Source organism: Mastigocoleus sp. MO_188.B34, from assembly GCF_030065675.1.
GTDB lineage: Bacteria > Cyanobacteriota > Cyanobacteriia > Cyanobacteriales > Nostocaceae > Mastigocoleus.
In genome coordinates, this window is record NZ_JASJDK010000042.1 from 1 (window position 1) to 57,671 (window position 57,671).

Sequence of the window (57,671 nt, forward strand, 5' to 3'; positions counted from 1 at the left end):
AGACTTTAACTGTTGGACCAATTTTAGGGTCTGTGACTGGTAATAATGCTCGTATATTTGGTCGTGGTAAATACGAACAATATACTCAAGCCTTATTCAAATGGTGGAATTCTCTTTTTGATAAAAAACTTCACTATTTTGGCATAGCAAGAATTCGCCCAGGTGGAGAATTAAATTTTCAAAGACCAAATATTTTCAGAATAAATCCTAATTTCGATATGACTGGGGTAGTAGTTTTCAATAATCTCCTACCCGAAAAAGATTATGAATATCAGATTGGGTGGGTTAAATGCTACCGAAAAAATTTGGAAAATCTTGAAGGAGAAAGATTTGATTGGTCTAATGTTCCAACATATAAATTTAAAACAGCAGCAACAGACTCTGATCGAAATCGTTCATTTATTCTTGGCTCCTGTCGCTATTTACTACGAATATTAGGAAGCTCTTTATTTGATGACCGGGGTGACAAAACTTTTAGATCTATTTTACGGCAAATAGATTCAGGGGTCGAAACTGACGGATTAATTATGGTTGGCGACCAAATATACGCTGACGATCTTAACTTTATTGCTGCAGACCAAAAAATCCATCAGTTTTTTAAACGTTATCAAGAAGCATTTTCCCAACCATATATCCGCAAATTGATGGCGCAAGTCCCAACCTACATGACCTTGGACGATCATGAAATTGAAGATAATTGGCCGTCCAAAGCCTCAGAAAAAGATTTGGTGACTCTTTTCCCTGTGGCAATTCATGCATATATGACTTATCAACTGAGTCATAGCCCATTATTTGAACTATCAGAAGATAAAAGTAAGATTACTGGTACACCAACAAAATTTTGGTATACCTTTAACGATGGTTGTTGTGATTTCTTTATTACTGATACTCGAACTGAACGTTATTTAAGTGATGAGGAAACTGAAAGACAAATCATTAGTAGTCAACAGATGCAGGCAATTAAAACTTGGTTAACTAATGATTCCAGAAGAATAAAATTTATTGCATCATCAGTCCCATTTTTCCCTGATTCTAAAACAAAAAGTTCTGATAAGTGGAGTGGTTTTTTATCCCAGCGTACCGAATTAATTGACTTTATTTTCAGGAATAAAATTAAACCAGTTATTTTTCTATCTGGTGATGTTCACTGTTCAATGTCAGCAGAGTTAATATGCCCAGAACAACCTAATTTTAAAATTATTTCTGTTGTTTCTTCTGCTTTCTTTTGGCCCTATGCCCATACTCAAGCTAGTAGTTTTCAGTTAGATGGGACATTAAAAACTTATTCGTCCCATTCTTATAAATTAGTTAATGTTACCCCTGTTTATTCCAATGATAATTTTACTAGGGTTAGTGTTGAGAAAGAATCCTTAGGTAAAAGTAATTTAAAAGTGGAGGTATTTTCTCGGAAAGGAAAACTAATACACACAAAAGAATACGGTTTATAATCCTTAAAATATGTGAAGTACAATATAAAAATAAATAATTTAGTTTACTGAGATTTGTTCATTAATAGCTTCTAGTTTCTCTTCATTTTGAATTATTTTTTCTTTCAAGTCTTCATTCTCTATTTTTCTTACCTGACTCTGAAATTTTTGTATCTCAGGATTCAACTCTTTTAATTCTCGAGTGACTGATGGTTTTGTAGACTTGAGAAGTCTATTATATTTTTGCTGTAATTCTTTATAAGCCTTATCTATTTCCTCCAGTTCTTCAACTTTATTTTTTAAGTCCTGATTGATTCTTTGGACGCTATTAATATTTTTGCTAAGATTTATTTTTGAGTTTGCAACTTCAACCGAAACGCTAGTTGCAAAAATTGATGATACTGTCAAACCTGTTGTAAGCGATAATAATGAGATACTCAAAGAGTACCAAAACACTTTAGGAATACTTGAAATATCCATATTTTTCTGGTCTAACCTCATTCAATTAAGTGTTACACGGTAAATTATAAAACTTACTAAATAATCTGCTAAATAATTTTTGGCACAATTTACCTTAGTAAATCTTATGTTTTACAACAGTATGAATGAGATGATTTCCGGGTAAATAAGCATAATAATTAAATTAAAAAACTTTTGTATATGAACAAACAAATCAAAAAAAAAGGTAAGTCTCTCCCATCTGGTTTCATTATCAAACTTGGTAAGTTTGTTTGGACAACCATGTGGAAATTCATGATGTCTAATCTTGCTCCTCGTAGTAAGACCGGAGCATATGTTCGTCCTGAAAGTCAGTTTAGAAATTTTATTGGTACTACTGATACTAGTACCCTTGATATTGCTACCCTTGATATTAATAACCCCGAAAATACCTATCCACCAGCAAAAGGGCGTTATCGTCTTTATGTTGGATTAGGATGTCCTTGGGCTCATAGAACTTTAGTTGTAAGAGCACTAAAAGGTTTGGAAGATGCAATAGAAGTATCAATAGTATCTCCTTCCCCCGACCAAGGAATTTGGATTTTCCCCCAAGAGGAAGAAGGTTTGCGCACGCTCCCAGAACTATATAATCTTGGGTCACCAGGTTACCAAGGACGTTGTACCGTTCCAGTGCTATGGGACAAGCAAACTCAAACAATAGTTAACAATGAAAGTGCAGAGATTATTGTCATCCTAAATTCTCAGTTCAATGATTTTGCTACTAACCCCACATTAGACCTTTATCCAGAACAATTGCGATCGCAAATAGATGAGTGGAACGAAAAAATCTACCATGCAGTTAATAATGGGGTATATCGTTGTGGATTTGCTCAAACTCAATCAGCCTATGACCAAGCTTGTGATGAGTTATTTACAACTTTGGATGAGATTGATGCAGTCTTAGAAACAAATCGATACTTGTGTGGAGAAGAATTAACCCTCGCAGATGTGCGCTTATTTACTACTTTGTTTCGTTTTGATATTGTGTATTACGGCTTATTCAAGTGTAACCGTCGTCGAATTCTAGACTATCAAAACTTGGGTTCTTATTTGCGCGATCTTTATCAACTTCCCAAAGTATCAGAAACTTGCGATCTAAATAGTATTAAGCAGGATTACTACGGAAATTTGTTCCCCCTTAACCCAGGTGGGATAATTCCCTCAGGTCCGGATATTAGTAATCTTTGGGAACCACACAATCGGGAAAATTTTAGTGAAAAAGTGGTAAGTTAAATACAAAAATCAAAAACAAAAATCTTCACATTAGATTTGAATATCCCTCCTTAAGATACTCACCTGATACTTAGAGATTTTCTATCCTTAGAGTTGTTGACAAAAAGTACAAAGTAAATATGGCATTCGATTACGACTTATTTGTGATTGGTGTTGGATCTGGGGGTGCAGCGGCAGCTAAAACCGCAGCTAAATACGGCATTCGTGTTGGAGTCGCAGAAAAAGAAGCCCTTGGTGGAACATGCTTGAATCGTGGCTGTATACCCAAAAAATTTATTGTTTATGCAGCTGACTTCGCCTTGAAAAATCGAATGGCTCATGACTACGGTTGGAGCGGTGGTAAAAGACATTTTAGTTGGTTGCGTTTTATTAATTCCGCACATCAGCAAATTAAAAGTATCCAGGAATCTTATCAAGAGACACTTCAGAAGGCTGGGATTGAATTATTCCGGAGTCAGGCAAAATTTATTGACGAACATACAGTTGAAGTTGACGGACGCAACATTACAGCCGAAAAATTCTTAATTGCGGTGGGTGCGCAACCAACAAAACCCCATATTCCAGGTATCGAATATGGCATTACTTCCCGCCAAATTTTTAAGTTACCCCATCTTCCAAAACGTCTTGCAATTGTTGGTGGTGGTTACATAGGAGTGGAGTTTGCCAGCATGATGAACGCTTTTGGTTGTGAAGTAACTGTAATTGATACCAGTGAAATCATTTTGTCTGGATTCGATAGGGACATTCGTCGCCACGTTCAAAATGGATTGAGCAATAGAGGAATCCGTTTTATTCGTAATAGTACGGCAAAAGCAATTAAATTTTGTGAAGACAATTTGTTGTTAACTATTGCTGGTCATTCCCAAAAAATTATGACCGCAGATAGTGTTCTGATTGCTACCGGTCGCGCTCCCAATACCAGTAATTTAGGTTTGGAAAATGCAGGAGTTAAATTAGGAGAAAATCAAGAAATCCTAGTTGATGAATATAGTCGTACCACCCAGGAAAATATTTATGCTGTGGGGGACTGTACAGATCGCTTGCAATTAACCCCTGTAGCCAAAGCAGAAGCAACGGCTTTTGTTAAAACAGTCTTTGGTAATCAGCCCCAAACCGTGAATTATGAACATGTCCCTTCTGCTGTTTTTACCCGTCCGGAAGCAGCAAGTATAGGAATGAGCGAGGAAAAAGCCAGAGAAAAATTTGGTGATTCCATCAAATGCTACCAAACTAAGTTTCAGCCCTTGATATCTCAGTTAACAATTAAAGATGAACAAGCTTTAATGAAGTTAGTGGTAGAAGGAGAATCCGAGCGAGTTTTAGGCGCTCATATGGTAGGAGAACATGCTGCTGATATTATTCAAAGTTTAGGCGTTGCTATTCGTAAAGGTATTACCAAACAAGATTTAGATGATACCATTGCCATTCATCCCACTACCGCAGAAGAATTTCTCACGTTAAATTAAATTGAGGATGAAAATGACAAGGTTAGAGTAAATAAATACGTTTGTATTATTTATTCTTTATCTTCGGTAATTCCTCTAGGATTTAATAATTACAAGAGATACTCATTTTTAAGTATATGTCATACGACTACGACCTATTTGTGATTGGTGCTGGTTCTGGTGGTTTAGCAGCTTCCAAACGTGCTGCGAGTTATGGAGCAAAGGTAGCGATCGCTGAAAACGATCTAGTAGGTGGAACTTGTGTAATTCGCGGTTGTGTTCCTAAAAAGTTAATGGTCTATGGTTCTCATTTTCCTTCTTTATTTGAGAGTGCTGCTGGTTATGGTTGGAAAGTCGGTGATGTAGAACTTGACTGGGAAAAATTCATTACTTCTATAGATAACGAAGTTAAACGACTTTCGCGATTACATATTAGTTTTTTGGAAAAAGCGGGTGTCGAACTAATTACAGGTCGTGCTAGCCTGATCGACCCCCATACAGTAGAAGTAGATGGGCGTAAATTTACAGCTGATAAAATTTTAATTGCAGTTGGTGGACGTCCTATTAAACCAGATTTACCTGGTATGGAACACGGTATCACCTCGAGAGAAATCTTTTATCTCAAAGAAAAACCAAAGCATATTGCCATAATTGGTGCGGGTTACATTGGTACCGAGTTTGCTTGTATTATGCGTGGTTTGGGTTGTGAAGTTACCCAAATTATTCGCAAAGATAAGATACTCAAGGGTTTTGATGTGGATATCCGCAATAATATTCAAGAGGGAATGATTAACCATGGTATCCGCCTCATTACAAATACTGTGGTTGAATCCGTAGAGAAAGTATCGACAGGCTTAAAACTAAATTTATCTGGGGAAACAAAAGAAACGATCGCTGCTGACGTATTTTTAGTTGCAACCGGTCGCGCTCCAAATGTCGATGGATTGGGTCTAGAAAATGCAGGTGTTGAACTGGTCGATAGTTCTGTTGAAGGTCCAGGATATGGCACTATAGATGCAATCAAAGTCAATGAATACAGTCAAACGACACAAGCCAATATTTATGCTGTCGGTGATGTAACTGAAAGAATTAACTTGACTCCGGTAGCAATTGGTGAAGGTCGAGCATTTTCTGACAGTGAATTTGGTAATAACCGTCGAATATTCAGTCATGACAAAGTAGCTACAGCAGTCTTCTCCACACCGGAAGCAGCAACGGTAGGTATGACGGAAGCACAAGCTAAGGAAAAATTTGGAGAAAATGGCGTCAAAATTTACCGCAGTCGCTTCCGTCCAATGTTTTATACTTTGCCAGATCAACAGGAAAGGACAATGATGAAGCTGATAGTCCATGCCGAAAATGACGAGGTTTTGGGCGCGCATATGGTCGGTGACTACGCTGCGGAGATTGTTCAAGGTGTAGCGATCGCAGTGAAAATGGGAGCAACAAAGAAAGATTTTGATGCTACCGTTGGTATTCACCCCTCATCAGCAGAAGAATTTGTCACAATGCGATGATTTAAGGAATTTTCACAATAGAGGTTTCACAATAATATACCTTTTATTAGGGCGCACCGCCGTGCGCCCCCTACAGGCAAAAATAATGATTCGTATAACTTGCGACAACTCTTAGGAAATTTACTTATTCCCCGTTCCCTATTCCCTGTTCCCTGAATAAAAAATTGCAATATATCTACCTTCATGGCTTTGCATCTAGTCCGAACTCTAACAAAGCCCGTTACATAGAACAACACTTCGCAGAGAATAAAATTAATTTGAGAATTCCCGATCTAAATAATAATGATTTTTCTCATTTAACAATTACGCGACAAGTAAAGCAAGTTACCGCATATTTCGACAATGTAGAGTTACCTGTAACTTTAATTGGTTTCAGTTTAGGGGGATTAACTGCAGTTCATTTGGGAGAAAAACACCCAATAGTGAAGCGCTTGATATTACTCGCTCCAGCTTTTGGATTTTTATCCCATTGGTTAGCAAAACTCGGAGAAGAAAAAATACAGCGTTGGAAGCAGGAAAAATATTTAATGGTTTATCACTACAGGGAAAAACGGGAACTACCTTTGAGTTATGAGTTTCTTAAAGATGCAACCCAATATTCAGAAGAAATATTAAAACGTCCCATTCCAACTTTAATTTTGCATGGGAAAAATGATGAGGTTATTCCCATTGAAGCTAGTCGTGATTTTGCTCGTCAACGTCCTTGGGTTAAATTAGTTGAGCTTGATAGCGACCATAGTTTAGGTGATGTGCTTCCTCAAATATGGCAGGAAATTCAAAGTTTTTGCTGGAATTATTTTGAATTTAAATTTGAAACCTAACTCAAACTTAGGAATGTAGATTAAATAAAGTACAAAAGTAGGGTGTTGTTAGCATCGCGTAACGCACCATTCCAAATTTCAGAGTTGCAGTTTATTAAATTCTCATTCCTTAAATTTAAACTTGAGCTTGAGTTCGAGCGGAAAATGCATATATTACTAGTAATGAATCTTGCGAAACTCGGTTTAGCAATATAGCATCGAAGTTAATATTCAATTTTTGTATCTACTGCTCGTTTACTCTTATGCTTCCCTTTATTCGTTCCGATTTAGCTAAGTTCAGCGCTTACAAACCTCATCCTGGTAGCAATACAGCAGAACCCGTTGCTACGCAGCTTGACCGTTTGGATACCAATGAAAGTCCCTACGACTTACCAGTTGAATTGAAACAAAAATTAGCTTCTGACTACGAACGGATAATTGAAACTAATCGCTACCCTGACGGTGGACACGAACAACTTAAGAACGCGATCGCAGGATATGTAAATGAGTCTGCATCTCTTTCCCCAAATACTTGGACTGCGAATAATATCTCTGTTGGTAATGGTTCTGATGAATTAATCCGCTCCATCTTAATTGCAACTTGCTTGGGAGAAGGTTCAATATTAGTTGCAAATCCCACATTTTCCATGTATGGAATTACTGCTAAAACCCTTGGTATTCCTGTAGTAGAGGTAGGGAGAAATCAAGAAAACTTTGAAATAGACTTAACATCAGCACAAGCAGCTATAGAAAAAACTCAAAATCCACCAATCCGAGTAATTTTTGTCGTTCATCCTAACTCTCCTACAGCTAATCCTTTAACTAAAGCAGAAATAGACTGGTTAAAAAAAATACCTGACAATATTTTAGTAGTAATCGATGAAGCTTACTTTGAATTCTGTCAGCATAGCTTAGTTAGTGAATTGCAAAATCACTCTAATTGGATAATATTACGCACATTTTCCAAAGCTTTTCGGTTAGCATCGATGCGAGTTGGATATTGCGTAGCTAATTCAAATTTAATTGCGATTCTGGAAAAAGTTCGTCTACCTTACAATCTTCCTAGCTTTTCGATTGCAGCAGCTTCAATTGCAATACTAAACCGTCACATTCTATTAGAAACTATTTCCCAAACTATCTCAGAGCGGATAAAATTTATTGAGACTTTCTCTACATATCCAGAATTAAAAATTTGGCAAAGTTCAACTAATTTCGTTTTTCTAAAACTCCAGCAAGACTTGCTTAATCCCGAAAAAAAAGACTTCGTAACTCTTACTCAAAAACTAAAAGACAACGGTACTCTTGTCAGACAAATTAGTGGTGGGCTAAGAATTACTATTGGAACTCCAGAAGAAAATATCCGAACAATAAAAAGATTAAAAACTGTTTTAAACAGTCTTTATCCCCAAGTTACTGCTAAATAATTAGACTTAAGACTTAGATGAAATAATTAAAATTAATAATCAGAAACACCTGTTTTTTGGGAAGCCAAACCTCTAACTTTTATCACAGTTTGTGGTAAGACCCCGACTAACATTGCAAAAGCTTCTGATGGTAACTCAGATACAATATCAACTGGAAAATATTCTTCAAACTGGTCGAGAATCTTTTGTACTCTTTGCTGTGGAACAGAATTTTCTGTAATTTGCTTAATCAATCTCACCCATTGACGCCTAATCAAATAAGCTTTTTGGCGTTCTTCGTGGGATTCGGGAGTTAATAAAGAAAGATTTCCTATTGGTAGTAAACCATAACAATCTAAGTCATAATTACCACCAACAACAGCACCAGGACCTGCAAACTCTGCGTGGTAACGCTTGAATAAAATTAATCCATTTCTTCTGCGACTATTTACCATCAGCACTTTACCACTGCGCAGAGTCGTAAGTAGGTCAGAACATTCTTCTCGCTCTCTTTCGTCAGGGATAACAATACACTCAAATAATCTAGTGTTAGGGTAATAAGTAGATACCATAGAATTTTGATAGCGTAGGCGCTTTTCGCTATCCATTTGTGTTTGTCAAGAGTTTTGATAGTTTTTATACTAGTCTAGCTTTTTCAAAGCTAAAGTCAGCTTTTAATTTATTTTTTCATCACTAACAACTTTTTCAGCTATTGAAACTAGAAATAGCAAAAACAGTCATTATCATTTGATTGATTGATCATATTTTATGATACATGACTTTGTTTGTCTGCTAGCAGTCTATGGCTTTACTTAAATTTTCGATAAAGATGGATATTTTGCTGACAAAGTTAGTATAAGGATTATCAAATTTGTTTTAATTTTTATAACTTAATATCCAACGACGACAAATAAAGAATTTCTATCTTTAAGGTAATTGACATTATCAGAAATATTATTGTGAGTATCAAAAAAAGTTAATAAAATATTTTGTAATTAAATCTTCTTGCATTAATCTTCTTGCATTAAACTTCTGAATTTAAAATAAGCAAATATTTTCGTGCAAAATATTTTTATTGATTTCACAACCTCACAAATTATTTATTTGAAATTGCTATTTTTAGTAACGAAAATTCATTGAGTGGGTATAAAAAAACCACCCAAAACATGAAAAATTATTAAATTTCTATGGGAAAAAATAAGATTCAATAGAGTTTAATGACAAAATACATTATTTAATGTACTACTTTCATAATATAGGACTTACGCAACCGAGTTAACCTGAACGTATGAATAAGGTTTTGAGTGTCACGCACGACCGGTGTATTGTGACAATTACGTAAGTTCTGATAATATTTATGATTAATTTCTTTTCATAGTCTTTGTGTGACTCAAAAACAATGAAAAATATTACAGCAAGTCAAAATTTGATTTTTTAGACGAGCGCGAAAATTTAAGTTAATGTATCGAATTTTTGAACGAAAAAAAACTAAACAAAATGAAACAAATAATTAAGATTTTAGATCTTTATTCAAATGTTTGTGTAAAAAAATCTGTTGAGATCTTCGGAATATAAAACTATTCCAACTAAATTCTACTTTCTGTACGCGATATCCTTGTTTGAAATAAAGTTGCTGTGCTTGATGATTATTTTCTAATACATGGAGATATATGTCTTGAAAACCCCAAGCAAGAGCAACTCGCTCGCAACTAAGTAATAAGCTAGAAGCCACCCCTCTTCGACGATAGTTTGGATTGACCGCCAAATTTGAGAGATAAGGAAAGTTACGACCACTTTGTGTCCAGGAATCACTAAAGCGCACGCCCAATTCAACACTTCCCACTAAATTATTTGATTCATTACCATTTATATCAACAGCCACTAAACAAATGTGGTGAGGTGCTGATAACGCAAGACGATGTCGTAAATCTTCATAAATACCCAAACGTAATAAAGGAAACAGCAAACCCCAAACACCACTTTGAGAGTGGAAGCTTTCAGCAATAATTTGGGCTACAGCACTGAGATCGTCTGGGTTGGCTGGACGGATTTGCAATGGGGATGAAATTTGATTCGTAACGGATGTAAATATATCTTGGTTAGATTGATTATAAAACCAGGGTCTTAAAGGAAACCTAGAGTTAACTTTTTTCAAAGATTTATTTCTAATAAATATAAATTTCTATTATGTCTGTGGAAAACATTCACCTAACATCGACTGCCGAATTAATATTCAACACAATAAAAACAAGGCTTCAATTATTGTTTTCAATTATGTCAGATAAAGTACATTTAAGTAAGATAGACGGGTTGGGATAAATTTAAATTGAAAATTATATAGGATAAGCTCATTAAGTATAAAATCATAATTCTGAGCATACAATTTAGTTACTGTGGATCGTCAACCTAATGAGGTTATCGGACAATCAATATGTATATTGGCTCCTACTAGGGTTTCCTGGTAGTGGAAATCAGGCGGTTCAAAACCATCAAGCCAATTTTAGTAGATTGTTGCCCATCTTTGAACATAATTCAGGATGATTGATGTAGTTGTTATGGGTTCACACAATAAAGTTAATTACTGCTTTAAGGAATATACAGTCAAATCGAAATTTTAATCAAAAATCAATTATCATTTTATTTCTACTTTAAGTGAGTATTGGTAAACTATTTGCATTGATTTTTGAGAGTGTGGGGAAAACCTTAATTATAGAGAATCAATCAAACTGAGCTTGCAAATAATAAAACTTTAACTAGTAGCTGCATAAATAATATTTGAGTTTCGCTCCTAGAGGTCACCCATATTAGTAAAACAGAGTATTTATAATATTATGCTCAAATACTATGCTTCTCATCGGCATATTGAAAATATATCATGCCATCATGCCCGAGTTTTTGTAGTTACGCAATACTAAAATACCGTTCAAGGCTAGAAATACTTACCAAGATCGCAAAGAGAGTTTGTTTATCCCATGCCCACAAGTATAAAAGCTGCCCATGATTAATTTTATTGCTCTGATGTTGCCCAATCGCCAAGTAAGCCTCAATATAAATATTTATTGGAATATGTTAGGGATGAGATAAAGACGGGAAAACTTAGATATACGACTGCAGTTAATTTTTCCTCATTCGTTAAAACTGCAGATGGAATGAAATTTTTCTTACTGGAGGTGAAGCAAAATTTGGCAAGCAAGCATCGATTCTGTAAAACTAATACTTATAATTCTAGAACATAGGGTGTACAAAAGCAGATGGCAATCCGCATTAGCGATCGCCAACAAGTAGCTGTGAAGAAAATTATTATTTTATTTTATTTAGCAGTCATGTAGGCTTTGAGTCTTACTGGTCGAATGATCTGCTTGTGCCCGATTGAGAGGTATGTATAACTGATGAGATTATTGTTTATCCGACTGCCATTGCAGCAGGAAAGCGGTGCATGAGTTCCCAAGCAAACAAAAAGTCGAAAATTTTGGTCGTTGATGACGAACCTGATAACCTAGATTTGCTTTATCGCACTTTCTATCGGGAGTATAAGGTGTTGAGAGCAAATTCTGGTCCAGATGCTCTTGATTTGTTGGCAAAAGAAGAAGATGTGGCGGTGATTATTTCCGATCAACGGATGCCAATGATGAGCGGTACTGAGTTTTTGAGCTTAACAGCAACTCAATATCCCGATATAATGCGGATCATTTTGACCGGTTATACAGATGTAGAAGATTTAGTAGAAGCAATTAATTCTGGTAAGGTATTCAAATATGTTACTAAACCATGGGAAGCTGAAGAACTAAAGGCGGTAGTACGCCAAGCTCTTGATACCCATAACGTTCTTAAAGCTCGTACCCGTGAAATATCTCGTAGCCTGCGTCAACAATATTTACTCAACACCGTAACTGGGACTATTCGCAGCACCTTAGATTATCGACAAATCTTACAAACAATTGTTGATAGCGTAGGGGATATGCTAGAAGCAGATGTTTGTTTGTTACGCCCATTCTTGGATGGGGAGTTAGCAGATGAAAAATTCATTTATCAAAACCCTTCTCTTGCAGTCAAACAGAATAGCAATGAACTGCAATCGCTAGAAACAAGCAGTAATGAAATAGGTTCATCATCTTCGTTGACAGATTCTTGTTTGGCGGAAACTGTATGGGAAACTAGAGAAGTATTAGCAATCCCAGATGTTACGGCAGATTCTGTAATACAGGCAGAGACTGTGCAGTCACAAGAGCGCATGCGTGCATTTAACGTTTCTGGAATCCGTTCTAGTTTGATAGTGCCACTCATTTGCCGCCAAGAATTGATGGCAATGTTAGCATTACATCAATGTCAAAAATCTCGGATTTGGGAAGAAGATGAAGTCGACTTAGTAAATGTGGTCGCAGATCAGGCAGCTTTAGCCTTATCACAAGCCTACGCTTACGAACGCGCCCACGCTCTTGCCAAAAAAGAAGCGTTAACTAATACAATCACAAGTGCCATTCGATCAAGCTTGGATCCTGAAGATATTTTTGCTGCTATTACCGAGCAATTAGGGCAAGCATTGCAAGTAAATGCTTGTGTGCTATCTCTATGGACAGATTCAGATGAGTTTACCGAATGCGTAGGTTATTACCAAAGCTTAGAAACCATTCCTAACTCTTCAGTCAATCTTATCGAGCGAACAAAGGAGCAGCGTAATTCTAATTCCAAGGAATTGCTACAGCTACAAATCCCCATTGAAGGTCATCCGATATTACAGGAAATGTTGAGAACGCAACAACCAGTAATAATTAGGGATACAAAAGCATGGATACACCAATTACAGGGATTTGAGTTACATGAGGGAATAGCAGCAAAATCCTTAATGCTTGTACCTTTGTTGGCAGATGGTGAAAGTATTGGCAGTATTACGCTATACGAATACAATGAAACTCGTAAGTGGCTACCTTCAGAAATTGAGTTAGCAAAAACGGTTGCAGCACAGGCTGCGATTGCAGTACAGCAGTCACATCTTTATCAAAAAACTCGGGAACAGGCTGAACGTCTGTTGGAATTAGATAAACAAAAAACTGAATTTTTTCAAAATATCTCCCACGAGTTTCGTACTCCGATTACTTTAATTCAAGGACCTTTAGAATCAGCAGTAACTTCACAGCAAGGTTTATCAGCATCTCAAAGCAAAATTGCTTTGCGAAATTCGCGGCGTTTGCTCAGGCTTGTCAATCAATTATTAGACTTACAACGCTTGGATGCAGGTAGGATGCAACCAAAATTTCATCCTTGTGATTTAGTAGAATTCGTTCATCAAATCGTTGAATCATTTCGTCCATACTGTGAGAGAAAGGGGCTGAAATTAGTTACAGAACTTGAAACATGCCCCAATATATACTTAGATATAGAAAAATTTGATAAGGTCGTTTACAATCTCCTTTCCAATGCGATGAAGTTTACCCCCGAAGGTGGAACCATCGCGATTAGAGTTAGACCTAACCGTGAAAATTGCATTTTGCAAGTGCAGGATACTGGAATCGGGATTAAGCAAGAACAAATTGCTCATTTATTTGAACGCTTCCGTCAAGCAGAGGGTTCAGAAAATCGTTCCTATGAAGGAACTGGTTTAGGCTTGGCGTTAGTTAAAGAATTAGTGGAGGTGCATGGAGGTCAAGTTACTGTTCAGTCAGAATATGGGGTTGGAACCATATTTACAGTTTCATTGCTCCCTGGTAGTGAGCACTTAAATCTCGAACAAGTACAAGAGACTTTAGCAGAAATAAATCCTAGCCGTGCAAATGTTGAATTAGCAGATTTAGATTTATTGGAGTCTCAAGAGCAAGAAAGAGAAAATCAGTTAGGAATAGAAGATGAAAGTAATTCTTCACTTTCACCAACATCGCCACTAATTTTGGTTGTTGATGATAATCCAGATTTGCGAGCTTATGTTTCTGGAATACTCCGTGAAAACGGCTATAGGGTAAAGACTGCACGTAATGGTTCCGAAGGTTTTGAGGAAGCAAAAGCAATTACACCTAACCTAATTGTTACCGATTTAATGATGCCGATTGTTACCGGGTTGGAAATGATCCAAATGATTCGTAGTGAGGAGAATTTGAAGGGTATTCCAATTATTTTACTGACTGCAAAAGCTGATGAAGACAGTCGGGTAGAAGGTACAGAAAGGGGAGCAGATGCTTATTTAGCAAAGCCTTTTAATGATCGCGAATTATTAGCAGAGGTACGAAATCTTTTAGCTTTAAAAGAAAACGAACAACGAGTAGTGGAGTTAAATACTTATTTGACCCAATCAGTACTGAACCGTTTTTTACCCCCCATACTAGTTAACAGAGCTGCAACGGGCGATTTAGTCTTAGATTTGCGACCAGAGCCCCGCCTCATTACGGTTTTATTTAGCGATATAGTAGGTTTCACACAGCTAGCAAATACCCTTAGATCGCGAAGAGTTGCAGAATTGCTCAATCAATATTTAGAAGCAATGACCAAAGCAGTGTTTGATAACGGTGGTACGGTAGACAAATTTATGGGAGATGCCATACTAGCTTTGTTTGGCGCACCTGAAGAACTCACGCCGAACCAACAAGTCCATCGTGCGATCAACACAGGTCGTGCAATGATGCGATCGCTTGCGGAATTAAACCAACAATGGTCAGAACAAGGTTTATTTGAAACAGATGGACGTAATGGTTTGCAATTCCGTTGTGGTATTCATCAAGGGACTGCTGTTGTGGGAATGTTTGGTAGTTCAGAACGTGCAGATTATACTGCGATTGGTCCGAGTGTAAATATTGCTGCAAGGTTACAACAAGCAGCAGAACCTGGTACGATACTCGTTTCTGCTGCTGTCGCTGATTATTTAAAGGATGAAGAGATAACAAAAGGTAGCTCTTTAGGACTAAAAGGTGTTGATGAGACAGTTTTAACTTTTATTATTAACCCTGAAGTCGTGGCAAATCGCTAACATAAGAGAAGCAAATTAACTATTATAAATAAGTAATAGCACTGACGGTAGACGGAAGTGTAGTTTTTTTATGACACAGTCTATTAGTGATCGAGTCTCGACTGCGACTAAAAATCAACAAAAGCATGCAGATCCACCAGGCTTGTGGATAGTTTTATTTTTTAGTTCTGTTGTTTTGCATTTACTTGCTTTGTTGCTGCTAGCTCAATATAAGTTTAGTTCTGATTCTGCGGGAAGTTCTTCCTCTGTAGTTCCAATTGAATTAATAAGAATTTCTTCTGATAAAAAATCTTCTGTGAAACCAAATTTAAAGCCAAAGCCTAAACTTAAATCTGAATCACAAACAAAAATAAATTCACAGCTATCTTCACAAGTAAGCAGATCTCAGAAATTAAATTCAGCATCTCCACCACAGAAAACAAAAACTGATTTAGAAAATCAAGACTCCAGCGGAGTTGATGTTATTAAACAGCAAGAACTAGCCCAGCAAAAGCTTCAGCAGCAAATAGCTGAGCAGAAACTTGAAGAAGAACTTTTACAACAAAAGCTTCAACAACAAATCACCGAACAGAAACGTCAGGAAGATCTTCTACAACAAAAACTCGAGCAACAAAAACTTGCTCAACAAAAGCTTGCTCAACAAAAGCTTCAGGAACAAATCGCCGAACAAAAACGCCAGGAAGATCTTCTACAACAAAAACTTGCACAACAAGAGCAACAAAAACCAAAAAATGAATCTTCAGACCCTCAAACAGATACTTCTGAGCAAGACAGTAAGAATCAAATTCCGAATGAAAAAATTATCGAAAACAGTAGTTTAGAAACTGAAGACCTACCCGATCCAAAGATAGCCAACAATAAGCCTTCCGAAAACGATCTTAATAACGATTTAAATGGAAGTACAGGAGAGCAGGAAGACTTAAAAAATCCATTTCCAAATCCCAATCAATCAGATATCATAACGGATGGAGGAAAACCTCTACCAGAATCTAATATTGGAGGATTTGTCGCAACTTGGGAAATCGATCGCACTGCTTTGAAAAAAGATATACAAGATAAAGCAGCTGACATAACGAGCAGGAGAAAAGAATTTGACCTTAAAGAGATAAATTCTCTGTCGCTATCGACTGAAAATATTCTCGAGCCAACTGAATTTGAAGCAGTGATATTTATTAATCAAGATGGTAGTTTCAACAGTTTGTTAGCAAAACCACCTAAATACCAAGAGTATGCAGAAAAAATTTTCCAAGACCGAGAATATGTCCCTGCTGAAAGCGGTGGTAGATCTCCTGAATTAAGTCAAATTTTGGTAAAAGTAAAAATCATGCCTCGTCAACCTTGATTTTTACATATCGGCATGTTATTCTGTATAAGTCAAAAACGCGGGCGTAGTTTAGTGGTAAAACCATAGCCTTCCAAGCTATTGATGCGGGTTCGATTCCCGCCGCCCGCTTTCTTAATTTATAGGATTTTATATTTATAGGCTTTTATAATTTATATGTTTATAACCTAAGATTATAAACATATTTTTGAAGTATAACTTAAATCTAGGTCTAATTTATACTTCAAAGATATTATCGTTGATAAATAATAATTCAAACAGTTTATCAATTACAATAAGCTTCTTACAAAAGGAAAAGCTAGGGATAGATGATTCCCTAGACAGTTTTTTTAACTGATTTTTCGGACTTTTTTTAACCGAACCTACCGCTGATATATTCTTGAGTCGCTTGTTGCTTGGGATTTTGGAAAATAGACTCTGTGCGATCGTATTCCACAAGATATCCAGTACGACCCTCAGATGTATTAACGTTAAAGAAAGCTGTCATATCAGATACTCGAGAAGCCTGTTGCATGTTGTGAGTCACAATTACAACAGTATATTGTTTTTTGAGTTGATGAATTAATTCTTCTACTTGCAGGGTAGATATTGGGTCTAATGCCGAGCAAGGCTCATCCATTAAAATTACATCGGGTTGAGTTGCGACAGCACGAGCAATACACAAACGTTGTTGTTGTCCTCCAGAAATAGATAAACCGCTTTGGCGTAGTTTATCTTTGACTTCATCCCATAAAGCAGCTTGTTTTAAGGAACGTTCTACCAACTCATCCATGTCCCCTTTGTAACCATTAATTTTGGCTCCAAAAGCAATATTGTCGTAAATAGATTTGGGGAAAGGATTGGGTTTTTGGAATACCATTCCAATTCGACGTCTTACCTCTACAGGATCGATGTCGGGCGCATACAAATTTTCACCGTAGTAATATATTTTGCCTTCTGCTCTGAATATTTCAATTAAATCGTTAAGACGATTGTAGCATCTGAGTAAAGTACTTTTACCACATCCAGAAGGTCCAATAAAAGCTGTAACTTGATTTTTGGGGATATCTAACCAAATATCCTTCAAAGCCAAGAACTTACCATAATAAACATTGACTCCCTCTGTTCGTAAAACAGTATCGAGACTAGTGTCAGCGCTATCGGCTTTGTGAAGGTCGGTAGTCATAGATAATATGCCATTATTCAAATGTAAATGAGAGTCTTTAAGTAGTAAAAATCTTGCAATTAAAAATCTTGCAATTAAAAATTTTGCAACTTAGAATATCAAATTGATTTGCTTAATACTTTTTCTGTGCTGTTGCTACACGAGCAATGATACTGGTCAGCAAAACCAGTAACACTAAAATCAGAGAAGCAGCCCAAGCAAGTGACTGTTGGTTGGGATAAGGAGAAGTTGCGAATTTATAAACTAATACAGCCAAAGAGGCGATCGGTTGGTCGAAACCACTAAACGCAAACTGATTAAATTGAGCCGTAAAAATTACTGGTGCAGTTTCTCCTGCTGCACGAGCAACAGCTAAAGTTGTACCAGTCACAATAGCTGGTAGAGCTGATGGTAGTACTATCTGTGCAACCGTTTGAAATTTAGTACATCCCAAACCTACGGCTGCTTGTCGCAAATCGTTAGAGACTAACTGTAGTGCTTCGTCTGTGGTTCGGACGATAATTGGTAACATCAAAATTGACAACGCAAAACCACCAGCAATGGGTGAAAAATTAACTATCCTTGTGGAAATCAAAATACCATAGGCAAAAACACCGGCTATAATTGAAGGCACACCACTTAAAATGTTTGCCGCAAAGCGCACCCACCGAGCTATTTTCCCAGAACTAAATTCAGTAAGATAAATTGCTGCTAAAACTCCAAAAGGGACGCTAATTACACTACCAATTCCTACTAGTAAGAGCGTTCCAACAATAGCATTGCGAAAACCTCCGCCAGTTTGCTCGAGAGGGGTTGGTGGTAATTCTGTAAAAACACTCCAGTTTAAACTGCCAAATCCTTTAATGAGTACATAGGAAAGTACCATTAACAATGGCAACAATGCTAATGCACCACATGTAAATGCGACAACGTTCATGAATGAATTGAACAGGGTTCGGGGAGAACTTGAAGAACGTTTCAAATTAACTTTGGCGAGTCCTCCAGGCTGTTCGGAAAAGCTAGAAGTCATAATTGAACATACCTCTGATGTTAGAGTTTCTTCACCCGTAGGACTACTAATTCAGCTAAAACATTGACTACTAAAGTAAGGAAAAACAAAATTAAAGCTGCATACATTAAAGCTGCAATTTGAATACCATCAGCTTCTGCAAATTGATTCGCTAACAAAGAAGCAATTGTGTTAGCCGGAGCAAACAAAGAAGCTTCAATTTTATTGGAATTACCAATAATCATTGTTACAGCCATTGTTTCCCCCATTGCTCTACCTAGTGCCAACATTACAGCGCTGACAATACCAGAAAAAGCTGCGGGTACCAAAACTTTTAAAATTGTTTCCCAACGGGTTGCACCTAAGCCAACTGCAGCTTCCCGTAAATTACGAGGTACAGAAATTAAAGCATCCCGAGAAATCGCAGTAATAATTGGCAAAGTCATAACTGCCAGAATGATTCCTGCTGGTAACATACTTGGACCTTCTAAGGTTCCTGAACTGGGTGTTCCAAAAATTGGCAGCCAGCCAAAGTACTGATTGATCGCTCCTGCAAGGTCTCCTAGGAAAGGAATTAAAACAAAAATTCCCCAAATACCATATACAACACTAGGAATTGCCGCTAGTAATTCGACTAAAAAGACTAATACTGTTCTAATTGAGACCGGAAGCAAATTTTCACTCAGTAGAATTGCAGTACCAACACCAATGGGTACAGCAATTAGAAGACCAATAAAAGAACTGACCAAAGTACCGTAAATTACGGGTAGTGCTCCATAGCTTTCTCTGACAGGATTCCAAGAACTTTGACTAATAAAATTAGCCCCGAACTCTTGAATTGCAGGTAAAGCTTGAATTGCAACCTGAACTGCAATTGTTAACAATACAGCTGCTACAGCCAGTGCAAAAACCCGTGTCAACGAAACAAAACCTTTATCGAGTGACTTATCCAACTTCGAACGGTGAGGAAGTGCCGAACGAACACCTTGGGGATTTGTAGTCATGGAAATATTTACCAATCAAAAATATTAACCCATATTGAATTATGGTCAAACACAGAAAAATGTGGGAGCGAACCACATAAATGTATTAGTCAGCAGTTAATTGTGAATTTTATTTGTTAATAGATATTATCAACGATCGTGCTTCACAATTCATCGTTTCGTTGTAATTACACTTAACGCAAAGCGTAGGATGCCACTTATTGACTACTTACTTGCTTGAGAAGCACCTACAGCAATTTGATAGTCAGGACTGATGGCATCAGCTGCTGCTGCAACTTTCTGAACTACATTTTCTGGTAAAGGAACGTAGCCCAATTCTTTGCTCACCTTCTGACCTTCAGTTAAGCCATATTCAATCATTGCTTCCATGGCTTTAGCCTTAGCTGGATTGTCATATTTCTTATAAGCCAAAATCCAACTGTAAGTCACGATGGGATAAGATTCTGCACCTTCTGGATCTTCAATGAAAGCGCGGAGATTTTCTGGCAAAGTTACAGCAGATAAAGTTTTAGATGCAGATTCATCTGTTGGGGTAACAAATTCTCCATCTTTATTTTGCAAAGCAGCAAAAGTTACATTATTGTTTTTTGCGTACCCATACTCGATGTAACCAATTGAACCCTCAGTTTGCTTGATTTGGGCTGTGACACCTTCGTTGCCTTTTCCACCAACTCCGACAGGCCATTCTACAGTTTTACCTGCACCCACTGCCTCTTTCCACTCTGGGCTAATAGCACTTAAATGCTTGGTAAATACTCCTGTAGTACCACTACCATCAGCACGGTGAATCACCGTAATATTTTTGTCTGGCAGATTTACTCCTGCGTTGTCTTTGGCAATTTTAGGATCGTTCCACTTATTGATTTTACCTAGAAGAATTTCAGTGTAAGCTTCTCTGGATAACTTGAGTTCATTTACTCCGGGTAAGTTATAAGCAAGTACCACACTACCAGCAGTCATTGGCAGTAAAAGTACGCCTCTGTCTTTAGAAATCTTAGCAATTTCTTCATCCTTCATTGCGACGTCACTCGCACCAAAGTCAACGGTTTCTGCAGTAAATTGTCTTACACCAGCACCACTACCAACGGATTGGTATGTTACTTGTAAATCAGGGTTTTTCTCGTTTAAACCTTTAAACCAGGTTTGATATAGAGGTGCCGGGAAAGATGCACCAGCTCCATTAAGATTAACTTTTCCACCTAAATCTAATTTGCCACCACTGGCTGTAGTATTAGTGGCATCACCGGTTGTTCCTTCGGCATTTTCACCACCCTCAGGTTGTTGTCCGCCACAGGCTGCTAAGGAAACTGTTAATGCAAATACAGAAAGAGTCTTGAGAATTCTAGAAGTATTATTTACAGGGTTAGAAAAAAGCATGGAGGTGTTGTTATTAATTTTGCTGCTGAGCGATTATAATATACCGCGTCAGAGTAAAGGCAAGGTTAACAAAGTATAGATTTTCAACCACTAACAGAGTAGCAAAATTAAAGTTTAATTATCTTTACTTAGTGGTTTTTTAGATACATTAAATTACCAAATTTTATATGTAAATGATACTGAATTTAGTTTAATTTTAAATGTATTTACTGATGCCGAAATAACTGTTAATTAAATAGCTATTTATCATTACCGAATATACTACTAGAAAAGAAACAAAATAAGTTTCATGATTTTATTTTTTTGATGAAGTTTTCTTTCGTGATACGCGTGCCTAACCAGAGTCTACGCTTAAATACTTGCAAATCAAAAATGATATCAAATATCCATATTTGAAAATGACTAGCTGTAAGGCTGAGAATCTGACTCTTCAATATGAACATTTTGCTGCTAACAGAAGCGAAATTAAATATGATTTCGCTTCTGTTAGCAGCGTACGTATTACTAATTCAACAATCACTTAAGATTTAACAATCATTGGAGTTAGCAGTAGCACAAAAGTACTTAATGTAATAAATGACCAAAGTTAACGGTCAAATTTGTCTCAAAACTTTTGTAGCACAGAGTATCAATAAATTAAAGGGTTAACTGTTTTTAGTGTTAATGTTGCTTGTCGCAGGGTAATAAACTAATTTTAGGGTCACAAAATGAAGCTGAAATATACTTTTGAACTTTGTGAAGGTTATTAAGTACCCTAAAGAACTAGCGAATAAAGCTCAATGAGGCTATGCTTAATATTGTTTGCGCTCGCAAAATAAGTTATTGGCTGTTGATAAAAATAGTATTTTATATTTGATATCAAGCCATCGAGATAGAATTAATTGTCAATAGAAAAGTAAATATATCTCTTTTTCTTGTTATCTTTTTATTTTATCTTGTAGCGAATTTGTCAGGATTGTAATTTTCTGAGTAAAATTTTTATCATTATTTTTTACCCAGATTTAAAATCCAAAACTCTGATTAATCTATATTAACTAATGTTGGCTGCATCCAATCAATTACTATGGTCTATGATTGGCTTACTGCTAACTATGGGTGGAACTTTTTTAGAAGCATATTTTACCACCCTGCCTTTTGGTTGGAGTAAGCAAGGAATTCAGACTTTTTCTTTAGGTGTTACTTATCAAATCGGCGCAGTTTTGCTCGTCGGTTGCTTGGGTGGAAAGAATGCTGGAGCGCTTTCCCAAATTGCTTATTTAGTAATGGGTTTAACTTTGTTGCCTGTTTTTGCTCAAGGTGGGGGTATTGGCTATGTGAAGCTAGCACACTTTGGGTATTTGCTTGGTTTTATCCCCGGAGCTTGGTTATGTGGCTTAATTGCCTTTAAAGCCAGACCAAAACTAGAAACTTTAGCATTTAGTTGTTTAGTAGGCTTGTTTACCGTACACATCTGCGGTATTAGTTATTTGTTTATTAGCTACTTTTTTCAGTTTAAAGGTATGGAGGCTTTGAGTTTAACAGAAGCAATTCTAAAATATTCTTGGTTCGCACTTCCGGGGCAATTGGTAGTAGTATGCGCTGTGACAGTACTTGCATACGTTCTAAGACATCTAATGTTTTATTAGGAGTTATTATTGCGAAGGGTTTATTTTTGTCCCCTCCATTGGTTGATCGTGGTTTTAGAATAACTAATTTAAAAATCACTACTTTGAAGATGAGTTTATGGCTAAAACCTGAATCCTGTAATTTTTTAAGATTTCTGTTCCCCTTGAATTACCCTGGTTTATTAATTAAATTTCCTTTTTCGTAATGTTTGATATTTGTTTTACTTCCTGAAATTTTTCAAGTTCCATTAACGAGCACCCAATCATTGATTATGAGTTTTAAAAATCGCTTTTTTTGGATTGCTGCTTTATCTATGCTTGTTTTGGATCAATTAACCAAATTTTGGGTTCAACAAGACTTTAGCTTGAAACAGACACAAGCACTCATACCAGGCGTCTTCCATTTTACTTACGTACATAATTACGGCGCAGCATGGAGTTTATTTAGCGGACATGTAGGTTGGTTGCGCTGGCTTTCCTTAATTGTTAGCGTAGGATTAATTGCTTTTGCAATATTTAGTCCAACTTTAAATCGCTGGGAGCAATTTGGTTATGGCTTTATATTAGGCGGTGCTGTAGGTAATGGTATAGATAGGTTTATGTTAGGCTATGTAATCGATTTCTTACACTTTAAGTTGATTAATTTTCCAGTTTTTAATATTGCAGATGTATCTATTAATATCGGTCTTGCTTGCTTGTTGATTAGTTATTTTCAAAAAAAACCCGACAGTAATCAGCATAAACTGAGATAACTTATTTAATTTTATATTTAACTTTTAGTTTTATTTTTATTATTTTAGCTTTCGAAAGCCTGTTTAAATCATTGGTGGTCAGCTAAACAAACAGGCAAATATCTTCACAAGACTTAATTTTACTATATATAAAGGACGAGCCATATAGCTCGCCCCTGAAAATATCTCAAATATTTTTGTTATCCAAATTAAAGTTAATTATTCACTAAAAACTGTAATTTGGTATCAGAACACCTTATAGGAAAATCCTTAAGAGTGTTAATCTTTGGAAATCGGAATTTATCTCAATCTTCAACGGAACTCATGTGTCGTATAAGATTAATTTCAAGACACAGACTAAAATCCGCTTTGACTATCTGAACTTTGATCTGGGGTCGCAGGAGTATTTAAATTTGATGAATCATCATTTGAACTGCTGTCTGGTGTTTGCATATTATCTGGAGCAGAACTATCAGGAACTGTAATTTCCTGCTGATTCATGTTTTGATTTTGGATTCTTTCCTGCCGATTTGTATCTTGCTGAATTATGTCGCCAGATTGGTCAGAATCTGGTGTAACTTCATCTGTTGTGCTGTCAGGTGTGGGATTGATATTTGTTGAATCTGAATCTGTTGCATCCGGAGTTACTGCATCTGGAGTTGTAGTACCAGGTGCGGGAGTAACAGGATTGATGTTTGTCGCATCCGGAACTGTTACATCCGGAGCTGTTACATCTGGGGTTGTAGTATCTGTTGTGTCTGTAGTATCTGCCGGTACAGTGATTTTTTCGGCGTCAGTATCACCTGTGGTTGCTTGGGATCCTTCGCAACGGCTATTCCATGGAGTTTTCTCACATAAGATCTCCATACCCTCTGCACTGATGTTGATATCTTCTGCACTGGGAGCCTTAGATTCTCCTTCTGCTTGTACTACTGCTGCATTACCTGCTAATGCTAGGGTCAAAACAGTCCCAAAAAGGGTAAATAATTTTCCCTTCATAGTAAATTTAGCCTCCTCAACATAATACTCCGCTCATTAAATCAGACTATAACATTTAGAAAATCTTCCCATGTGGGGATGTATATTTCTACAAGATAGTGTTCATCTATGTAAATTGAGTCACAATTTTATCATGACTTCAGCGATCGCGACCTTGCAAAAATATCGAACTTCGAGTTAAATCTTCCTGAATGAGGGTATACAAACTATAATTATCTGACAATCTCAACCCAATGACAGCATTATTGATGACAACACAATGTAGCAAACAAGACAACTAAAAAAATTGGCAGAGATTGTATTGTTATGTTTATCGCAATTGGAAACTATTCCGTAGAGCCGATGTATCCGACGGCTGATTAGTAGAATGGTGGAATAATCAGCATCGTAAGTTGCAGTTCGCCCGATTCTTCAGTAATAACCCTGGTGTGAATAGTCGATGAGTTCCTCCCAACCCCCACAAAAACCAAAAACCTTCCTTGGTCAAATGACTCAAGCAGTACAGACATTTCAAGCGAGGGTTGATTTTTCTAAACTGGCACTCAAGCCAAATGCTAGAGTACCGGAATTATTAGTGCAAGATACCGGGACGGATAAGGCAGAGGTATACCCGCTACTGGGGGATTGCTACGTACTAGGTCGTAGTTCTAAGTCCTGCGATATCATTGTACGCAATCCAGTTGTCAGCCAAATTCATCTGTCCCTATCCCGGGATTCAACACAACGCAAGCCCACGTTTATTATCGAAGATAAAGGTTCAACTAATGGAATTTATCGCGGTAAGCGCCGTGTCAACTCCCTGGAACTGCGACATGGAGATGTCCTTACCTTGGGACCGCCAGAATTAGCGGCTTCCGTGCGACTCCAGTATATTGACCCACCACCTTTATTGTTTAAGGCTATAACTTTTGCCGGTTATGGGGTTGTTGGCGTTACAACTTTAATTGCATTGGTAATTGGTATTGAGTGGTTAAAATTTCCCGTACGACCTTTACCGGGAGCTACAAGGGCACCTGTAATTATCTATGCTGGTGATGGGGAAACTCCCTTACGCAGACCCAATAGTATTAAGCATGTAGATAAAAAGAAAATATCTGATTTTGGACCATATTTAGCTGATGCTGTCATAGCCTCAGAAGATAGCCGTTATTATTGGCATTTTGGAGTAGATCCTTTAGGGGTAACCAGAGCAGTACTAATCAACACCCGCAGTGGTGATGTTCAACAAGGAGCCAGTACAGTTACCCAACAAGTAGCACGCAGTTTGTTCCGCGATTATGTTGGAAGACAAGATTCTTTAGGAAGAAAATTACGAGAAGCAATTGTTTCCTTAAAATTAGAAACTTTTTACAGTAAAGACAAAATTTTGCTGACTTACTTAAATAGAGTTTATTTGGGGGTTGATACCTACGGTTTTGAGGATGCTGCTAATTATTATTTTGGAAAATCGGCTAAAGAATTAACTCTTGCAGAAGCTGCTACCTTAGTTGCAATTTTACCAGCACCTAATGGGTTTAACTTTTGTGGTAGTGCTAAGAGTAAACAATCAATTATTGGCTATCGTAACCGTGTAATTAAACGGATGCTAAGCCAGGGGAAAATTAGAGAACAAGAAGCAAATCGCGCTCGTCGTTCGGCTATTGAAATTGATCCTAAAGTTTGTGAGAGACAAGCAGGAACGATCGCGCCTTATTTCTATACCTATGTCTTTCAAGAATTAGAATCTATTTTGGGACGAGAACTCGCCACAGAAGGAAATTTAATTATCGAAACCCAATTAGATCCAAAAATCCAAAAACAAGCAGAAACTGAATTAAAAAATCATGTGAGTAATGCTGGCTCAAGATTTCGCTTTTCCCAAGGAGCAATAGTAACTCTTGATTCAAGTACTGGTGGGATTTTGGCAATGGTGGGGGGTACCGATTTCAAAACCAGTCAGTTTAATCGTGCTTTTCAAGCAAAACGACAGCCCGGTTCAACCTTCAAAGTTTTTGCTTATACTGCTGCACTGGAAAAAGGTATTTCTCCAGGAAGAAATTATTCTTGTAGTTCTTTAGTGTGGCAGGGTTTTAGGTATAAACCTTGTCGAATAGGTGGTACTGGTAGTTTAGATGTTGCAACTGGTCTTGCTCTTTCAGAAAACCCAATAGCCTTACGTCTAGCACAGGATGTAGGACTTGATAATGTAGTGGAAACCGCTCAGCGTTTGGGGGTAAAATCCAAACTCGATCCAGTTCCTGGATTAGTCTTGGGTCAAAGTGTTGTTAATGTCTTGGAAATGACCGGGTCTTTTGCTGCTATTGGCAATCAAGGCTTGTGGAATCGCCCCCATGCCATAAGTAGAATATTAGACAGCAGCGATTGTCCGGATAACAACCCAAAAAACTGTCGGGTTATTTATTCCTTCGATCAGGATCGGGAAGCTAATAAAAGGGTTCTTAAAACTAGTATTGCTAATAGAATGACTGGGTTGCTACAGCAGGTGGTTACCAGCGGTACCGGTCGTGGAGCACAAATTGGATTGAGAGCCGCAGGTAAAACCGGAACCACTGATAGAAATGTTGACTTGTGGTTCATTGGCTTTGTCCCCAGTCGAAGGATTGCAACTGGTATTTGGTTGGGAAATGACAATAATTCTCCCACACGAGGTAGTAGCGCCCAAGCTGCACAACTTTGGGGAAGTTATATGGGTAAAATATTACCCTGAAAATCACTTTTGTTAATCAGAAATACCAGTAATTTTCCCAAAAAAAATTACAGCCAAAATCACCCAATCTTAGTATTTTTTTGTAAGCTAGCATAATCCTGTTTTACCCATCCCTATAGAATTTTAGTGTTAAATAAATAACTAAAAAATCTAGGGTTAAATAACGGAATACAGATGAACAGACGTGATTTTATTTCTTGGGTTGGTGTAGGTGCATTAGCAAGTTTTTTACCAGTTACTATTGCTGCTTGTTCCTCTCCCCGCACGATCAAATATTGGCAAAAAGTGGCTAGTAAAGCAAATTTAGATGCTAATAAACAACTACTTCAGGAGGGGACTGCTTTTGGTAAAGTTTTGTTAGTTCAAACATCAAATACAGATAATCCCATAGCTGTCGATCCTACTTGTCCCCATGCTGGTTGTACAGTGGATTGGAACAGCGAGCGTCAGAAGTTTGTTTGTCCTTGCCATCAATCAGAATTTACTGCTGATGGTCAGGTAACAAGAGCACCAGCGAGAGCGCCTCTAACAACTTATGCTACCAAAATCGAAGGTGATGACATCTTTATCAAGTCAGTTTAGAGTCAAATCAATTTAGGTGTTTTTTATATCTTCCATGATTAGTAGTTGTTCTGTGTTTGTTTCTAACTTTTGAGAGATGAGTGTGGAAAATTTAAGAATTAGAGAGGTATCCAAAATATTTTCTAAAATTATTCTTTAAAACTAATGGCGTATTTTTCTAAAAGCGTATTTTTTAAGTGTTTACATTAAGATTTGTTGAACAAATATTATTTAATTATTTAATTACAAAAATCTCAAGTTTAGGGTCGTAAAATTTCCCAATTATTTTATTAGTATTAATTTTATTGACATTAATTACTTAGTTTATTCAAGCTTAATTCAATTGTTAACTTTTGTCACAATGTTCCACGATGTCGATTTTAAAACTGGCAATAATTACCCTGAATTAAGAGCTTGGCTGAGAGTTTATTAAGTGATATTACAATTGATGCAAAAATATTGAGAAATTGTCTGAAATAAAAACCAGGCTCTAAGGTAGAACTTAAGGAAAGTGACGAGACAAATCTCATGAATAATATTCAAAAATATCGTTTTGTCTGTACCCTAACTTTTGGCGATATTTATGGTCAGATTGTTGTTTGGTTAATTACGGTTACTTTGAGTTTGGCATCAGCCCTAGCTTTAATGGGTGCTAGACGTCCTGTATATGCTCTAGCCACAGTAGGTTTAGTTGTCTTGCTATCATTACCATTTTTGCTATTTGCCTTCGTAACCACCTTATTAAATCACGTAGAATTATCTGCTATAGATACTGAAAGTAGTATGGACAAAATACCGAGCAGTATTTCAGGACAAAGACCTGTACAAGCGAATAGTTAAATCAATAACTTGTTGGAAATAAAAATAACGAATTTACATATTTAAGTTATTCGTGGGTAGACTATAAACCAATACCTAATGTAACTATATTTCCCTGTTTGAAGCAGGGAATTTTTGTGTGTTTGAGTTGGGGGTTTGATAATTTTTATTAATTAGTAAGTACATAAAAATAAAAATTGCAATCTAGGATATCAGGGACTAATTATGCTTGAATTTGATGTAATTATTGTTGGGGGTGGATTGGCTGGGTCTCGTGCTGCGGTTGAAATTGCCAAAACCAATCCTAGTTTGAAAATTGCAGTTGTAGCTAAAACTCACCCGATTCGTTCCCATTCTGTCGCAGCACAGGGGGGTATTGCTGCTTCGTTAAAAAATGTTGATGAGCAAGATAGCTGGAAAGCCCACGCTTTTGATACAGTTAAGGGCTCCGACTATTTAGCAGATCAAGATGCAGTAGAAATTCTCACTCGGGAAGCACCTGATGTTGTGATCGATTTGGAGCACATGGGAGTTTTATTTTCCCGTCTACCGGACGGACGTATAGCCCAACGTGCTTTTGGTGGACATTCCCACAATCGAACCTGTTACGCAGCAGATAAAACAGGTCATGCAATTCTCCATGAGTTAGTAAATAACCTACGGCGCTTCGGGGTAACAATTTTGGATGAATGGTATGTGATGCGCTTAATTTTGACTGAAGGTCAAGCAAAAGGCGTGGTAGCCTACCGAATTCTTGATGGACATTTGGAGGTAATTCGGGCTAAGGCTGTAATGTTCGCCACTGGGGGTTATGGTCGAGTTTTTAATACTACTTCCAATGATTATGCTTCCACTGGTGATGGCTTGGCGATGACGGCTTTGGCGGGATTACCTCTAGAAGATATGGAGTTCGTCCAATTTCATCCCACTGGTTTATATCCTGTAGGTGTACTCATTTCCGAAGCTGTGAGGGGGGAAGGGGCTTATCTGATTAATTCGGAAGGAGAAAGATTTATGGCGAATTATGCTCCTTCTCGCATGGAACTAGCACCACGAGATATTACCTCTCGAGCAATTACCTGTGAAATTAACGCAGGACGGGGAATTAATTCTGATGGTAGTGCTGGTGGTCAATTTGTGCACCTAGACTTGCGACATATGGGTAAAGAAAAAATCATGAGTCGCGTCCCCTTTTGCTGGGAAGAAGCACACCGTTTGGTAGGAGTTGATGCGGTAATAGAGCCAATCCCGGTACGTCCAACCATTCATTATTGTATGGGTGGAATTCCTGTTAATACTGATGGAAGGGTTCGGGGTAGCGCCGATACCCTAGTGGAAGGATTTTTTGCTGCGGGAGAAAGTGCTTGTGTTTCGGTTCATGGAGCCAATCGTCTAGGTAGCAACTCTTTGTTAGAGTGCGTAGTTTATGGACGTAGAACCGGCGCTGCGATCGCTCAATACATCCAAAATCGCAAATTACCTACCATAGACGAGCAAGAATACCTCAAACAAGCAAAAGAAGAAATTCAAAATTTGTTAAATCAATCTGGAAAATATCGCATTGGAGAAATTCGTCAAGCTTTCCAAGATTGCATGACCCAATATTGTGGTGTTTTCCGTACAGAAGCATTAATGAGTAAGGGATTAGAAAAAATTCAGGAACTACAACAGCAGTATGCAGAAATATACTTAGACGACAAAGGTAGTGATTGGAATACAGAAGTTATCGAAGCCCTAGAATTAAGAAGCTTGATGGTGGTAGGTAAAATGATAATGACATCAGCCTTGAATCGCCAGGAAAGTCGCGGGGCTCATTGTCGAGAGGATTATTCTCAAAGGGATGATACTAACTTTCTCCGCCATACGATGGCTTATTATTCAAGCGCTGGTATTGATATTCGGTATGCTCCTGTAAATATAAGTATGTTTCAACCCCAAGAACGGAAATATTGATTGGGAAATTGGGGATTGGGGATTAGGTGATTGGTTTATAAGTTATTATGACCTTTGATGCAGTCTCCAATCCTAGCCTTCGTGTCAGAAATAGTAAGATAAGCAAATGCTGAGGTAAACACATCAGAAAAAATACCGAAGTATAAAAATGTTAATTATAGAAATATTTTTCTGGTTTTCCTCGAAGCATTTTTATTAATATTTACTGCTGAGTGGGGAGACAGGACGTAAATTGCCACTATTACTTTAGCGGCAAGGAAATAATTCTGTAACAGTGATTTCAGGTGCTATTTTAGAACAAATTTGTGCTGCGATCGCAGTCACTTCTGGACGACTCCTAAATAAACAAATATCCGAACGTCAACTCACTCTTTAGAAGTTTTTTTGGAAGGAGGTGTTTCAGTTGTGGAAGCTTTAGGAGTTGGGGTTGGAGTGCTATTTGCCTGACGATTAATTTCATCCTTGTACTTAGCAGGCGCTAGTTCTGCAGCTTTAGTAAACAATGGTTTTGCTTCATCTACTTTTCCTTGTTGCTTAAGTAATAATGCTTTTGCCATCACCGGACGAAAATCTTGTTTATCATTTTTAATGGCGATATCAAAAGCAGCGATCGCCTCCCCATAGCGATTTTCCTTAGCATAAACACTACCAAGTAAAGTCTGAACTGCTGTAACATCAATACTGCCTGGCTCAACTTTATTTGCTTTTGTTGCAGTAGAGAGGTTATCTTTCAACAAGCTAATAGCTTGCTGAGGTCGTTTTTGTTGGAGCAAAAGACTAACATATGCTTCTAGCACCTTGGAGTCGCCCGGTTTCGTTTTCAAAGCGGAACGAAAGGCTTTGGCTGCGCCTTCCTTATCCCCCACTTGCTGCTTAGCTTGACCGAGCAATACAGCATATTCTGCCTGTTCAGGAGTTTTTTTTACTAACTTTTCTAAATCTTCAATTACCGCTTTTATGTCACCTTGTTTTAGACTTAATAGCTGTAGCCTTGCTTCAATGAGGCGCTTGAGAGCAGCTGTATTTTCTGGCTCCTCCTGAGACAAACGTTGATAAAACTGTACGTCTTTCGTGAGTTTGGAGATTTGTGCTGCTGCAGGCGAACTCGTTTTGAGTGTGTTTCTCACAGTAGCAGTTTCTTCGTTTGAGGATTGTCCGTTGTTAAAAGCAGCGATCAGGGGAGCAAATGAAACCCCTATAAAAGCGACAGCCACAAATCCTAGAACTGAATACAACATCCAGCGATTGCGTGCTTGAGACACAAAATTTTCCTTTACTCTAATTTACAAATTATGGACTGTAAAAATTGAAAAACTCAAAAAATTTACAAACTTTGCGGAATACCATGAATTGCTTGTGAACTTTATAACAAACAGGCATTTGAACAGCCAAGTCTAGCAATGATTTTAGGATAAATTGTTGGATTTGTAGCTATGGTATGCTTCCGAAACTAGTATAAAGGCGCTAAATTACACATTTAGTGTGTGTATGCATTCCAAATGCGTTTTTAGTATCACACACTGTGCGATTGGGTGGCAAATTGAATTTATTTACTTCGATCTGCCGCGCAAAAGCTTTTGAGAACCGCAATATTATAAGTCCCGTTATGGGATGTGTCTCCGCCGCAAGGAGTTTTTATGAATTCCGACCTGATGCCGTCACCTGAATCTTCCAATTCCACTGCCCCTGATCAGGCAGAAAATAATCCTGATCAGGCAGAAAATAATATTGTTAAACCGGCGCTCGAGCATACGGATGCTCCCACAGCTGAAGTTGACAATTCACAGACTAGCCATACCGATGCTGACGAAAATAAAAGCAATGATAGTCGTCAGCAACCAATTCCACCCCCTAGCGAACCGATGCAATACCGAGCCATCGGATTAGTTAGAGGGCGTTATCAAGCTAGTACCGAACAATTTACCCAAGGCTTACTGCTGACCGCAGATGGTACAGAATTAAATGCTGTGCTTCTCGGTCGAATTATGAGTTTGGTAAAAAATCACCTTTCTCTAGAGCAAGAGCACTTATGGGTAGTTTATCCCCGAACCAGACAAGAAAATGACCAGTTACACGTCCAAATAGTTGGTGTTTGGGAGCCAGAAAATCTGGCGAAAAAATCCCCAGATGCGCTTAAAGAATCTGAAGCTTCACCACAAGAAGAAATGGAAGAAGATCCATCTTCTTCAGAAACTGATAAAAAAGCAACAGATAACTTTGTTCCTTCATCAGAAGTTGCCGATGGTGGTTTCTCCATTCGAGGTGAAGTTGTTTACCAATCCTATGGCGATGAAAGCCTGGTTGTAAAAATTAAACAAGCTCCTCGGAAAGCATCTGATAAACCCAAGTATTTCAAGGTTAAACTGAAGGGCAAACTGGATACCAAAGCAGTTGGTAAATTCTGGGATTTTGAAGTAGAGCGCCAAGCCGATAACTTAACAATCGGTAAAGCTGAACTAATTGCCGATTTACCGAAAAAACGCAATCCGTTCAACAATAAGTTTAAGAAAAAGCGCTTTGACCGAGGGAAAAAACCATTCCGCAGACAAGATGGGGAAAAAACTCGTCCTGTCAAGAGAAGTGATAGTCCAAGACCATCATCAAGACCTGCTGCACCTGCTGCAGAAAATAGACCTACTCCAAAGCCAGTAAAACGCCAAAAACCTCAACAGGAGTAGTTAAAACATGGCTAAAGCCAAACAGTACCTATAGCTGCGCTACCTACGGATCCGGTATACTTTGCTAAAGACTAAGGCGATCGCTAATTGGTCATAGCATCGCGTGCTCCTTGTGGTATATCGTAATAACCCGGTGCGATGAATCCAGGGGATTGTAATGATGATGCTGCGTATTTTTTTATTTCATCAATAAATAAATTATACGGCACGCCCACTCTCAGGGCGTTCCGTCGCAGCCACACCGTAGGTGCTTAAAACTACTAAAAGTGGAGGATTTGCTTCCAAATTAATTACCAATCTAAGTTAATTACCAATCTAAATTAATTACCAAATAGCCTTATTAATTCCAAATTACCTTTTTTATGAGGGCACACTGCAGCAAAATGCTGCTAGACGCCCACTATAGTTAACAAGTTATTGCTTCGAATTCAAAATTCTGTCCAACGATTTTGGGGTAAAAAAGTTCGCTCTGTAGGAATTTGACAAACTGGTTCTGTAAGATTGAAGTTACCAGCTTCGATCCATTGTTTTAACTCTTGGGCTACTTGAATTGATAGATATAAGCTTACTAAAGGGGCTACGCGCACCGTTCTACCTTCAATAACGATCCGTCCTGATTTAAGTTGAGCGTAACTTACTAAGCCAAAGGTAGGACGTACCCTGCGAGGGATGGAAAAATCAACAATTGGTGCGACTAGGTCTTTGTCTTCGACAGCACATCTAACAACCACTTCTTCGTTTAGTATTGGTAGGGGTACTCCCACACCCAACATCAAAGAAGGACCATAATTTTTGAAGTAACAGCCCCTAACCCAGCGCGAATCCATCTGTTTCGCATCGCCGATCAAAGCTAAGGTTGCTGCTGGTCCTACAGGTGTTCGATTGGGTAAACGTTTTTGTAAGGGAAAGTGTTGAGTCCCTTCCCAGGTGACATAACCCACACCACCACCAAGAAAAATTCGCGTACCGATACCAACGAGTTGTAAATCTGGGTCATTGAGTAGAGGAGAGATTGCACCAGCATTAGAATAAACTGCATTACCCAAACGCGGATGTAAAGGCCCAAGGTAGGTATGCAGCATGCGTTCTCCACCATTGACGCCAACAATAAAATTTTGATAAATATTGCGGGGATTAAATAAATAAAACTGATTGATTGTTTCGCGGGTAATTGCAGCCTCAAAAGTTCCCCGTGGATAACAGTCTGTTACTTGTCCTTGTGCGCGTACTTGTACGAGCTTACCTGCGATTAAATCTTCTATAACATGACCGCCACCACGTTCTTTGAGTTCTTCCCCTTCTTTTTGTTCTACGGGACAACTAGCACCCAAATATAAATCTACTGCCCCAAAGCCAGAATATGCAGGTACTCCATCTAACCAGCAGCGACGAATTTTAATTGGTGGATCGGTATGACCTAAATTAATCACAGCTCCACTAGATTCCATTGGTTCAAAAGTACCAGTGGTCACCACATCAACTTGTTTGGCTACAGCTGTAACACCTTCTTCTGCAACTTTTGCTTTTAATTCTTGTGCGGTGAGGACTACCGCTTTTTTGCGGTTGATTTTATCATTTATTTCCGCAATTGTTCGCATATTAAATCAGTGAAATAGTGATAAGAAAGGGAAAGTGAATTATTTTCTCTTGTTTCCTATTGTTTGCTAAATAACATCCATTTTAGCGACATGCATTAAGTCATTCTGACAAGTTCTGCATGGTACTGGGAAAAGTTCTGAACACACTGAGCAAAATCAGCGTATCATACCCATACTCTCAGGTGTATCTCTATGGGAAGAGTGTTAATATTTTTGGATCAAATGCTCAGATAGCAAGATTTTTGAGTTTAATTGGACACAAATCATTTTTACCTCATAAAAAATATAAAGACAAAACAATTTAACCAACAATAATTGATAACTAGTAACTGTAGCCCCTAAGGGCTCGGCGTTAGCCATAAACTGTTAGCAAAGTGTACGTGGTCTAGCGTAAGCGTACTGTAATTATTGCCCATTAACTGTAGGCGTTAGCCATAAACTGGTAACTGATAACTGGTAATTGATAACATGTCTGATTATCCTCATCTTGAACAAGCACTAAAACATCACTTTGGTTACGATAGCTTTCGTCTCGGACAGCGTGACATTATTACTCAGGCGCTACAAAACCGAGATTTACTAATTGTGATGCCGACAGGTGGGGGTAAGTCTTTGTGCTTTCAGTTACCAGCACTACTCAAAAAAGGTTTGACGGTGGTGGTATCACCTTTAATAGCTTTGATGCAAGATCAGGTGGAAACACTACGGAAAAATGGAATTTCGGCAACATTTCTCAACAGTAGTCTTAATTCCTATAAAGTGCGATCGCGGGAACAATATATCCTCGGTGGCAAAGTAAAATTACTTTATGTTTCTCCAGAAAGATTGCTCAGCGAAAGATTTCTTCCTTTTCTAGATTTAGTACATCATCAAATAGGAATTTCCACATTTGCCATTGATGAAGCCCACTGCGTTTCTGAGTGGGGACACGATTTTCGCCCTGAATACCGTCAGTTGAGTTCGTTGCGACAACGTTATCCCGGAGTTCCCACATTAGCACTTACCGCCACAGCTACCGATCGCGTCCGGGGTGATATTATTAATCAGCTCCAACTCAAACAACCAAACGTTCATATTGCCAGTTTTAACCGCCAAAATATTTACTACGAAATTCGCCCCAAAAAGAAATATGTTTACACCGAACTATTAGAAATTATTCGAGAAACTGAAGGTTCGGGAATAATCTATTGTTTAACCCGCAAAAAGGTAGAAGAACTAGCATTTAAACTCCAACATGACAAAATTTCTGCCCTTCCCTACCATGCGGGTTTAAGTGATGCAGAACGTAGCGAAAACCAAACCAAATTTATTCGCGATGATGTTCGGGTAATGGTAGCAACAATTGCTTTTGGAATGGGAATCAATAAGCCAGATGTGCGATTTGTAGTTCACTATGATATATCCCGAAATATTGAAAGTTATTACCAAGAATCTGGAAGGGCTGGTAGGGATGGAGAACCATGCCGATGTACAGTTTTTTACGGCTACGGCGATCTGAAAACTATTGAATGGAGCATTAATCAAAAAACCGATCCCCAAGAACAATTAATAGCCAAACATCAATTACGGCAGATGATTGACTATGCCGAAGGTACTGACTGTCGTCGGACAATTTTACTCGGTTATTTTGGCGAACAGTTTACCGGGAATTGTGGCAATTGTGATAACTGTCGCCATCCCAAGCCAGTTGAAGATTGGACAATTGAAGCCATGAAATTTTTATCCTGTGTGGCGCGCTGCAAGGAAAGATTTGGCATGACTTACATTATTGATGTGTTGCGGGGATCGAAGAATCAAAAAATTATCCAAAGAGGACATGAAAAGCTTTCTACTTATGGAATAGGTAAAGATAAAAGCGTCGATGAGTGGCGAATGCTGGGACGTTCTTTACTACATCAAGGTTTACTCACCCAAAGTGCGGACGGTTACGGTGTTTTAAAACTGAATACCCAGAGTTGGGAAGTTATGCGGCGACAGCGACCAGTTTCCATTGCAGTTAGTCCACAACGAACAGCAGCATGGGAAACAGAAAGTCCTAAAGCTATAGAAGCTGAGATGTTGTGGCAAAGATTACGAGAATTGCGCAAACAACTAGCAGATGCAATTGGTGTTCCACCATATGCCATTTTTGGCGACTCCACCTTGAGATTAATGGCGCAAGTTAAACCGAGAAATAAGCAAGAATTTAGCAAACTTTCTGGAGTCGGTAGCCATAAATTAGCACAGTATGGCGATAAATTTATGGCAGAAATTCGTACTTATTGCCAAGAAAATAATTTACCGGAAAATGATTCTATTTCCTTGCAAGCAACAGCAACATACACTGAATTACAAACCTTAGAATTACACAAACAAGGATTAAGTATTAAAGAAATTGCTCAACAACGTAATCTAAAAGCGAGAACAGTTATCGGTCACCTTTCTGACTTAATAGAAAAGCATCAACCAGTAGATATAAATTTATTAGTTCCAGTAGAAAAGCAGGAAAAAATTCAACAGGTATTAGAAACTTTAGGAAATGTAGCTCTAACACCAGTCAAAGAATATTTAGGCGATGATTACAGCTTTGATGAAATTAATTTGGTGCGGGCGATGTGGCGCAAAAATAAACAGTGATGGGCAGAAAGATTTCTAGAAAAATAAAGGTTTTAGGTTGTTTTCCTGGTAGCACAATGACATAAATTGGTTATTTACATTGGTTATTTATGTATAAATAAAGCAGCATAACAGATTGAAGTATTCGTTTCTTCTGTGGTCTATGACTATTTGGCAAAGCTTATAATTGTCTCAGCAGTATAGCTTTGGAAATTTAGATGTCAACACTTAAAGAAATTGAAGCTGCTATCCTTACACTTCCACCAAATGAGTTCCAACAACTCATGCAATGGTTTTTTGACTTAGATTATCAGCCTTGGGATGAGCAGATTGAAAAAGATATAGCAGATGGTAGGTTAGGAGATCTTGCTCAAGAGGCAATTTCTGAATTGGAGGCTGGGCATTTTCGGGAAATTTGATGCATTATACAACATGTCGTTTTTGGGAATGCTACGATGTCTAACCTGAGAATGCGCAAAATACTGCCGATCAGTGCTACGAGTTGCTTAAAACTGATCCGTCCCACCCGTCCTTGCACTTCAAAAAAGTTGGTAAATATTTGTCAGTGCGAGCAGGAAAAAATTATAGAGAATTGGGTATAGAATTTGAAAAAGGTATTTTGTGGTTTTGGATTGGTACACATGCAGAGTATGACAAGCTCATTGGCAGCTAGTACTCGCTTCAAAACTTTACTACACCAGAACTTTCCAAATATAGTTGATTGATTTACAAAGATTTTAATTAACCCTCATACAAGAAGCAAACAGGAAATAGCAAATAAATTTTCTTGGCTGTTCCCTGTTCCCCATTCCCTTCTAATTCAAATTTTCTAAACGAATACGGGGATCGGCAAATTTCAATAACAAATCCGCAACTAAATTACCAATAATCAGCAGAATAGCACTCATCACCAAACTAGCCATTACCAGATACAAATCTTTAGCATTCACAGCTTGCAAAGTAAGTCTACCTAAACCTGGCCAGTTAAAGAAAAATTCTGTAATAAAAGCACCCGCCAATAAGTTAGATAATTCAAAACCCAGTAAGGTAATTAGGGGGTTAATCGCATTACGTAAAGCATGGACATAAATCACTACATTTTCTGGTAATCCCTTAGCACGGGCAGTTCTAATGTAATCTTGGCGCAAAACATCCAATAACTGACCGCGAGCAATCCGTTGTAAACCGGCAAAACTAGTAATACTTAAAGCAACAGTTGGCAAAATCATGTGCCAAGTAATATCTAATGCTTTACCAAAAAATGAAAGTTCGTCGTGGTTGATACTCGTCATTCCACCGACTGGAAATATTGGACTAGTTATTTGAGCAAATATAAGTAACAACAAAGCCGTGATAAAGCTAGGAAAACCTTGCCCTACATAGCTAATAACTTGCAGAACTCTGTCAGCAAGACGATTTTGATTAACCGCAGCAATGATACCTAAAGGAATGGCGATCGCCCAAGTCGCAATCAAAGAAGAAATTGCTAAGAGCAAAGTTGCTGGTATTCTTTCCCAAATTAATGAAGCAACGGAGCGCTGATAGACAAAACTCGTACCGAAATCACCCCGCGTCACAATATTTCTCAGCCATAAAAGATATTGCTCTATATTTGATTTATCCAAACCAAATTGTCGTCTCAGCTCTTCAATTCTTTCTGGAGAAATTTTCGGATTTTGCCGTAGTGTATCGATGTAATCTCCCGGGGATAGTTTAATAATAAAAAATGATAATGCAGAAGCAAGTAAGACAGTTAGCAGTGCTTGCAAAATCCTTTTAAGAATAAAAAGAAAGTTATCACTTGTAACCAGTCTTTGTAACCAATCTAAACTTGTTTCCCAGTAACTTCTTGATGTTGTATTCATAATACGGATGCTAGTTATCAGTTGATGCGCCTTGTGAGTCAGAAGTCAGGAGTCAGAAAGAAGTCAGAAGTCACGACAGACTGCGTCCTAACGGACGAGCAGGAGTCAGAACAGACGACCACACTCTGACAAGCGAATAGAAGCTAGGAGTAAAATTCAGGTAAGAAGAAATAATTAAAATTAAATATTAAAATTAAAATTTATCTAACCCTTTTCAGGATTTGTATTTAAAACATTTTTTTAGTCATTTTCTAGTAAAAAATGTGAGTATAAAGTCCTTTCTAATTATTTTGGATTCTGTCTTCTGGATTCTAACGCCTTATTTGCAGAATTTTGCCAATTTCCATACTGCGTCAAAAAAAGCAATGAGGTATCATTAGTTTCATGATTTTAAGTATAAAACTGTCTCGTAATGCAAACTTATATAAATTCCATAAGACCTCCATTAGATAGGAGGTTTAAGGAAAGCAAAAAAATCAAAAATCGATAAATACTTACTCGATCGCTATTTAAACGAAAGTGTAAGTATTAACTTAACTTAAATATAAAGTGTCCGAGTCCGAGTGTCCGAGATTAATACTCAACAAGAGTAACAATTGGTACATCAGGTAATCTATCCCGTCCCTGTAGCTCACGCAGTTCGATTATAAAGCCAAATCCCAGTAACTCACAGCCAACTTTTTCAACTAACTTAGCAGTGGCATTTGCAGTTCCACCTGTGGCAATCAGGTCGTCTACAATTGCAATCTTGTTTCCTGGTTGTAAAGCATCCTGATGAACTTCTAAGCAGTCTGTACCATACTCTAGCTCGTATTCCACTGCATGAACAGAAGCCGGTAACTTACCTTTTTTCCGGACAGGAATAAAACCTGCACCGAGCTTGTAAGCTAGTGGTGTACCAAATAAGAAGCCTCTAGACTCCATCCCGATCACATAATCGGGTTGTAAATTGGCTTCCATAAACTTTTGGGCTAATAAATCTATCGTATGGCGTAGTCCTTCAGGATCTCGCAGTAGCGTAGTGATATCCCGAAACAAAATTCCTGGTTTGGGAAAATCAGGAATATCACGGATTAGAGGCTTCAAGTCCATAAATATCTGTCAACAAAAGTTGAATTTTAATACTATTGTTGTTTGCGACCCTTCCCTATTTCGGGAAGCTTGCTCTTATCAACGTAAATCCTTGGAAAATCGTACACTATAATGTCATACCCTTGGAATCATACCTTTGAAATTGGATTTGATTTTGGTAGTTATTGACGATTGTTATAATCTACACCAAGGTAGGGATGTAGTTGTAATAATTGATTTTGGTCAATGATAGTAAGAGCAAAAATTAAATGTAAGTATACGGAAAACTTTAATTTGAAAAGGTAAGTAATGTATATATCATGCAGTCATAAAATCGCATTAAATTCAATTAACCTAGTTTAGCTACCTATTTTAATTAGTTGTCATTAAATTATTTTCACCCGTATAAGGTATTTAGAGGATGAGTGTTTCCGCGAGTTTAACGCCATTTGACAATTCAGCACCTGAATCAACACCAATGATTTTGGTAAATCTGCCAGATCCTGTAATTGAAGGGCAGGTATGTCCCCGTAGCACCAGAGTACAAATAGACTTAATTTTATTGGCAATCGAAGCTTTGGAGCTTGGAGGTTCCGAAGCTATTCTGGCATTCGCACAAGAGTTAGAACTACAAATAATTATCAAAGACAGAGTAAATCTTTGGCGTTTGCGTAACACTAATCCGATGCGTAGAGCACACATTCGCCGTCCTCTAAGTATAACTGAAGCGAAAGCATTAGTTGTAATTGCCTGTTATCTGGCTCGAAGATTGACTGTTGTGATTCGTCAACTATTAATGATATATCAGCAACTGAGTGAAAAACAAATACCACTCGAGCAAAATTTACGTCTTTCAAATTACTTGGAAAGATTCAGAGCACACTTTAAGAGTCGGATGAATCCCAGACGTGCTGGTTTTCCATTATTAACTTCCGATGAAAAAGTAGATGAACTGGCGATGAATTTGTTAGGACAATTACTATTTTGTGCTGGTACATCAGGAATGCAAAGGTTCTGGATTAGTCTTTTTGACGGTGAAGTGGAATGAATATTCAACGTAAATACAGTTTGCCTAATTGCACCCTACTCCTAGAAGGTTTGAGTGATTCTTCAAAAGCTGCTCATATCCAAGAATTGCGTCCCGTATTATCTATTTTGGTAAATGCGGAGTGTCAAATATCTGGACATCAACCACTTTTGGGAGGACGGGAATTTTTTGAAAGCTTGGCTAGAGTCGCCAGTTCCTATGCTCAGGAATGTTTAAGTAATGTACCAAATCCACAAGCTCATAACACGGAGGTGGAGTTAGTACAAATTGAAAAAATAGATACTAACAAACATAAAATGGTTGTCAATTCCGAGTTACCTCAACCAACTTTGGATTATGACAAAAGTAATATTAAACCACCGATTGAAGTTAATTTAAATACAGTACAACTTTTCGACTTAGTAGAAGCAATCGACCAGTTTTTTGCTGACACCCAAACTTTACCAGAATTTACACTGCAACTTGAGCCTGTTGGTAAACGTTATAACAATTCAAAGAAAACAGTAGTACAGCAAGCTGTACCTGCAACTCTTGGAGTCTCTAGTTTGGTTGCTGCTGCTGCAATATTTGCTTTGATACCTGCACCGAAAATACAAACACCAAAACCTGAGACGGAAAAAGAGGTCAGCTCAGCAGTTAAGTCTTCGCAAACGAGTGGCGAACAAAATCTTGATTCAAATATATCTGAATCAAATAGTTCATCTACAAAATCGGCAAACAATTTATCTTCTCAAGTACAAGATTTAGAAGCTCTTTTGAGTCAAGTGCCGGAAATTACTGATCGTTCGGTATTGAAGATTTTAACTCGTCGAGTTCACAATCAGCTAAATAATGCTTGGAATAATCGTTCTCAGATTACAGAAAATTTAATTTACCGAGTAGGTGTAGGTACTGATGCAGCTATTTTGGGTTACAAGTCCATAAATCAGGGAGCTAACACCCATCTAGAACGTACCCCACTTCCTGAATTACTTTACAATCCAAATAAGCGCAATCCAGTCGGAAGCGAACCAATTGCTCAATTTAGGATAGTTTTTACTCCTGAAGGGATTTTGCAAGTTTCTCCTTGGCATGGTTACGGAAGAGAAATTATTGGGACTCAGATTAAAGATCCAGTTAAGGTTGATAGTTTAAAAAAAAATCTGGAAACAAATATTCGTGAGAAGTTAAGCGAAAAGCAGAAATTTGAGGAAGTTTTGAAATATCGCGTCGCGGTGAATGGAGAAGGATCCATTACCGATTATGAACCTTTAAATGAGGCAGCATTAGAAAACTTTCGAGATACTCCCTTACCGCATTTGTACAAATCTACTAGAACTGCCCAAACATCAAACTTGGATCCAGCAGCTGTTGCTCAATTCCAAGTAGAATTTCAGCCCAATACCGATCTATCAGTAAGTCATTGGCAAGTATCTCGGTAATGAGTAATGAGTAATGAGTAATGAGTAATGAGTAATGAGTAATGAGTGATAATTAATTGGATCGCAATGTAACAAGCGATACTTAGCTCTGTAGTCAAGAGATTCAACAAATTTATTCCGGGCATGAATATTAAAATTAAAAACAGAATTTGCTCTGACCGGCTTTTAACTGTTACTTATTTTATTACTTGTTACTTCTTACTTTTTACTTGTTACTCATTACTCATGGATTAACTTCAGTAGTATTCCAAATCCCAGAATGTTCAAGAATATACAAACAACGATTTTGGGGGTCGCCCCGTAATTGCAAATGATCTACTTTTACAGGATCTAGTAGTAATAAACAAAAATTATCTAAAGGTTTACTTTTATCTATATCAGAATTACCTATTGGGAGATTTCCTGTATCAGTGCTTTTCGGTTCTCCTGGATTTGCCCAAATAAATTGCGATCGGGCATTATCAGAAATTTGTTCCCAAGTAGAATGTCGCGCTGCTTGGAATCGGGAATCGGGGTGGTTGTAATCGACTAGAGTTAATTCTCCAGCTAAACGAAACTGTTCCCTGGTCACTGTAAAGTACCAACAAATTTCCCCTCTAGCTTGATGGTGAATTTGGATAATTTTTTCACTACGCACATCAGTAATAATTTTCAATTGATTACTATCTTCAAGAAAGCCACGAAATACAACGGTGCGATTAGCAGGATATCCATCACTTTGAACCGTTGCTAGTTGAAAATAGCGACTATGGGGTTGGGAACGATTTTTTTGCAGAGCGCGAGCAAGGTAAGAACGCCAAGGGGCAAGAGACATTTTTACTTGAACTAAAGGTGGGAAATAGATAATGGAGATGATAATAAAACTTTTTCATAATTTCCTCAATTCTTCATATCCCCATGTTTTATGAGTTTCAGGTTTATTTCTGGAGTTTTGTTATGGGTCTACCGCAGATCTGATTATTTTGCAATTCTTTCTTAGCTACCACCACTTAGCGTATAGTCTTAATCTGTCAGAGAACAACAAGGTTTCCCAAAATGGTTCGAGAGCTTGAAAGAAAATACCAGAGTGCAAAATTTCCGGAAACTGCCCCAGCTGCTAATCCTGTATTTTTTAGAACTTACAGTCGTCGCTTGACGGCAGGAGTGAGGGAAACATGGGATGATGTGTGTTCCCGTACCCTGAAGGGATTAGTCGATTTGGCTCAACTCAGTTCTGAAGAAGCTGCAATATTGGATAAAATGCAGCGTAACTTGAAAGCCTTACCCAGCGGACGTTGGTTGTGGGTTGGTGGTACTGATTGGTTAGCCAAATCCAAAAATTTTTCTGGGGCATACAATTGTACTTCCACTAACCTGACTGACTGGAGTGCTTTTGGGTTAATGATGGGCTTAGCCATGATGGGCTGCGGGACAGGAGCAGTCATAGAACCAAGGTATATCAGTCATTTACCTTCTATTCGCAATCGTATCAACCTTGCACTGCAAGGAGAAATTGGTAAAACACCGGTTGAACAACGCCGGGAGTCCACAGAAGTTAAATTTGAGGAAAATCGCGTCATCATTCATGTGGGTGATAGTCGTGAAGGTTGGGTGGATTCCTATCAAAGTCTTTTAGAACTTTCCTCTGATGAAAGATTTGAGGGTGTTGTAGAAGTAATCGTTGATATTAGTGATGTCCGCAATGCTGGTGAACCCCTTCAAGGTTTTGGTGGTGTTGCAAATCCGGTGAAATTACCCGGTCTTTATCAGCGCTGTGCGTCAATTCTCAACAAAGCTGTAGGAAGACGATTAACTTCAGTTGAATGTTGTTTGTTAATTGATGAAGCGGCTGTAACTATCGTCGCGGGAAATATTCGGCGCTGTTTACCCGAAGATGCTTTGGTTCATACATCTAAAGGACTAGTAGCTATTCGTGATGTTAAAGTTGGCGATTTAGTGCAAACTCCCTTAGGATTTCGACGGGTAGTTGATAAATTTGACCAAGGTTTTCAAGATGTTTATGAAGTAGAAACAAATGCTACTTTTCCTCGGGCAACTTTAAACCACAGACAAGCTGTTCTTGCAGATGCTCAAGGTGCTATTGAATGGAAATCTATGGCAAGTTTAGTAGAAGGCGATCGTCTTTTACATAATAAGCAAGTATTACCAGGTGCATTAACTAATTTACCTGCTGATTTTACTCAATCGAGACCCGTTCAAAGTCATACTGCCAAACCATTATTTATTCCACAACTTACATCAGAAATTGCTTGGCTAATTGGTTTTACCCATGGTGATGGTTATGTCGCACTGGGTCGCAATAAGCACGGTAAACCCTATGGGCGTGTGGAATGGGCTATGAACGCTTTAGATACCGAGCTTACTACTAGCATTCAAGAGAAACTTAATATTGCTTTAGCTTCATTTAAATTAAAAGCTTCTCATGGCATAGTCAAAGGTGAAAATACAGCAAAATCAGTTTGCTCATCAATTCGCTTGGCTGAATATTTTCATCGTTATATTAAACAACCAAATACTCCTTTACAAGTACCTGATTTTATCTTGCAGGGTTCGATAGATATTCGAGCGGCTTATTTAGCAGGATTGATGGATAGTGATGGTGCAGTTAAGAACCGTCCCCCACATCTAGTAACAACGGTTTACCGTTCATTCATCAGACAGGTTGCTGCAGTTTTATCTAGTTTGGGTATTGCTGGTAGGATTTCAATTACCCAACCGCAAAAGCAAAAATGGCAAGCTAAATACAATTTGAAAATTCCTGCATTCAAAGATCGTTACAATGCTCTGATTGCTCCCCACAGTGTCAAAGGAGAATTAAAGCAAGGGCTAAAAATGTATGGTTTTACAGTTCCCGGTACTGTAATGCGGGACACTTATACATACAGCGAAATGCGAGAAATGGGTTTTGCTGGGAATCGTCAAGTTGATGCTAATTACGAGCGTTACATAGCTGAATCAGATATTTCGCTGGATATTCCAGTTACCGTTAAGGGACTTGGTAGTTACGATTACGTACAAACTTACGATATCGAAGTAGAAGAAGCTCACTGTTTTTACTGTGATGGATATTTAACCCATAACAGTGCAGGAATGCGTCAAGGAAATAGGGAAGATATCTCATTTGCCGATGCAAAAGCTAATTTATGGCAACAAGGTGAAGATGGTAATTGGCGCATCGACCCCGAAAGAGATGCTCTCAGGATGGCAAACCATACCAGAGTATTTCATCAAAAACCCAGTTTAGAAGAATGTATTAATGCAGTTCGTAAACAATATTACAGTGGTGAAGGTGCAATTCAATGGGCTGGTGAAGCTATTGCAAGAGGTAACCGTGATTTACTACCAACTCCTGAATTAAAAACTGAATTTCTCCAAGCTTACGAACAAGACAATGCTTTGCAGTGGTTACAGCAAAGATATTCTAATTTAGATACAGATGAATTAGAGCATCGTTTACAAAGATATGGTTTAAACCCATGTGGGGAAATAATTGGTAGTAATTTTCACTGTAACCTTAGCGAAATACACTTAAATCAAATCGACCCCGAAAATTACAAAGAACAAGAAGAAGCCTTTACTGCAGGTGCATTATCCGTAGCCGGATTATTAAATCACAAATTTATCGAACCGCGTTACCAGTACAGTCGGGAATTAGATCCGATTGTTGGTGTTTCCTTCACTGGCTTATTTGATTTCTTTGTCCGAGCTTTCGGAGTAGATTGGTTGCGCTGGTGGGAAGCAGGAAGACCCCAAACCCCTCAAGGGTTGGCATTTAAGCGCCGAGAGCAAGAATATCTCAGCATGTGGAAAGAAATTGTACATCGCGTAGTTTGGGATTACTGCGATCGCCACAATCTCAAACGACCCAACCGCTGTACCACCGTTCAACCTTCTGGTACCAAATCTTTACTTACAGGAGCTTCGCCGGGATGGCATCCCCCGAAAGCACAGCGATTCATTCGCCGGATTACTTTCCGGAAAAACGATCCTGTAGCCTTAGCTTGTATTGACTATGGTTATTCTGTTGTACCTTCTCAGTCTGATAAAGATGAAAATGGTAATTTGCTAAACGATCCATTCGATCCTCGCTGTACTGAATGGTTGGTAGAAATTCCCGTCGCCGTACCCTGGGCTGATTTACCGGGTGCAGATGAAATTGATATTAGTAAATTTACTGCCCTAGCCCAAATGGATTTCTATATGCAGGTGCAAGAATTCTATGTAACTCATAATACATCTGCCACTATAGAATTACGAGAACCTGAAATTGAATCTTTAGGTACCCGCATATATGAAGCCATCAGAGACGATCGGGGATACATTAGTGCCGCACTTCTCGCACGATTTGACGATCACCAAACTTTTCCCCGCTTACCATTTGAACCAATTTCTAAAGAGCAGTACAAAGATTTAATGCAAGAAGTGGAGAAACGTCGCCAAAATAATGATTTCCACGCAGCTTTAAGCCGTTATGACTTTGGCGAACTAATAGAAGCAGGTCCTGCTGGATGTGACTCGGATAAGTGCATGTTACCTGAAGTGGAACCAAGATTGTAGAAAATGGAGAACACCTAGTTTCTTATGAGACTGGGTTCTCCTTGTTTTAGAGAGTAAGCGTCTAGAAAATAGATACTTTATTCAAAACTTGAACAATAAAGTTTTCCTAAAATCTTGAAATTATGTTAGTCTACTGAGAATTTTATCAACAACTTAGTCTTATCAACAAATTAGTCAAACCTGGAAAATCTATCCCTGAGAATTTCCTTCAGTTCCCGGTCTAAATACTGATTATCTATAATTGGAGAATAGTGACTAATTTTGCTACATGGTATTTGCTATCTAGTAAATCTAGTTAACTATCCACGAACAGCATTAGGAAAACAGCTATGTTTCTAGATGAATTAACACCTATCTTTAAAGAATTTACGCAGCATCCTCTTTCATTTATGGGTGGTTTTGTTTCTGGTGCTCTTCGACTTAACCTTGCTGAGGATCCGGTAAAAAGTTGGCTTGAAGAACAACTTGGACACAACAGCAATACAAATCCTCCGAACGAGTCACACAATGGTAAAGCTAAAGGTCCTCAACAAATTTCTATCGAATAAAACTTGATAAAATTTGTGTTTTGCAAGCAACAAATAATATTACTGGCTAATAGATGGGAATCACATACTTATTGTTAGTCCTGATTTTCATTAATTAAAAATATATTTTAAAATCCGGTCTTTCCAGAGTCCGGTTTTTCTTTTCAAAGGTTATCGCCTTTGGACGCACTGCGTGTATGACTAAAGTCACGCTACCGCTAACAGCTTGCTGCATGCAAACGGCGGAAGGAAGAAGGAAGAGGGAAGATGTAAGAATTAAGCTTAATAAAAACAGTACATGTACTAAATCCTAATAAGATTATGTTAGCTAGAGTGCAGAATTATGTTTGATAAATATATGATTTATTACAAAATAAAATCGTGTTATCAGATATAGCTTATTTACATTTATCACAAAATATCAATGAATAAATAATAAATAATCTACTTCTTAAGTTCATCTAAAATTTCTCAAATATACAAGTTAAAATAACTCGATATAATTTATTCGATAAATAGTAAATATATATACGTTTCAAGTTGAATAAAATCAATAGTCAAGCAACTACTATACATGAGACTATACATAATAATTTTAGTTAAAAAATATATAAGTGAGGCTGATTTTAAGTTAAATGCATTTGTAATTTCTCATACCTAGAAAAATAGGGCAATCAGTTATTATATAAGCGTACACTGAATATTCTCACACATTTAGGCAAACTAGTAAGTACAGCAGAAATTATATAAATTGCAAACTTATATTTTATTTGCCTCTCAATAATTATTGAGGAAAACAGAATTATTTTTTATTATTTAAATCTGTTTTCTCTAGTAAATAAATTGCTTTTTGTTTAACTCAAGTATATCCACATGACTATTTACGTTGGTAATCTCTCCTACCGCGCTACTGAAGCAGATTTAAGAGCTGTATTCGCTGATTATGGCGAAGTTACAAGAGCGGTACTACCCACAGATCGTGAAACAGGGCGTAAGCGTGGCTTCGCTTTTGTCGATCTAGCAGAAGAAGCACAAGAGGATGAAGCTATTTCTGAACTCGATGGTGCTGAATGGATGGGTCGACAAATTAGAGTCAATAAAGCTAAGCCAAGGGAAGATAACCGACGCACTAGTTGGGCAAAGCCCCAAGATGTTACGCAATAATTAATTATGCTCTTATCTAAATAACTTTTTTTCTAGTCATGCAAGACTTCAAAAGTCACTTTTTACTAGAAATAATTTAGATTTTTACCAATAAATAAACTAAATTCCGACAAGTCGCAGGGGGTCTATTAATAACCTCACGGCTGGTCGGCTTTTGCTATTACAATAGTTATTTATACTCTTTCTTTTTATAGCTTTTCTTTTTATACTTTGTGACTTTTATAATAAATTATTTTATTGATAATAAAAAATAAAATATACTTGATTTAAGTTAACCTATTTTAATGTTTGTTTGTCCCTAATTTGTCACCTTTCTTATTGTATTTTTTGAGAGTAGAATGTTTATTTTTTCTGCTAGATAATTACATTACAGGTATTGAATATTGTTTTAACTTTTAGAATGAAATAGTAGTAACTTTGGATAAAATTAAGATAATTAATTCTGCCACACTAATTTTGATAAGTTAATATATTTTCGAGACTTTATTAAGGTAAGGTGGGTAGAATTAAAACTTATATCTGTAAACGATATACCCCTTGGGGTAAAGTTAATGTCAAACTTGTTAATGTCAAACTTGGTTCGAGTTATGGGTCTAGAATACTCTGTGATTATTTCCATAACAGAATAAAATACGAAAATGTTTATAGCACTTACACAGGCTGCTTTAAAAGGAGAATTAGATAACAACAAAACTTCATACATCACCATCTCCTTTAGCCTTCACGAAAAATACTGCAGCGATAATTTGACGTAATTTATACGGCATAAACTCCTTATTTCTCAATTTGATCGCCGGAGGCACGTCTCATTCTAGATCTAAGCTCCGATTTAATAACTAAACCTGATTTAATAGCCAAAACAGTATATTTCTTGGATTAAATGTATACTGCATGACTATTTATCAATGATGCGCTCGAAAAAAAAGCTGAGTTTCTTTAGTTTATCTAAAATCATATTTGAGTTCTGAAATAAGCTTTCTAAGATAGAGTCAGCAACCAAGGTGTTGTGAAAAAACTGCAGTTTAATTAGTAGTCCGCAGCGAGGATAAACGCATGACTAAAGCAGCAGAATCTTTGGAGTTATCAATGGATAAAGGTACAGATAAAAGTTTAGACCGCGACTGTACAACTTTGTCACGTCATGTTTTACAACAATTTCAGAATTTTTCCCCAGAGGCGCAAGACTTGAGCGCCCTGATGAATCGAATAGCCTTAGCAGGCAAACTAATTGCACGTCGTATGAGTCATGCTGGGTTAATGGAAGGTGTTTTGGGATTCACTGGTGAAGTCAACGTGCAGGGAGAATCCGTCAAAAAGATGGATGTCTATGCTAATGACGTGTTTATCTCTGTATTTAAGCAAAGTGGTTTAGTATGCCGCTTAGCTTCTGAGGAAATGGATAAACCATACTATATTCCTGAAAATTGTCCCATTGGCCGTTATAGTTTGCTGTACGATCCAATTGACGGTTCTTCAAATACCGATACTAATCTCAGTTTGGGCTCAATTTTTGCCATTCGCAAACAAGAAGGTGATGACCTTGATGGTGATGCTAAAGATTTATTGACACCTGGACACAAGCAAATTGCTGCAGGGTACATCCTTTATGGTCCAAGTACAATGCTGGTGTATACCATGGGTAAAGGGGTTCACTCATTCACCCTCGACCCAAGCTTAGGAGAATTTATTCTCACAGAAGAAAACATTCAGATTCCGGTTCATGGTCCCGTATATAGTGTCAATGAAGGTAATTTTTGGCAGTGGAATGAACCAATTCGGGAATATGTTCGCTATGTCCACCGTACGGAAGGTTATACAGCACGATACAGTGGAGCAATGGTGAGTGACATTCATAGAATTTTGTTGCAGGGTGGTGTATTCCTGTATCCCGGAACATTACCAAAGCCAGAAGGTAAGTTACGTTTGCTTTATGAGTCAGCTCCTTTAGCTTTTTTGATCGAGCAGGCAGGAGGTAGAGCAACTACAGGGCATCAAGACATATTAGATGTGGTACCTTCCAAATTGCACCAACGTACTCCACTGATTATTGGTAGTAAGCAAGATGTTGCTAAGGTAGAATCCTTTATTCAAAATGGTCACTGAATTGGGATTACTATAGCCTGACTCTGGGAACTGATACTAGGGAGTTGATCCTAGAAAAATGGAAATTTATTGCTAGCAGTAAGCTCAATTTGTATAAATTTTCATAAATCAATGACCCACGGCAAAACAGGGAATACTTCCTCTATGAGCTAAGTAGATGAATAACAGCATACTACTTACTCTGATGGGATTTAATCCATAAACTGCTCAAAAATTAAGACATTTGTGGAATTACATCTAATAAGGCAAACAAATAGTAAGCTAGCGCCGCAAAGCCCTACTTATTTTAAGTATGTCTTACCCTTATCTAAGATTTTCGCAAAAATGGCTGTTATGTTACAAACTACCAGCAAATTTGAGTAGAAACGGTTAGCAAGTTAATCAATAGCTTACTGGTATTTATATCCTCATAGACACCCTGTGATTTTTTGATGCTTCTGAGTTTTGATATCTGCTTCAGAAAGGAGAAATAGAATACAAATTTCCAATTTATAATTTCCAACTCCTAATTCCCAACTTCTAATTCCCAATTCCTAGCACTCATATGACTTTATAGAAAATTGTGTGTCTGTTTTTATGCCCCACTTTGCGAACATACATATCATTAGCGCAAAAAGGCATCAGCCCAGCCGCACTTGCGGTAACTCCGCCGATCGTTTCGTGCATCCTCGACCGGGTTATCGCAAAAATCTAAGTCGACAATTTCCTAAGTTCACAATTTCCTAAGTTCACAATTTCCTCATCACAACAAATCTCATCAAAACGAAATTGCTATGGTTAATCTGTTAGAAAATCCCTTACGGGTCGGTTTACAACAGCAAGGAATGGCTGAGCCGCAAATCATTGTTATTTTTGGTGCCTCCGGAGACCTAACTTGGCGGAAATTAGTGCCAGCACTTTATAAGTTGAGAAGAGAACGGCGCATTCCACCCGAAACCACAATTGTTGGCGTTGCACGTCGAGATTGGAGTCATGAGTACTTCCGCGAACAAATGCGCAAAGGTATGGAAGAAGCCCATAGTGACGTTCCATTAGAGGAAATGTGGGAAAGCTTCTCCCAAGGTTTATTCTACTCTTCTGGTAATATAGATCACCCTGAAAGTTACCAAAAACTGAATACACTATTAAGTGAATTAGATGAGAAACGGGGTACTCGAGGTAATAGGATGTTTTACCTCTCCGTCGCACCAAAATTTTTCCCTGAGGCAATTAAGCAATTAGGTGCTGCAGGAATGATTAAAGATCCCTACAAGCATCGTCTAGTAATTGAAAAACCCTTTGGTCGCGATTTAGCTTCTGCTCAAAGCCTCAACCGAGTAGTGCAAAAAGTATGTAAGGAAGATCAGGTATATCGCATTGACCACTACTTAGGTAAAGAAACCGTTCAAAACTTGCTAGTTTTTCGGTTTGCTAATGCGATTTTTGAACCTCTATGGAATCGTCAATTTGTTGACCACGTCCAAATTACCGTAGCAGAAACCGTAGGTGTTGAAGACCGCGCTGGCTATTACGAAACTTCCGGTGCGCTGCGGGATATGTTGCAAAATCACCTAATGCAACTTTTCTGCTTAACAGCAATGGAAGCTCCCAATTCCATGGATGCTGACAGTATTCGTACGGAAAAAGTTAAAGTTCTCCAAGCGACTCAATTGGCAAACGTACAAAACTTGGCATCTTCATCAATACGTGGTCAATATAGTGCTGGTTGGATGAAAGGAGAGCAAGTTCCTGGATATAGAACAGAACCAGGAGTTGACCCAAATTCTGTCAATCCAACATTTGTAGCAATGAAGTTTGCTGTTAATAACTGGCGCTGGCAAGGAGTTCCTTTTTATCTGCGAACCGGGAAGAGAATGCCCAAAAAAGTCAGCGAGATATCTATCCATTTCCGCGAAGTACCTTCTCGCATGTTTCAGTCAGCGGCGCAACAGAGAAGTGCTAATGTTTTGGCAATGCGAATGCAGCCCAATGAAGGTATTTCCTTAAGATTTGATGTAAAAATGCCTGGGGGAGACTTCCGCACCCGTTCTGTTGATATGGACTTTAGCTATGGCTCCTTTGGTATTGAAGCCAAATCTGATGCCTATGATCGCTTATTCCTTGATTGCATGATGGGCGATCAAACACTTTTTACTCGGGGAGATGAGGTAGAAGCGGCTTGGCAAGTTGTTACTCCGGCTTTAAGTGCTTGGGATGCACCTGCAGACCCAAAAATTGTTCCCCAATATGAGGCTGGTACTTGGGGTCCAGTAGAAGCAGAATTTCTCATTAACCAAGATGGTCGTCGCTGGCGGCGACTTTAAAAATAATTCAGAAGTCAGGAGACAGGAGGAATAATTTTCTTGGGATTTTGTCTTGAAAGCGTTGTAAAGACGCTCTCTATGTCTTACAGGAAAGAGTACAAACCAAACAAAACTTAGAGCAATGTAAGTACAAGTAGAATCAAAAAATTCCTTCGGAATTCTCACTTCTAACTTCTAGATCCTAACTCCCAACTCCTGACTCCTGTCTCATAACTCCTCTAAATAAAACCCAAAAATTAAAAATTAAACTCAAACTCAAACTCAAACCTATTATGACTGTTCAAGCTCCTACGGTTTTTTCACTTCAGGCTCCGAAAGATGTTTCGCTCACAGAAATTGAAACGGAACTTAACCAAATTTGGCAAAGTTACGGGATTGCTGGCGAAGATGGAGCTTTACCTGCGGCTACACGAGCCACAACATTTACTCTGATGGTTTACGAACCAGAGGAAACTCAATATTTGTTGGCTAATTTAGGATTTTATAACGGTCCCATTGATGGAATTTTCGGACCACAAATGATTTCCGCCCTGCGAGATGCTCAAAAAGCTTTTGGGCTCGAGCGTACTGGTAAAGCAAATTCAGCAACTCTTGAGCGACTGCGTGAAGAATTAAGTAACAAAAATAAGAATGCTTCTGGCGAGGAATCTTATACTTCCAGCGCTAGTAGTCCCAGAATTGCTGACGAAATTGCTTTGCGCAATCCCTGTCGGATTATTAGTTTAATTCCTTTGGCTGGGGAAGATACCGGTGTCAAGGCGCAAGTTTCAGCTTATTGTCCCATTCAAAAGCAATCATCAAGTACTTTAGTATGTTGCGAATATATTACTATCACAGGTACAGCAGCAGCTTTAGAACGTGTTGGTGGGATGATTCCGGAATTATTGATTGGTGGTTTACCTAAGTTTCTTTGGTGGAAAGCAACTCCGGATCCAAATAACCAATTATTTAAACGACTAGGGGATTTTTGCGATAACGTTATTGTTGATTCTTGTAATTTTAACAAGCCCGATTCTGACTTACTCAGCTTGCAAGAATTAGTAGAAAAAGAAATTCCTTTAGCCGATCTTAACTGGGGACGTATTTCTGCATGGCAGGAACTAACTGCAGAAGCATATGATCCACCACAGCGCCGCGATGCTCTCACAGAAGTTGATAAGGTGAACATCGATTATGAAAAAGGTAATCCTGCCCAAGCCCTATTATTCTTAGGTTGGTTAGCAAGTCGCTTAAATTGGCGTCCGGTTAGTTACGAAAAGGATTTTGGTGATTATAATATTACAAAAGTCAAGCTATTAGCACCAGACCAAAGACCAATAGAAGCTGAGTTAGCAGGGGTTCCTGTTGCTGATATTGGTGATATTGTTGGGGACTTAATTGCTATTCGTTTAGGTTCTACTAATCCAAAGGCAAACTGTGGTACATTAATCTGTTCTGAAACCGGCGGTTGTATGCGCATGGAAACTCATGGTGCGGCTCAATCTGCAGGAGTAGTTCAACAGGTAACCTCACTTTCGGAACAAAAAGCAGAATCCTTACTTTCTAAGCAAGTACAACGTTGGGGTCGTGAGGCGCTGTTTGAAGAAAGTCTTGCACTCACAGTCAAAATGCTTAAGCTAACAAATTCGTAGTCACAAGTCACCAATAAATAAGCCATTAGTTGGGAGTCAAAAGTTAAAAAATGGATGAATTATGGGTAAAAACATCAGTAAGTTTTATAATTCATGATTCATAACTTATAATTCCTAATTTTCTGACTTATGGCCTTAATTATTGCAGGAGAACGCAGCGGGGTGGGCAAAACAACAATTACGCTCACCCTGCTGGCGTTTTTATGCGAACGCTACAACAAAGTGCAATCTTTCAAGGTCGGTCCTGACTATATTGACCCAATGTTTCATAAGTATGTGACGGGGCGTGCTTGTCGTAATTTAGACCCCATATTAACTTCAGAAACATATGTAAAACAGTGTTTTGCTCGTCATATCCAAAATGTCAATTATGCCTTGGTTGAAGGTGTAATGGGTTTATTTGATGGAGTAGGTCGGGTAACTCCTTTTTCCAAAAATGGCATGGGATTAGGGGAGCAAGGGTGCAGTAGTGACAAGGAAGAGGTTTTTACCAAATCCCCAATTCCTAATAGCCAATCCCCAATATTCATATCCTTAGCTAGTACTGCCCACATTGCTAAGTTACTAAATTTACCTGTAGTTTTAGTAATTGATTGCAGTCGGTTATCTAGTTCCGTGGCGGCAATAGTTTATGGTTATTGCAGTTTAGATCCAAGTATAAATATTGCCGGACTAATTTTAAATAGAGTTGGTAGCGATCGCCATTTATCTTTACTCAAAAATGCTCTCGAACCGCTACAAATTCCCATTTTTGGAGTATTAAGAAGACAGAATAACATCGCAATTCCTGATCGCCATCTGGGTTTAATACCTACAGCAGAACTTCCCCAAATGGATACTTTAATTGAAAGACTTGTTAGTTTGGGAGAAACTTGCTTTGATTGGCAAAGATTATTATCACTTCTAGAGGTAGGTAATGGGGAACGGGTAATGGGAAAGGGAGCAGGGAGAAGAGAGCAGGGAGAAGGGAGCAGGGAGAAAGGTGAACAAAAAACAGAAGATTTTGTTTTTGAGCAATTACCAATTACCGCTTACCAATTACCACATCACTCTAAGGCGCGGGCTTTTAACAATCCTCCAACCAAAATTGCGTTTGAACGCAGCAAGCTGTTCGGTATAGCCGCGTCTAACGCTCCGCGTGTTGCGATCGCTTGGGACAAAGCTTTTAATTTTTATTACCAAGAAAATCTCGAATTACTTGAGGAGTTGGGTGCAGAATTAGTTTTCTGGAGTCCGTTACAAGATACTGAGTTACCTGAAAATATTCAGGGAATGTATTTTGGGGGTGGTTTCCCGGAAGTTTTCGCTTCACAACTTGCAGCAAATACTAATGTGCTTTTATCAGTTAAAACAGCCATTTTTTCGGGAATACCAACAATTGCTGAATGTGGGGGGTTAATGTATCTATGCGAACAAATTATCGATTTTGCTGGTCAATCTTGGTCGATGGTGGGAGTGTTACCAACAACAACCGTGATGGATAAACGCTTAAGTTTGGGGTATCGTCGGGCTGTAGCTTTGGAAGATAGTATTTTACTACCTAAAGGCAAAATCGTTTGCGGACATGAGTTTCATCGCTCTCATCTACAAGTTAGTCCCGAAAAACCGTTGTGGCAAACTTATCGCTACGACTTGGAAGAATTTACGGGTGATGAGGGGTGGATTTTCCCCGCAAATCTTCACGCATCTTATGTTCACTTACATTGGGGAGCGACACCAGAAATTCCCCAAAGGTTTTTAGAATTTTGTGTGAATTCAGTAATTATTTGACTGCTCACTAAATATAAACAGGACTTACGCAACGTTAGCATAGCGTGTCCGTAGAACATAGATTTATCATTACGACCGAAACGCAGTTTAGGGAAGCAATCCTAGCGTCTCGGGAGAATTTCTTTTCAAGGTCTGGAAAGTTACCGAGAATAATTTGTCGTCGTGTTAAACCTGGCAAGTTCATACATAACATTTCTGCTTTGAGGACAGTCCTGACTACTGAGTCTACCTATTAAAAAACCCAGAAAGGATACCAGTATTATTGATAAAGTTCCTAATACAATGATATTAACCTTAGATAAATTATTACTTGAGGATTCAGGTAAATTATTGCTTGATGCTTCACCAATATAGCTTTTTGCAGATTCAATTATTTGTTGAAAATTCTCTACATTTACTTTTCGCCATATAGCGTTACCTTTAGTATTCTTGTCATTTAAGAGTGTGCAATACTCTTCTTGATTGCTTTCTTTATCAGTTTGAAAAACTAAAGTACACCCATCCTTTAATTCTCCTTTAATGACAATAAAATCATCTATATTTTTTGATTTTATTTCGCTTAATCCATTATTTGACATTATGCTTACAATATCTTCTACTAAATCACTCATAATGCTTTATTTTGACAACCATCGACAATTATTTTGGTAATAAAGTAGTCAAAACTAGACTTTTCTAAGATTCCAAAAGCTTCCTTGATAATTTCTTCTACAGATTTACCTTTATCTAATAGGTCTTTAATTAGTTCTAGATTCGCTTCTTTTCTGTAGATCTTACTCCCTCGTATTTTATTTATGATAAAGTTTGGTGATTTT

42 protein-coding genes, 1 tRNA gene and 1 pseudogene (1 of these 44 running past the window's edge) are annotated in these 57,671 nt (G+C 38.0%); 28 read left to right on the top strand and 16 right to left on the bottom strand.

From position 1 onward, the window contains the following. The coding region (locus QNJ50_RS12210) for an alkaline phosphatase D family protein (protein WP_300635635.1) at positions 1 to 1,448 on the top strand (1,448 nt) is incomplete at its 5' end. A gap of 39 nt (positions 1,449 to 1,487) precedes the next feature. Here QNJ50_RS12210 and QNJ50_RS12215 read toward each other — a convergent pair. Further along, a complete protein-coding gene (locus QNJ50_RS12215; protein ID WP_300635637.1) occupies positions 1,488 to 1,907 on the bottom strand; it encodes a hypothetical protein in 420 nt (139 codons plus the stop codon). Positions 1,908 to 2,087: 180 nt separating this feature from the next. Between QNJ50_RS12215 and QNJ50_RS12220 the strand changes: the two genes are divergently transcribed. The 5 genes from QNJ50_RS12220 (at position 2,088) to QNJ50_RS12240 (ending at position 8,344) form a co-directional block, all read left to right on the top strand. Continuing rightward, complete coding sequence (locus tag QNJ50_RS12220) at positions 2,088 to 3,158, top strand: glutathione S-transferase family protein (protein ID WP_300635639.1); 1,071 nt, start codon at positions 2,088 to 2,090, stop codon at positions 3,156 to 3,158. Positions 3,159 to 3,277: 119 nt separating this feature from the next. After that, complete coding sequence (gorA, locus tag QNJ50_RS12225; protein ID WP_300635641.1) at positions 3,278 to 4,624, top strand: glutathione-disulfide reductase; 1,347 nt, start codon at positions 3,278 to 3,280, stop codon at positions 4,622 to 4,624. A gap of 116 nt (positions 4,625 to 4,740) precedes the next feature. Further along, a complete protein-coding gene (gor, locus tag QNJ50_RS12230; protein ID WP_300635643.1) occupies positions 4,741 to 6,120 on the top strand; it encodes a glutathione-disulfide reductase in 1,380 nt (459 codons plus the stop codon). A gap of 164 nt (positions 6,121 to 6,284) precedes the next feature. Next, positions 6,285 to 6,941, top strand: a complete 657-nt coding sequence (locus QNJ50_RS12235; protein ID WP_300635645.1) for a YqiA/YcfP family alpha/beta fold hydrolase — start codon at positions 6,285 to 6,287, stop codon at positions 6,939 to 6,941. 242 nt (positions 6,942 to 7,183) lie between these two features. Then, the gene (locus QNJ50_RS12240; RefSeq protein WP_300635647.1) at positions 7,184 to 8,344 is read left to right on the top strand and encodes a histidinol-phosphate transaminase; all 1,161 of its coding nucleotides are present in this window, start codon (positions 7,184 to 7,186) and stop codon (positions 8,342 to 8,344) included. 32 nt (positions 8,345 to 8,376) lie between these two features. On the opposite strand, the gene QNJ50_RS12245 is transcribed toward QNJ50_RS12240, so the two are convergent. Continuing rightward, on the bottom strand, positions 8,377 to 8,931 hold the full coding sequence (locus tag QNJ50_RS12245) for a hypothetical protein (protein WP_300635649.1): 555 nt from the start codon (positions 8,929 to 8,931) through the stop codon (positions 8,377 to 8,379). Positions 8,932 to 9,833: 902 nt separating this feature from the next. Next, positions 9,834 to 10,478: a GNAT family N-acetyltransferase gene (locus QNJ50_RS12250; protein WP_300635651.1), complete on the bottom strand. Its 645-nt coding sequence runs from the start codon at positions 10,476 to 10,478 to the stop codon at positions 9,834 to 9,836. Between the two features lie 1,281 nt (positions 10,479 to 11,759). Here QNJ50_RS12250 and QNJ50_RS12255 point away from each other — a divergent pair. The 3 genes from QNJ50_RS12255 (at position 11,760) to QNJ50_RS12265 (ending at position 16,728) form a co-directional block, all read left to right on the top strand. Continuing rightward, complete coding sequence (locus QNJ50_RS12255) at positions 11,760 to 15,275, top strand: response regulator (RefSeq protein WP_300635652.1); 3,516 nt, start codon at positions 11,760 to 11,762, stop codon at positions 15,273 to 15,275. A gap of 70 nt (positions 15,276 to 15,345) precedes the next feature. Then, positions 15,346 to 16,617 carry a hypothetical protein gene (locus tag QNJ50_RS12260; RefSeq protein WP_300635653.1) on the top strand — a complete coding sequence of 424 codons (1,272 nt, stop codon included), beginning with the start codon at positions 15,346 to 15,348 and terminating at the stop codon, positions 16,615 to 16,617. Positions 16,618 to 16,657: 40 nt separating this feature from the next. Then, positions 16,658 to 16,728, top strand: a tRNA-Gly gene (locus tag QNJ50_RS12265). Between the two features lie 241 nt (positions 16,729 to 16,969). Here QNJ50_RS12265 and pstB read toward each other — a convergent pair. From pstB to pstS, 4 genes are all read right to left on the bottom strand, one after another. Continuing rightward, on the bottom strand, positions 16,970 to 17,782 hold the full coding sequence (gene pstB / locus QNJ50_RS12270) for a phosphate ABC transporter ATP-binding protein PstB (RefSeq protein WP_300635654.1): 813 nt from the start codon (positions 17,780 to 17,782) through the stop codon (positions 16,970 to 16,972). Between the two features lie 112 nt (positions 17,783 to 17,894). Then, entirely contained in the window at positions 17,895 to 18,791 is an 897-nt protein-coding gene (gene pstA / locus QNJ50_RS12275) for a phosphate ABC transporter permease PstA (protein ID WP_300635656.1), read from the bottom strand. Positions 18,792 to 18,811: 20 nt separating this feature from the next. Next, positions 18,812 to 19,774 carry a phosphate ABC transporter permease subunit PstC gene (pstC, locus tag QNJ50_RS12280; RefSeq protein ID WP_300635658.1) on the bottom strand — a complete coding sequence of 321 codons (963 nt, stop codon included), beginning with the start codon at positions 19,772 to 19,774 and terminating at the stop codon, positions 18,812 to 18,814. Positions 19,775 to 19,978: 204 nt separating this feature from the next. Next, positions 19,979 to 21,151, bottom strand: a complete 1,173-nt coding sequence (pstS, locus tag QNJ50_RS12285; RefSeq protein ID WP_300635660.1) for a phosphate ABC transporter substrate-binding protein PstS — start codon at positions 21,149 to 21,151, stop codon at positions 19,979 to 19,981. A gap of 1,037 nt (positions 21,152 to 22,188) precedes the next feature. Between pstS and QNJ50_RS12290 the strand changes: the two genes are divergently transcribed. Continuing rightward, positions 22,189 to 22,776, top strand: a complete 588-nt coding sequence (locus tag QNJ50_RS12290) for a biotin transporter BioY (RefSeq protein ID WP_300635662.1) — start codon at positions 22,189 to 22,191, stop codon at positions 22,774 to 22,776. Between the two features lie 251 nt (positions 22,777 to 23,027). After that, positions 23,028 to 23,507 carry a signal peptidase II gene (gene lspA / locus QNJ50_RS12295; protein WP_300635664.1) on the top strand — a complete coding sequence of 160 codons (480 nt, stop codon included), beginning with the start codon at positions 23,028 to 23,030 and terminating at the stop codon, positions 23,505 to 23,507. Between the two features lie 336 nt (positions 23,508 to 23,843). Here lspA and QNJ50_RS12300 read toward each other — a convergent pair whose 3' ends face one another. Further along, the gene (locus QNJ50_RS12300; protein WP_300635666.1) at positions 23,844 to 24,485 is read right to left on the bottom strand and encodes a hypothetical protein; all 642 of its coding nucleotides are present in this window, start codon (positions 24,483 to 24,485) and stop codon (positions 23,844 to 23,846) included. A 439-nt stretch (positions 24,486 to 24,924) separates the two neighbouring features. Between QNJ50_RS12300 and QNJ50_RS12305 the strand changes: the two genes are divergently transcribed. The 4 genes from QNJ50_RS12305 to QNJ50_RS12320 all read left to right on the top strand — a co-directional run bounded on the left by QNJ50_RS12305 (position 24,925) and on the right by QNJ50_RS12320 (position 30,525). After that, positions 24,925 to 27,192 (top strand): transglycosylase domain-containing protein, encoded by a 2,268-nt coding sequence (locus QNJ50_RS12305; RefSeq protein WP_300635668.1) that lies wholly within the window; start codon positions 24,925 to 24,927, stop codon positions 27,190 to 27,192. A 174-nt stretch (positions 27,193 to 27,366) separates the two neighbouring features. Then, entirely contained in the window at positions 27,367 to 27,774 is a 408-nt protein-coding gene (locus QNJ50_RS12310) for a Rieske (2Fe-2S) protein (protein WP_300635670.1), read from the top strand. 507 nt (positions 27,775 to 28,281) lie between these two features. Further along, positions 28,282 to 28,593: a hypothetical protein gene (locus QNJ50_RS12315; RefSeq protein WP_300635672.1), complete on the top strand. Its 312-nt coding sequence runs from the start codon at positions 28,282 to 28,284 to the stop codon at positions 28,591 to 28,593. A gap of 204 nt (positions 28,594 to 28,797) precedes the next feature. Beyond that, positions 28,798 to 30,525: a succinate dehydrogenase/fumarate reductase flavoprotein subunit gene (locus tag QNJ50_RS12320; protein ID WP_300635674.1), complete on the top strand. Its 1,728-nt coding sequence runs from the start codon at positions 28,798 to 28,800 to the stop codon at positions 30,523 to 30,525. Between the two features lie 365 nt (positions 30,526 to 30,890). Here the strand turns inward: QNJ50_RS12320 and QNJ50_RS12325 are convergent, their stop codons facing one another. After that, positions 30,891 to 31,787, bottom strand: a complete 897-nt coding sequence (locus QNJ50_RS12325) for a tetratricopeptide repeat protein (protein WP_300635675.1) — start codon at positions 31,785 to 31,787, stop codon at positions 30,891 to 30,893. Between the two features lie 375 nt (positions 31,788 to 32,162). Here QNJ50_RS12325 and QNJ50_RS12330 point away from each other — a divergent pair, with 375 nt between their 5' ends. Then, a complete protein-coding gene (locus QNJ50_RS12330; protein ID WP_300635676.1) occupies positions 32,163 to 33,203 on the top strand; it encodes a hypothetical protein in 1,041 nt (346 codons plus the stop codon). Between the two features lie 83 nt (positions 33,204 to 33,286). Here QNJ50_RS12330 and QNJ50_RS12335 read toward each other — a convergent pair whose 3' ends face one another. Both QNJ50_RS12335 and QNJ50_RS12340 read right to left on the bottom strand, forming a co-directional pair. Then, the gene (locus QNJ50_RS12335) at positions 33,287 to 33,412 is read right to left on the bottom strand and encodes a hypothetical protein (RefSeq protein ID WP_300635677.1); all 126 of its coding nucleotides are present in this window, start codon (positions 33,410 to 33,412) and stop codon (positions 33,287 to 33,289) included. A 219-nt stretch (positions 33,413 to 33,631) separates the two neighbouring features. Further along, positions 33,632 to 34,801 carry a homocysteine biosynthesis protein gene (locus QNJ50_RS12340; RefSeq protein ID WP_300635678.1) on the bottom strand — a complete coding sequence of 390 codons (1,170 nt, stop codon included), beginning with the start codon at positions 34,799 to 34,801 and terminating at the stop codon, positions 33,632 to 33,634. 468 nt (positions 34,802 to 35,269) lie between these two features. Here QNJ50_RS12340 and recQ point away from each other — a divergent pair, with 468 nt between their 5' ends. The 3 genes and pseudogenes from recQ to QNJ50_RS12355 all read left to right on the top strand — a co-directional run bounded on the left by recQ (position 35,270) and on the right by QNJ50_RS12355 (position 38,069). Then, entirely contained in the window at positions 35,270 to 37,417 is a 2,148-nt protein-coding gene (gene recQ, locus QNJ50_RS12345; RefSeq protein ID WP_300635679.1) for a DNA helicase RecQ, read from the top strand. A gap of 197 nt (positions 37,418 to 37,614) precedes the next feature. Further along, on the top strand, positions 37,615 to 37,815 hold the full coding sequence (locus tag QNJ50_RS12350) for a hypothetical protein (protein ID WP_300635680.1): 201 nt from the start codon (positions 37,615 to 37,617) through the stop codon (positions 37,813 to 37,815). Then, a pseudogene (locus QNJ50_RS12355) lies at positions 37,815 to 38,069 on the top strand (hypothetical protein). The gene QNJ50_RS12350 and the pseudogene QNJ50_RS12355 overlap by 1 nt, the downstream one beginning before the upstream one ends. Positions 38,070 to 38,211: 142 nt before the next feature. On the opposite strand, the gene QNJ50_RS12360 reads toward QNJ50_RS12355, so the two are convergent. Beyond that, a complete protein-coding gene (locus QNJ50_RS12360) occupies positions 38,212 to 39,261 on the bottom strand; it encodes an ABC transporter permease (protein WP_300635682.1) in 1,050 nt (349 codons plus the stop codon). A 573-nt stretch (positions 39,262 to 39,834) separates the two neighbouring features. Next, a complete protein-coding gene (locus QNJ50_RS12365; protein ID WP_300635684.1) occupies positions 39,835 to 40,353 on the bottom strand; it encodes an adenine phosphoribosyltransferase in 519 nt (172 codons plus the stop codon). 400 nt (positions 40,354 to 40,753) lie between these two features. On the opposite strand from QNJ50_RS12365, the gene QNJ50_RS12370 reads away from it, so the two are divergent. Both QNJ50_RS12370 and QNJ50_RS12375 read left to right on the top strand, forming a co-directional pair. Beyond that, complete coding sequence (locus QNJ50_RS12370) at positions 40,754 to 41,380, top strand: DUF3038 domain-containing protein (protein WP_300635685.1); 627 nt, start codon at positions 40,754 to 40,756, stop codon at positions 41,378 to 41,380. Beyond that, the gene (locus tag QNJ50_RS12375) at positions 41,377 to 42,801 is read left to right on the top strand and encodes a DUF4335 domain-containing protein (protein ID WP_300635686.1); all 1,425 of its coding nucleotides are present in this window, start codon (positions 41,377 to 41,379) and stop codon (positions 42,799 to 42,801) included. The genes QNJ50_RS12370 and QNJ50_RS12375 overlap by 4 nt, the downstream gene beginning before the upstream one ends. Positions 42,802 to 43,024: 223 nt before the next feature. Here QNJ50_RS12375 and QNJ50_RS12380 read toward each other — a convergent pair whose 3' ends face one another. Further along, positions 43,025 to 43,615: an Npun_F5749 family FMN-dependent PPOX-type flavoprotein gene (locus tag QNJ50_RS12380; protein WP_300635687.1), complete on the bottom strand. Its 591-nt coding sequence runs from the start codon at positions 43,613 to 43,615 to the stop codon at positions 43,025 to 43,027. Between the two features lie 221 nt (positions 43,616 to 43,836). Between QNJ50_RS12380 and nrdJ the strand changes: the two genes are divergently transcribed. The 7 genes from nrdJ to QNJ50_RS12415 all read left to right on the top strand — a co-directional run bounded on the left by nrdJ (position 43,837) and on the right by QNJ50_RS12415 (position 56,856). Beyond that, positions 43,837 to 47,358, top strand: coding sequence for a ribonucleoside-triphosphate reductase, adenosylcobalamin-dependent (nrdJ, locus tag QNJ50_RS12385; RefSeq protein ID WP_300635688.1), 3,522 nt, complete (start codon positions 43,837 to 43,839; stop codon positions 47,356 to 47,358). Positions 47,359 to 47,687: 329 nt separating this feature from the next. Beyond that, positions 47,688 to 47,906 carry a hypothetical protein gene (locus tag QNJ50_RS12390; protein ID WP_300635689.1) on the top strand — a complete coding sequence of 73 codons (219 nt, stop codon included), beginning with the start codon at positions 47,688 to 47,690 and terminating at the stop codon, positions 47,904 to 47,906. Positions 47,907 to 48,758: 852 nt separating this feature from the next. Further along, complete coding sequence (locus tag QNJ50_RS12395; protein ID WP_027842511.1) at positions 48,759 to 49,049, top strand: RNA-binding protein; 291 nt, start codon at positions 48,759 to 48,761, stop codon at positions 49,047 to 49,049. 1,053 nt (positions 49,050 to 50,102) lie between these two features. After that, positions 50,103 to 51,152 (top strand): class 1 fructose-bisphosphatase, encoded by a 1,050-nt coding sequence (fbp, locus tag QNJ50_RS12400; RefSeq protein WP_300635692.1) that lies wholly within the window; start codon positions 50,103 to 50,105, stop codon positions 51,150 to 51,152. 773 nt (positions 51,153 to 51,925) lie between these two features. Then, positions 51,926 to 53,455: a glucose-6-phosphate dehydrogenase gene (gene zwf / locus QNJ50_RS12405; protein WP_300635694.1), complete on the top strand. Its 1,530-nt coding sequence runs from the start codon at positions 51,926 to 51,928 to the stop codon at positions 53,453 to 53,455. Between the two features lie 272 nt (positions 53,456 to 53,727). Further along, positions 53,728 to 55,086, top strand: a complete 1,359-nt coding sequence (gene opcA / locus QNJ50_RS12410; RefSeq protein WP_300635696.1) for a glucose-6-phosphate dehydrogenase assembly protein OpcA — start codon at positions 53,728 to 53,730, stop codon at positions 55,084 to 55,086. 129 nt (positions 55,087 to 55,215) lie between these two features. Continuing rightward, positions 55,216 to 56,856, top strand: a complete 1,641-nt coding sequence (locus tag QNJ50_RS12415; RefSeq protein ID WP_300635698.1) for a cobyrinate a,c-diamide synthase — start codon at positions 55,216 to 55,218, stop codon at positions 56,854 to 56,856. Between the two features lie 140 nt (positions 56,857 to 56,996). Here QNJ50_RS12415 and QNJ50_RS12420 read toward each other — a convergent pair whose 3' ends face one another. Continuing rightward, positions 56,997 to 57,467, bottom strand: a complete 471-nt coding sequence (locus QNJ50_RS12420; RefSeq protein WP_300635700.1) for a hypothetical protein — start codon at positions 57,465 to 57,467, stop codon at positions 56,997 to 56,999. After that, a protein-coding gene (locus QNJ50_RS12425) for a hypothetical protein (RefSeq protein WP_300635702.1) crosses the window boundary here: on the bottom strand, positions 57,464 to 57,671 show its 3' portion. 230 nt of this gene lie beyond the right edge of the window; 208 of the gene's 438 nt are visible here — the last part of the coding sequence; its start codon lies off the right edge, out of view — the gene reads right to left on this strand; its stop codon occupies positions 57,464 to 57,466. The genes QNJ50_RS12420 and QNJ50_RS12425 overlap by 4 nt, the downstream gene beginning before the upstream one ends.

What these genes read in the sequence shown, in the direction of transcription:
- QNJ50_RS12215 (WP_300635637.1), bottom strand. Translation starts at nt 1,907, where the DNA reads ATGGATATTTCAAGTATTCCTAAAGTGTTTTGGTACTCTTTGAGTATC.
- QNJ50_RS12220 (WP_300635639.1), top strand. Translation starts at nt 2,088, where the DNA reads ATGAACAAACAAATCAAAAAAAAAGGTAAGTCTCTCCCATCTGGTTTC.
- gorA (WP_300635641.1), top strand. Translation starts at nt 3,278, where the DNA reads ATGGCATTCGATTACGACTTATTTGTGATTGGTGTTGGATCTGGGGGT.
- gor (WP_300635643.1), top strand. Translation starts at nt 4,741, where the DNA reads ATGTCATACGACTACGACCTATTTGTGATTGGTGCTGGTTCTGGTGGT.
- QNJ50_RS12240 (WP_300635647.1), top strand. Translation starts at nt 7,184, where the DNA reads ATGCTTCCCTTTATTCGTTCCGATTTAGCTAAGTTCAGCGCTTACAAA.
- QNJ50_RS12245 (WP_300635649.1), bottom strand. Translation starts at nt 8,931, where the DNA reads ATGGATAGCGAAAAGCGCCTACGCTATCAAAATTCTATGGTATCTACT.
- QNJ50_RS12255 (WP_300635652.1), top strand. Translation starts at nt 11,760, where the DNA reads ATGAGTTCCCAAGCAAACAAAAAGTCGAAAATTTTGGTCGTTGATGAC.
- QNJ50_RS12260 (WP_300635653.1), top strand. Translation starts at nt 15,346, where the DNA reads ATGACACAGTCTATTAGTGATCGAGTCTCGACTGCGACTAAAAATCAA.
- pstB (WP_300635654.1), bottom strand. Translation starts at nt 17,782, where the DNA reads ATGACTACCGACCTTCACAAAGCCGATAGCGCTGACACTAGTCTCGAT.
- pstA (WP_300635656.1), bottom strand. Translation starts at nt 18,791, where the DNA reads ATGACTTCTAGCTTTTCCGAACAGCCTGGAGGACTCGCCAAAGTTAAT.
- pstC (WP_300635658.1), bottom strand. Translation starts at nt 19,774, where the DNA reads ATGACTACAAATCCCCAAGGTGTTCGTTCGGCACTTCCTCACCGTTCG.
- pstS (WP_300635660.1), bottom strand. Translation starts at nt 21,151, where the DNA reads ATGCTTTTTTCTAACCCTGTAAATAATACTTCTAGAATTCTCAAGACT.
- QNJ50_RS12290 (WP_300635662.1), top strand. Translation starts at nt 22,189, where the DNA reads ATGTTGGCTGCATCCAATCAATTACTATGGTCTATGATTGGCTTACTG.
- lspA (WP_300635664.1), top strand. Translation starts at nt 23,028, where the DNA reads ATGAGTTTTAAAAATCGCTTTTTTTGGATTGCTGCTTTATCTATGCTT.
- QNJ50_RS12300 (WP_300635666.1), bottom strand. Translation starts at nt 24,485, where the DNA reads ATGAAGGGAAAATTATTTACCCTTTTTGGGACTGTTTTGACCCTAGCA.
- QNJ50_RS12305 (WP_300635668.1), top strand. Translation starts at nt 24,925, where the DNA reads ATGAGTTCCTCCCAACCCCCACAAAAACCAAAAACCTTCCTTGGTCAA.
- QNJ50_RS12310 (WP_300635670.1), top strand. Translation starts at nt 27,367, where the DNA reads ATGAACAGACGTGATTTTATTTCTTGGGTTGGTGTAGGTGCATTAGCA.
- QNJ50_RS12315 (WP_300635672.1), top strand. Translation starts at nt 28,282, where the DNA reads ATGAATAATATTCAAAAATATCGTTTTGTCTGTACCCTAACTTTTGGC.
- QNJ50_RS12320 (WP_300635674.1), top strand. Translation starts at nt 28,798, where the DNA reads ATGCTTGAATTTGATGTAATTATTGTTGGGGGTGGATTGGCTGGGTCT.
- QNJ50_RS12330 (WP_300635676.1), top strand. Translation starts at nt 32,163, where the DNA reads ATGAATTCCGACCTGATGCCGTCACCTGAATCTTCCAATTCCACTGCC.
- QNJ50_RS12340 (WP_300635678.1), bottom strand. Translation starts at nt 34,801, where the DNA reads ATGCGAACAATTGCGGAAATAAATGATAAAATCAACCGCAAAAAAGCG.
- recQ (WP_300635679.1), top strand. Translation starts at nt 35,270, where the DNA reads ATGTCTGATTATCCTCATCTTGAACAAGCACTAAAACATCACTTTGGT.
- QNJ50_RS12350 (WP_300635680.1), top strand. Translation starts at nt 37,615, where the DNA reads ATGTCAACACTTAAAGAAATTGAAGCTGCTATCCTTACACTTCCACCA.
- QNJ50_RS12360 (WP_300635682.1), bottom strand. Translation starts at nt 39,261, where the DNA reads ATGAATACAACATCAAGAAGTTACTGGGAAACAAGTTTAGATTGGTTA.
- QNJ50_RS12365 (WP_300635684.1), bottom strand. Translation starts at nt 40,353, where the DNA reads ATGGACTTGAAGCCTCTAATCCGTGATATTCCTGATTTTCCCAAACCA.
- QNJ50_RS12370 (WP_300635685.1), top strand. Translation starts at nt 40,754, where the DNA reads ATGAGTGTTTCCGCGAGTTTAACGCCATTTGACAATTCAGCACCTGAA.
- QNJ50_RS12375 (WP_300635686.1), top strand. Translation starts at nt 41,377, where the DNA reads ATGAATATTCAACGTAAATACAGTTTGCCTAATTGCACCCTACTCCTA.
- QNJ50_RS12380 (WP_300635687.1), bottom strand. Translation starts at nt 43,615, where the DNA reads ATGTCTCTTGCCCCTTGGCGTTCTTACCTTGCTCGCGCTCTGCAAAAA.
- nrdJ (WP_300635688.1), top strand. Translation starts at nt 43,837, where the DNA reads ATGGTTCGAGAGCTTGAAAGAAAATACCAGAGTGCAAAATTTCCGGAA.
- QNJ50_RS12390 (WP_300635689.1), top strand. Translation starts at nt 47,688, where the DNA reads ATGTTTCTAGATGAATTAACACCTATCTTTAAAGAATTTACGCAGCAT.
- QNJ50_RS12395 (WP_027842511.1), top strand. Translation starts at nt 48,759, where the DNA reads ATGACTATTTACGTTGGTAATCTCTCCTACCGCGCTACTGAAGCAGAT.
- fbp (WP_300635692.1), top strand. Translation starts at nt 50,103, where the DNA reads ATGACTAAAGCAGCAGAATCTTTGGAGTTATCAATGGATAAAGGTACA.
- zwf (WP_300635694.1), top strand. Translation starts at nt 51,926, where the DNA reads ATGGTTAATCTGTTAGAAAATCCCTTACGGGTCGGTTTACAACAGCAA.
- opcA (WP_300635696.1), top strand. Translation starts at nt 53,728, where the DNA reads ATGACTGTTCAAGCTCCTACGGTTTTTTCACTTCAGGCTCCGAAAGAT.
- QNJ50_RS12415 (WP_300635698.1), top strand. Translation starts at nt 55,216, where the DNA reads ATGGCCTTAATTATTGCAGGAGAACGCAGCGGGGTGGGCAAAACAACA.
- QNJ50_RS12420 (WP_300635700.1), bottom strand. Translation starts at nt 57,467, where the DNA reads ATGAGTGATTTAGTAGAAGATATTGTAAGCATAATGTCAAATAATGGA.